The sequence below is a fragment of the Caulobacter sp. GW821-FHT10A06 genome, from assembly GCF_059415805.1.
Map to the genome: position 1 here is coordinate 109,684 of NZ_JBWKNY010000002.1, position 57,671 is coordinate 167,354.

General features: G+C 68.7%; 49 protein-coding genes (1 of these 49 running past the window's edge). 27 read left to right on the forward strand and 22 right to left on the reverse strand.

Annotation, left to right across the window (positions count from 1 at the left end):
• Positions 1-7 precede the first annotated feature (7 nt).
• The 4 genes from arsC to AC07NF_RS04545 are packed head-to-tail and all read right to left on the reverse strand — an operon-like array spanning position 8 to position 1,857.
• Positions 8-418 (reverse strand): arsenate reductase (glutaredoxin), encoded by a 411-nt coding sequence (gene arsC / locus AC07NF_RS04530; RefSeq protein WP_494628605.1) that lies wholly within the window; start codon positions 416-418, stop codon positions 8-10.
• Positions 415-1,080: an MIP/aquaporin family protein gene (locus AC07NF_RS04535; RefSeq protein ID WP_494628686.1), complete on the reverse strand. Its 666-nt coding sequence runs from the start codon at positions 1,078-1,080 to the stop codon at positions 415-417. The genes arsC and AC07NF_RS04535 overlap by 4 nt, the downstream gene beginning before the upstream one ends.
• Positions 1,077-1,391: an ArsR/SmtB family transcription factor gene (locus tag AC07NF_RS04540; RefSeq protein ID WP_494628604.1), complete on the reverse strand. Its 315-nt coding sequence runs from the start codon at positions 1,389-1,391 to the stop codon at positions 1,077-1,079. Before AC07NF_RS04540 ends, AC07NF_RS04535 begins: the two co-directional genes overlap by 4 nt.
• A 43-nt stretch (positions 1,392-1,434) precedes the next feature.
• Positions 1,435-1,857 (reverse strand): Rrf2 family transcriptional regulator, encoded by a 423-nt coding sequence (locus AC07NF_RS04545; RefSeq protein ID WP_494628603.1) that lies wholly within the window; start codon positions 1,855-1,857, stop codon positions 1,435-1,437.
• Between the two features lie 143 nt (positions 1,858-2,000).
• Between AC07NF_RS04545 and hmpA the strand changes: the two genes are divergently transcribed.
• From hmpA to treF, 6 genes are all read left to right on the forward strand, one after another.
• Positions 2,001-3,206, forward strand: coding sequence for an NO-inducible flavohemoprotein (gene hmpA / locus AC07NF_RS04550; RefSeq protein WP_494628602.1), 1,206 nt, complete (start codon positions 2,001-2,003; stop codon positions 3,204-3,206).
• Between the two features lie 30 nt (positions 3,207-3,236).
• Complete coding sequence (locus AC07NF_RS04555; RefSeq protein ID WP_494628601.1) at positions 3,237-3,668, forward strand: hypothetical protein; 432 nt, start codon at positions 3,237-3,239, stop codon at positions 3,666-3,668.
• 80 nt (positions 3,669-3,748) lie between these two features.
• A complete protein-coding gene (locus AC07NF_RS04560; protein ID WP_494628600.1) occupies positions 3,749-4,288 on the forward strand; it encodes an RNA polymerase sigma factor in 540 nt (179 codons plus the stop codon).
• Positions 4,285-5,373: a FecR family protein gene (locus AC07NF_RS04565; protein WP_494628599.1), complete on the forward strand. Its 1,089-nt coding sequence runs from the start codon at positions 4,285-4,287 to the stop codon at positions 5,371-5,373. The genes AC07NF_RS04560 and AC07NF_RS04565 overlap by 4 nt, the downstream gene beginning before the upstream one ends.
• A gap of 57 nt (positions 5,374-5,430) precedes the next feature.
• Positions 5,431-7,995: a TonB-dependent receptor gene (locus tag AC07NF_RS04570; RefSeq protein WP_494628598.1), complete on the forward strand. Its 2,565-nt coding sequence runs from the start codon at positions 5,431-5,433 to the stop codon at positions 7,993-7,995.
• A 141-nt stretch (positions 7,996-8,136) separates the two neighbouring features.
• Positions 8,137-9,705 (forward strand): alpha,alpha-trehalase TreF, encoded by a 1,569-nt coding sequence (gene treF, locus AC07NF_RS04575; protein WP_494628597.1) that lies wholly within the window; start codon positions 8,137-8,139, stop codon positions 9,703-9,705.
• A gap of 56 nt (positions 9,706-9,761) precedes the next feature.
• Here the strand turns inward: treF and AC07NF_RS04580 are convergent, their stop codons facing one another.
• On the reverse strand, positions 9,762-12,092 hold the full coding sequence (locus AC07NF_RS04580; protein ID WP_494628596.1) for a TonB-dependent receptor: 2,331 nt from the start codon (positions 12,090-12,092) through the stop codon (positions 9,762-9,764).
• 189 nt (positions 12,093-12,281) lie between these two features.
• On the opposite strand from AC07NF_RS04580, the gene AC07NF_RS04585 reads away from it, so the two are divergent.
• The 3 genes from AC07NF_RS04585 to AC07NF_RS04595 are packed head-to-tail and all read left to right on the forward strand — an operon-like array spanning position 12,282 to position 14,821.
• Positions 12,282-13,769, forward strand: a complete 1,488-nt coding sequence (locus AC07NF_RS04585) for an esterase-like activity of phytase family protein (protein ID WP_494628595.1) — start codon at positions 12,282-12,284, stop codon at positions 13,767-13,769.
• Between the two features lie 24 nt (positions 13,770-13,793).
• Complete coding sequence (gene cobO, locus AC07NF_RS04590; protein WP_494628594.1) at positions 13,794-14,408, forward strand: cob(I)yrinic acid a,c-diamide adenosyltransferase; 615 nt, start codon at positions 13,794-13,796, stop codon at positions 14,406-14,408.
• 32 nt (positions 14,409-14,440) lie between these two features.
• Positions 14,441-14,821, forward strand: coding sequence for a DUF1636 domain-containing protein (locus AC07NF_RS04595; protein WP_494628593.1), 381 nt, complete (start codon positions 14,441-14,443; stop codon positions 14,819-14,821).
• A gap of 112 nt (positions 14,822-14,933) precedes the next feature.
• Here AC07NF_RS04595 and AC07NF_RS04600 read toward each other — a convergent pair whose 3' ends face one another.
• Positions 14,934-15,398, reverse strand: a complete 465-nt coding sequence (locus AC07NF_RS04600; RefSeq protein ID WP_494628592.1) for a PaaI family thioesterase — start codon at positions 15,396-15,398, stop codon at positions 14,934-14,936.
• An 85-nt stretch (positions 15,399-15,483) separates the two neighbouring features.
• Between AC07NF_RS04600 and AC07NF_RS04605 the strand changes: the two genes are divergently transcribed.
• Positions 15,484-16,068 (forward strand): TetR/AcrR family transcriptional regulator, encoded by a 585-nt coding sequence (locus tag AC07NF_RS04605; RefSeq protein ID WP_494628591.1) that lies wholly within the window; start codon positions 15,484-15,486, stop codon positions 16,066-16,068.
• On the opposite strand, the gene AC07NF_RS04610 is transcribed toward AC07NF_RS04605, so the two are convergent.
• The 10 genes from AC07NF_RS04610 to AC07NF_RS04655 form a co-directional block, all read right to left on the reverse strand.
• On the reverse strand, positions 16,065-16,262 hold the full coding sequence (locus tag AC07NF_RS04610) for a hypothetical protein (RefSeq protein ID WP_494628590.1): 198 nt from the start codon (positions 16,260-16,262) through the stop codon (positions 16,065-16,067). The two genes, AC07NF_RS04605 and AC07NF_RS04610, sit on opposite strands and share 4 nt — an antisense overlap.
• A gap of 19 nt (positions 16,263-16,281) precedes the next feature.
• Entirely contained in the window at positions 16,282-18,510 is a 2,229-nt protein-coding gene (locus AC07NF_RS04615; protein ID WP_494628589.1) for a transglycosylase domain-containing protein, read from the reverse strand.
• 235 nt (positions 18,511-18,745) lie between these two features.
• Positions 18,746-19,156: a Ros/MucR family transcriptional regulator gene (locus AC07NF_RS04620; RefSeq protein ID WP_494628588.1), complete on the reverse strand. Its 411-nt coding sequence runs from the start codon at positions 19,154-19,156 to the stop codon at positions 18,746-18,748.
• A 60-nt stretch (positions 19,157-19,216) separates the two neighbouring features.
• Positions 19,217-20,764 (reverse strand): SulP family inorganic anion transporter, encoded by a 1,548-nt coding sequence (locus AC07NF_RS04625; protein ID WP_494628587.1) that lies wholly within the window; start codon positions 20,762-20,764, stop codon positions 19,217-19,219.
• Entirely contained in the window at positions 20,761-21,456 is a 696-nt protein-coding gene (locus AC07NF_RS04630; RefSeq protein WP_454715436.1) for a carbonic anhydrase, read from the reverse strand. The genes AC07NF_RS04625 and AC07NF_RS04630 overlap by 4 nt, the downstream gene beginning before the upstream one ends.
• 167 nt (positions 21,457-21,623) lie before the next feature.
• Positions 21,624-22,946 (reverse strand): ATP-binding protein, encoded by a 1,323-nt coding sequence (locus AC07NF_RS04635; protein ID WP_494628586.1) that lies wholly within the window; start codon positions 22,944-22,946, stop codon positions 21,624-21,626.
• Between the two features lie 27 nt (positions 22,947-22,973).
• Positions 22,974-23,675 carry a response regulator gene (locus AC07NF_RS04640; RefSeq protein WP_492809706.1) on the reverse strand — a complete coding sequence of 234 codons (702 nt, stop codon included), beginning with the start codon at positions 23,673-23,675 and terminating at the stop codon, positions 22,974-22,976.
• Positions 23,676-23,914: 239 nt separating this feature from the next.
• Positions 23,915-24,139 (reverse strand): hypothetical protein, encoded by a 225-nt coding sequence (locus AC07NF_RS04645; RefSeq protein WP_494628585.1) that lies wholly within the window; start codon positions 24,137-24,139, stop codon positions 23,915-23,917.
• A gap of 27 nt (positions 24,140-24,166) precedes the next feature.
• The gene (locus tag AC07NF_RS04650; RefSeq protein ID WP_494628584.1) at positions 24,167-24,814 is read right to left on the reverse strand and encodes a hypothetical protein; all 648 of its coding nucleotides are present in this window, start codon (positions 24,812-24,814) and stop codon (positions 24,167-24,169) included.
• A gap of 133 nt (positions 24,815-24,947) precedes the next feature.
• The gene (locus AC07NF_RS04655; RefSeq protein ID WP_494628583.1) at positions 24,948-26,942 is read right to left on the reverse strand and encodes a phytase; all 1,995 of its coding nucleotides are present in this window, start codon (positions 26,940-26,942) and stop codon (positions 24,948-24,950) included.
• A 219-nt stretch (positions 26,943-27,161) separates the two neighbouring features.
• Here AC07NF_RS04655 and AC07NF_RS04660 point away from each other — a divergent pair, with 219 nt between their 5' ends.
• From AC07NF_RS04660 to AC07NF_RS04675, 4 genes are read left to right on the forward strand one after another with little or no spacing between them, the layout of a single operon-like run.
• The gene (locus AC07NF_RS04660; RefSeq protein ID WP_494628582.1) at positions 27,162-28,010 is read left to right on the forward strand and encodes a MurR/RpiR family transcriptional regulator; all 849 of its coding nucleotides are present in this window, start codon (positions 27,162-27,164) and stop codon (positions 28,008-28,010) included.
• A gap of 53 nt (positions 28,011-28,063) precedes the next feature.
• On the forward strand, positions 28,064-28,399 hold the full coding sequence (locus AC07NF_RS04665) for a PepSY domain-containing protein (protein WP_494628581.1): 336 nt from the start codon (positions 28,064-28,066) through the stop codon (positions 28,397-28,399).
• Positions 28,400-29,065: a response regulator transcription factor gene (locus AC07NF_RS04670; RefSeq protein ID WP_494628580.1), complete on the forward strand. Its 666-nt coding sequence runs from the start codon at positions 28,400-28,402 to the stop codon at positions 29,063-29,065.
• Positions 29,062-30,393 carry a sensor histidine kinase gene (locus tag AC07NF_RS04675; RefSeq protein WP_494628579.1) on the forward strand — a complete coding sequence of 444 codons (1,332 nt, stop codon included), beginning with the start codon at positions 29,062-29,064 and terminating at the stop codon, positions 30,391-30,393. The genes AC07NF_RS04670 and AC07NF_RS04675 overlap by 4 nt, the downstream gene beginning before the upstream one ends.
• Here AC07NF_RS04675 and AC07NF_RS04680 read toward each other — a convergent pair.
• Positions 30,390-31,052 (reverse strand): O-methyltransferase, encoded by a 663-nt coding sequence (locus AC07NF_RS04680; RefSeq protein ID WP_494628578.1) that lies wholly within the window; start codon positions 31,050-31,052, stop codon positions 30,390-30,392. The two genes, AC07NF_RS04675 and AC07NF_RS04680, sit on opposite strands and share 4 nt — an antisense overlap.
• Positions 31,053-31,216: 164 nt before the next feature.
• Between AC07NF_RS04680 and AC07NF_RS04685 the strand changes: the two genes are divergently transcribed.
• Positions 31,217-31,816: a TetR/AcrR family transcriptional regulator gene (locus AC07NF_RS04685; RefSeq protein WP_494628577.1), complete on the forward strand. Its 600-nt coding sequence runs from the start codon at positions 31,217-31,219 to the stop codon at positions 31,814-31,816.
• A gap of 17 nt (positions 31,817-31,833) precedes the next feature.
• On the opposite strand, the gene AC07NF_RS04690 is transcribed toward AC07NF_RS04685, so the two are convergent.
• A complete protein-coding gene (locus tag AC07NF_RS04690; protein ID WP_494628576.1) occupies positions 31,834-32,730 on the reverse strand; it encodes a LysR family transcriptional regulator in 897 nt (298 codons plus the stop codon).
• Positions 32,731-32,827: 97 nt separating this feature from the next.
• On the opposite strand from AC07NF_RS04690, the gene ilvD reads away from it, so the two are divergent.
• Entirely contained in the window at positions 32,828-34,681 is a 1,854-nt protein-coding gene (ilvD, locus tag AC07NF_RS04695) for a dihydroxy-acid dehydratase (protein WP_494628575.1), read from the forward strand.
• Here the strand turns inward: ilvD and AC07NF_RS04700 are convergent.
• Both AC07NF_RS04700 and AC07NF_RS04705 read right to left on the reverse strand, forming a co-directional pair.
• The gene (locus tag AC07NF_RS04700; RefSeq protein ID WP_494628574.1) at positions 34,659-36,017 is read right to left on the reverse strand and encodes a sigma-54-dependent transcriptional regulator; all 1,359 of its coding nucleotides are present in this window, start codon (positions 36,015-36,017) and stop codon (positions 34,659-34,661) included. The genes ilvD and AC07NF_RS04700 overlap by 23 nt on opposite strands.
• On the reverse strand, positions 36,017-37,855 hold the full coding sequence (locus AC07NF_RS04705) for a sensor histidine kinase (protein WP_494628573.1): 1,839 nt from the start codon (positions 37,853-37,855) through the stop codon (positions 36,017-36,019). Before AC07NF_RS04705 ends, AC07NF_RS04700 begins: the two co-directional genes overlap by 1 nt.
• Positions 37,856-38,098: 243 nt before the next feature.
• Here AC07NF_RS04705 and AC07NF_RS04710 point away from each other — a divergent pair, with 243 nt between their 5' ends.
• The 4 genes from AC07NF_RS04710 (at position 38,099) to AC07NF_RS04725 (ending at position 45,451) form a co-directional block, all read left to right on the forward strand.
• Positions 38,099-39,433, forward strand: a complete 1,335-nt coding sequence (locus AC07NF_RS04710; protein WP_494628572.1) for a dicarboxylate/amino acid:cation symporter — start codon at positions 38,099-38,101, stop codon at positions 39,431-39,433.
• Positions 39,434-39,492: 59 nt separating this feature from the next.
• Positions 39,493-42,552 (forward strand): TonB-dependent receptor domain-containing protein, encoded by a 3,060-nt coding sequence (locus AC07NF_RS04715; RefSeq protein ID WP_494628571.1) that lies wholly within the window; start codon positions 39,493-39,495, stop codon positions 42,550-42,552.
• A gap of 74 nt (positions 42,553-42,626) precedes the next feature.
• The gene (locus AC07NF_RS04720) at positions 42,627-43,961 is read left to right on the forward strand and encodes a hypothetical protein (protein WP_494628570.1); all 1,335 of its coding nucleotides are present in this window, start codon (positions 42,627-42,629) and stop codon (positions 43,959-43,961) included.
• Positions 43,958-45,451: a carboxylesterase/lipase family protein gene (locus AC07NF_RS04725; RefSeq protein ID WP_494628569.1), complete on the forward strand. Its 1,494-nt coding sequence runs from the start codon at positions 43,958-43,960 to the stop codon at positions 45,449-45,451. Before AC07NF_RS04720 ends, AC07NF_RS04725 begins: the two co-directional genes overlap by 4 nt.
• Here AC07NF_RS04725 and AC07NF_RS04730 read toward each other — a convergent pair.
• Complete coding sequence (locus tag AC07NF_RS04730; RefSeq protein WP_494628568.1) at positions 45,448-46,095, reverse strand: LuxR C-terminal-related transcriptional regulator; 648 nt, start codon at positions 46,093-46,095, stop codon at positions 45,448-45,450. The genes AC07NF_RS04725 and AC07NF_RS04730 overlap by 4 nt on opposite strands.
• 400 nt (positions 46,096-46,495) lie before the next feature.
• Here AC07NF_RS04730 and AC07NF_RS04735 point away from each other — a divergent pair, with 400 nt between their 5' ends.
• From AC07NF_RS04735 to AC07NF_RS04755, 5 genes are all read left to right on the forward strand, one after another.
• Positions 46,496-47,557 carry a hypothetical protein gene (locus AC07NF_RS04735; RefSeq protein WP_494628567.1) on the forward strand — a complete coding sequence of 354 codons (1,062 nt, stop codon included), beginning with the start codon at positions 46,496-46,498 and terminating at the stop codon, positions 47,555-47,557.
• The gene (locus tag AC07NF_RS04740; protein WP_492809742.1) at positions 47,554-48,021 is read left to right on the forward strand and encodes a hypothetical protein; all 468 of its coding nucleotides are present in this window, start codon (positions 47,554-47,556) and stop codon (positions 48,019-48,021) included. The genes AC07NF_RS04735 and AC07NF_RS04740 overlap by 4 nt, the downstream gene beginning before the upstream one ends.
• Before the next feature lie 32 nt (positions 48,022-48,053).
• Positions 48,054-49,127, forward strand: a complete 1,074-nt coding sequence (locus AC07NF_RS04745) for a hypothetical protein (protein ID WP_492809744.1) — start codon at positions 48,054-48,056, stop codon at positions 49,125-49,127.
• Positions 49,128-49,196: 69 nt separating this feature from the next.
• Entirely contained in the window at positions 49,197-54,224 is a 5,028-nt protein-coding gene (locus AC07NF_RS04750; protein ID WP_494628566.1) for a hypothetical protein, read from the forward strand.
• Between the two features lie 26 nt (positions 54,225-54,250).
• Positions 54,251-54,736: a GAF domain-containing protein gene (locus AC07NF_RS04755; protein WP_494628565.1), complete on the forward strand. Its 486-nt coding sequence runs from the start codon at positions 54,251-54,253 to the stop codon at positions 54,734-54,736.
• Here the strand turns inward: AC07NF_RS04755 and AC07NF_RS04760 are convergent.
• Entirely contained in the window at positions 54,733-55,728 is a 996-nt protein-coding gene (locus AC07NF_RS04760) for a formylglycine-generating enzyme family protein (RefSeq protein ID WP_494628564.1), read from the reverse strand. The two genes, AC07NF_RS04755 and AC07NF_RS04760, sit on opposite strands and share 4 nt — an antisense overlap.
• 45 nt (positions 55,729-55,773) lie before the next feature.
• Between AC07NF_RS04760 and AC07NF_RS04765 the strand changes: the two genes are divergently transcribed.
• Both AC07NF_RS04765 and AC07NF_RS04770 read left to right on the forward strand, forming a co-directional pair.
• Positions 55,774-56,802, forward strand: a complete 1,029-nt coding sequence (locus AC07NF_RS04765; RefSeq protein WP_492809752.1) for a LacI family DNA-binding transcriptional regulator — start codon at positions 55,774-55,776, stop codon at positions 56,800-56,802.
• Between the two features lie 334 nt (positions 56,803-57,136).
• Positions 57,137-57,671, forward strand: the 5' portion of a protein-coding gene (locus tag AC07NF_RS04770; RefSeq protein ID WP_494628562.1) for a TonB-dependent receptor. The gene runs 2,141 nt beyond the window's last position; 535 of the gene's 2,676 nt are visible here — the first part of the coding sequence; it begins with the start codon at positions 57,137-57,139; its stop codon lies off the right edge, out of view.

Here is a 57,671-nt window from a genome sequence, read left to right on the forward strand (position 1 = left end):
GGACGAACTAGCCGCGCCGGACAACCTCGCCGTCTTCCTTGGTGAAGGAGTCCGGGGCGGTTTCCAGCAGATTGTAGACCTTCTCGGACGGGCGAGCTAACGCGACCCCCTTGGGAGTCTCGACGATCGGGCGGTTGACCAGGATCGGGTGTTCGATCATCGCCGCCAGGATCGTCTCGTCCGAGACGCCGTCGGCCAGCAGGCCCAGATCCTCGGCGGGCGTGCCTTTCTCGCGCATCAGTTCACGGACGGAGAGGCCCGACCGGGCCGACAGGTTCAGCAGCTGCTCGCGGGTCCAGCCGGCTTTCAGATATTCGACGACGGTCGGCGCATAACCGGCCGCCTCGACCATAGCCACGACGTTGCGCGAGGTGCCGCACTTGGGATTGTGGAAGATGGTGACGGGGAAGTCGGTCATGCGGCGGGTTCCTGCTTGAACATCCAGTCGAAGACGGCGAGCGCCAGGGCGGCGCCGACGACCTGTCCCAGGAGAAAGCTCGGGATCGAGGCGGGCGCTATGCCCGAGAAAGTGTCGGTCAGGCCGCGCGCCAGGGTCACCGCCGGATTCGCGAACGAGGTCGACGCGGTGAACCAGTAGGCGGCGGTGATGTAAAGCCCGACGCAGGTCGCCGTGGCCTCGGGCCGGAATCGTGACGCGCCCAGGATGGTCGCCATCAGGCCGAAGGTCGCGACGGCTTCCGACAGCACCTGGGGACCGCCGTCGCGGGCGTGGGTCGAGACCTGCACGATCGCCTGGCCGAACATGGCGTGGGCCAGGGCGACGCCGACCAGCGCGCCCACGACCTGGGCGGCGACATACAGGATGGCGGGGTTCGGCTCGATCTGGCGGCGCAATGCCATGACCGTCGTGACCACGGGGTTGAAGTGTGCGCCGCTGACCGGACCGAAGACGGTGATCAGCACGACCAGCGCCGCACCGGTCGCCAAGGTGTTGCCCAGCAGCGCCAGGGCGTCCTGGTCCGGCGCCAGGGTCTGACCCATGATCCCGGAGCCGACCACCACGGCCAGCAGAAGGGCCGTGCCCAGGGCCTCGGCGGCGAGGCGGCGGGCGAGGGTCATTGGCACTTGAAGCTCGGCAGGCAGGCCTCGGGCGCGCCGCCGCAGCAGTCCTCGGCCAGCCAGGTGATCAGCGCGCCCATCGCCGCGTACTCGGCTGCGTGCAGGATCGAACGACCATCGCGACGCGAGCGGGTCAGGCCGGCGCGCTCCAGGATGGCCAGCTGGCTGGAGAGGGTGCTGGCGGGGACCTCGGTCAGGCGGGCGATCTCGCCGGCGGGCAGGCCTTCGGGACCGGCCTGGACCAGCAGGCGGAAGGCGGCGAGGCGGGCTGGGTGGGCCAGGGCCGACAGCCGGTCGACCGCGAGATTCATTTCCATATTTCTCGAATAATGGAAATGATGGGATAGGGCAACCTCAGTCGGCCAGCGCCAGCAGTCGTCGCGCGCCGGTCTTGTCGGCCAGGATCTGTTCCAGGGTCTGGGCGTCCAGCACGGCCAGGAAGGCGGCGGTGGCCTGGTTCAGGGTGCGGGGTAGGCCGCAGACCGGGGCGACCTTGCAGCTGGCGCAGTCGACCAGCTGGAAGCCGTCCTCGGTCTGGCGCACCACGTCGCCGATGCGGATCTCCGAGGCCGGACGACCCAGCCGCAGGCCGCCGCCGCGTCCGCGCTGGGCGGCCACGAAGCCGGCCTTGGACAGTTGCTGCACCACCTTCATCAGGTGGTCCTTAGAGATGTCGTAGGCGCGCGCGATCTCCTGGATCGAGACCGTCTGGTCGTCGTGCGCGGCCAGGTGCATCAGCACGCGGATCGCATAGTCGGTGTAGCGGGTCAGGCGCATCGGTAGGGGTCGCTTATAGGTCCGTTCCGGCCGCGTCGAGCGGGTCGGCTAAAACAGGTACTTAAGGAGCATCTTTTCTTGTTCCAGCTCTGGCGTGGGTATAGATGCATTTTGTCTGCATATTATAACCGAGAGCAACCCCGATGACGACCCCGCTGAGCGGCAAGACGATCGCCCTGGTCAAGGCCACGGTTCCGGCCCTGACAGAGCATGGCGCGACGATCACCGCCGCCATGTACAAGCGCCTGTTCGAGACCGACCACATCCGGGCCCTGTTCAACCAGGCCAACCAGGAGTCGGGCGCGCAGGTGAAGGCGCTGGCCGGCGGCATCCTGGCCTATGCCCGCAACATCGATAACCTGGGCGTCCTGGGTCCGGTCGTGGAGCGCATGGCCCAGAAACACGTCGGCTATCACATCCTGCCCGAGCACTATCCGTACGTGGCCACCGCGCTGCTGGAAGCGATCAAGGAGGTCTTGGGCGACGTCGCCACCGACGAGATCCTGGAAGCCTGGGGCGAGGCCTACTGGTTCCTGGCCGCCATCCTGCAAGGCCGCGAGACCGACATCCGCCAGAGCGTCGAGGCCCAGGAGGGCGGCTGGAGCGGCTGGCGCGCCTTCGTGGTCGAAAGCAAGATCCGCGAGAGCGCGGTGATCACCTCGTTCGTGCTGCGCCCGCAGGACGGCGGCAAGGTCGTCGCCCACAAGCCTGGCCAATTCCTGACCTTCGCCTTCGACACGGCCACCCAGAAGGGCGTCAAGCGCAACTACTCGATCAGCCAGGCCGCCAACGGCGAAACCTATCGCATCTCGGTCAAGCGCGAGACGCACGGCGTGGCCTCGGGTCACCTGCATGACGCCATCCAGGTCGGCGACGTCCTGATGGCCACCCCGCCGGCCGGCGACTTCCATCTGAAGCCCGCCGAACGCCCGGTGGTGCTGCTGAGCGGCGGCGTGGGCATGACCCCGATGGTCGCCATGCTGGAGACCATCACCGCCGAGCATCCCGAGCTGGAGGCCCACTTCGTCCACGGCGCGCTGAACGGCGACGTCCACGCCATGGCCGGCCATGTGAAGGCGCTCGCGGCGGCCCATGGCGGCACGCGGGTCTCGACCTTCTACAGCGAGCCGGCGGCCGGCGACGTGCTGGGCGACAGCCATGACGTCGAGGGCTTCGTCTCGATCGCCTGGCTGCAAGCTCAGACGCCGTTCGACACGGCCGACTTCTACCTGTGCGGCCCCAAGCCCTTCCTGCGGATCCTGGTCAGCGGCCTGGCCGCCGCCGGGGTGCCCGCCGACCGCATCCACTACGAGTTCTTCGGCCCCGCCGACGAACTGCTGGCAGCCTAGAGCTCACGCGCAAAGAAAGGAGCGCAAGCCATGGAACACGCGCCGTATTCCGTCTTCGTCAACAATGTCGAGCCCTATGAAGGCCCGGCGCCGATCGCTGCCAAGATGGGGGAGGCGGCCGCGGCCGACCTGCCCAAGGCGGTGGGCTGGATGATCGTCGCTTCGTACGCCTCCATCCTGGTCGCGTTCGGCGCGGTGTTCCTGGGGCAGGGCGACGTCCTGTTCAACCTGGGGGTCTGCGCCGCGTACCTGGCCATGTACCTGGGCGTGCCGTGGGTGTTCCTGAAGGTCGAACCGAAGGGCGCAAAGCGCCCCGACCTCGCCGACTTCCTGGAGCGGGGCCTGTCCACCTGGACCGGTCACGTCACCGGTCGCGAGGCCCTGGCCCAGATCCTGACCATCCCCGTCGCCGTGGCCGTCGCGGCCTTGGGCATCGGCATCATCGTCCGACTGAGCGCCTGACGCTTCTCAAGATTGCAAATCGAGCCGGCCCCGCGAAAAATCTTCGCGGGGCCGGTGTGCGTGAGGGGGTGTTGTGCGTCATGACTGTCGAGAGCAGTCATGAGGGGAAAGCCGTGGGGCAGGCGACGCCACACGATCTTCGAGGGTTGGATCGGCGCTACAGGCCAGCGCTGATGGCCTTTTTCATGCGCCGCGCCGCGACCCACAGCGACGCCGAGGACATGACCCAGGAGCTGTTCGCCAAGCTGGCGCGGGCGGAAGACCCGGCCATGCAGAACCCCGATGCCTACGTCTTCCAGATGGCCGCCAACCTGCTGCGCGACCGTCATCGGCGCGAGCGGGTGCGGGCCGGCTATCGCGCCGCCATGGCCGGCGACCCCGTCGACCTGGAGCCGATCGATCCCGCCCGCATCCTGCAGGGCCGCGAGGACCTGGGCGAAGTCTCAAAGGTCCTGCGCGAGCTGCCCGAGCGGACGCGGGCCATCTTCCTGCTGTATCGTCTGGAAGGCATGAAGCAGGCTGAACTGGCCACCCTCTACGGCATGACCACCAGCGGCGTGCAGAAACACATCCTCAAGGCCATGGGCCATTTGACGCGACGCCTGAGGGCGAACCCATGAGCGAGGCGATGGACGACAAGCTGGACCTCGCCGCGGACGCCGCCGCCGAATGGTGCGTGCGCCTGTCGGAGGGCGACCTCTCGCCCGCCGAGCAGACGGCGCTGGACGCCTGGTTCGCCGCCGATCCGGTCCACCGCGAGCTGCTGGACGACGCCGTCGCCGCCTGGCGGGCGGTGGACGAGCAGGCCTCGCTGCCCGGCATGATCGCCCTGCGCGGCGAGGCCCTGAACGACCTACGCCGCGCCCAGCGCAAGCAGTGGAGCCGCAAACCCGGTCCGCGCGTGGCGATCTGGAGCGCCGCCGCCGCGGTGGTCGTCGCCGTCGCCCTGGGCGGGGTTCTGACCTGGCGGGCCAGTCTGCCGGACGTCTATCGCACCACCGAGGGCGAGCGGCGGATCGTCGAGCTGGCCGACGGCTCGCGCGCCTCGCTGGACGCCGACACCGTGCTGAAGGTCCGCTACGACGGCGATCGTCGCCGGCTGTGGCTGGAGCAGGGCCGCGCCAAGTTCGCGGTGGCCAAGGATCCGCTGCGGCCGTTCTCGGTCGCCGCCGGCGGCAAGCTGGTGGTCGCCACCGGCACCACCTTCAGCGTCGAGCGGGTCGCCGATCAGATGCGGGTCGTGCTCTACGAAGGCCACGTCGCCGTGCTGGACGGCGAGGGCGCCAAGGGCCGTCCGCCGCCGCTGCTGCGGGTCAACGGCGCGCCGACCGAGAAGTCGCTGACGCCCGACCACGAGCTGGTCGCCCAGGTCAATTCCGAGACCGCCTCGGTCATGCCTGCCGATCCCACGCGCGCCGGCGCCTGGGAAACCGGCCAACTAGTGTTCCAGGACGAGCCCATGTCGCTGGCCGTCGAGCGGGTGAACCGCTACGCCCGCGAGAAGCTGCGGATCGGCGACCCCGCCGTCGCGAACCTGCGGATCAGCGGCGTCTTCACCTCGGGCGACACCCGCGCCTTCATCGACGGCGTCACCGCCGTGCTGCCCGTCCGCGCGGTGAGCGGGCAGGGCGGCGAGACCGTGCTGCGCGCTTTCCAACGCCAGCCAAAAAACTTCACCGAAGGCGGTGAGTCCTCGGTGGAGTGAGGCGTCTCACTTACCGAAAGCGCCGATAGACAAAACAAGCGGCGCAGGGAGGGACGTATGAGCAAGTCTTTCGACCAACGCTGGCTGCTGGGCGCTTCGGCGGCGGTGTTGATGGCCCTGGCCGCGCCGGGCGCGGTCTCGGCGCAAGTCCGTGAACAGAGCTTTGACATACCGGCCCAGGACCTGGCCGGCGCCCTGCGCGCCTTCGGCCGGGCCTCGGGCAAGCAGCTGGCCTTCGACGAGAGCCTGACGCGCGGCAAGAAGGCCCCGAAGCTGAAGGGCGCCTATTCCGCCGATGAAGGCCTGTCGCGCCTGCTGGCCGGCTCGAACCTGGTGGTCCAGCCCACTGCCAGCGGCGTCTACGCCATCCGCGAGCGGCCGCTGCTGGTCAGCGCCAGCGCCGCCGGCCAGTCGGCCGCGCCCGCGACCGCCGTAGAACAAAGCCGCCCCGAAGAACCCGCCCAGGTCGAAGAGGTGATCGTCGTCGGCACGCCCGGCGGCGCCGGCATCGACAAGCTGTCGGCCAGTTTCGCGGTCACCACCGTCAACGCCCAGGATATCCTGAAGGCCTCGCCCAAGAGCAGCGCCGAGCTGCTGAGCCTGGTGCCCGGCGTCTGGGTCGAGACCTCGGGCGGCGTGGCCGGGGCAAACGTCTTCGTGCGCGGCTTTCCCGCCACCGGCGACGCCGAGTTCCTGACCATCCAGCTGCAGGGCTCGCCGATCTATCCGCCCTCGACCCTGTCGTTCCTGGAGAACTCGTCGATCTTCCGCGTCGACGAGACGATCTCGCGGATGGAAGCCCTGCGCGGCGGTCCCAACCCGATCTTCTCGAACGGCCAGCCGGGCCTGACCACCAACTTCATGCTCAAGGAAGGCGGCCCGGAGACTAAGGGTCTGATCAAGGCCACGACCTCCGATTACGGCCTGCGCCGCGTCGACGGGGTGATGAGCGGCAAGCTGGGCGACGACCTCTATTTCATGGCCGGCGGCTACGTGACCCGCTCGCCGGGCATCCGCGACACCCAGTTCGACAGCGAGAAGGGCCAGCAGTTCACGGTCAACCTGACCAAGCGGCTGGAGCGCGGGAAGGTGAACTTCTACGCCCGCTTCACCGACGACCACGGCGCCTGGTACTTGCCGTTCGCGGTCAATGTGCCCGGCATCGACAAGGGCGAGTACACCCAGCTGGGCGACTTCTCGCGCCAGCAGACCCTGCAGGTCCACGCCAACGGCCGCACCCGCGACTTCGACCTGGCCCACGGCCGGGGCTGGAAGGGCTATGTGGCCGGCGGCAGCTTCGAGCATGAGTTCGGCGACGGCTGGACCATCCGCGACCGCTTCAGCTTCACCAAGGGCGACGCCGACACCTACGGCCTGGTGCCCGACGGCGGGGCGGTGACGGCGGCCTCGGTGGCGTCCGTGATTGGCGGTCAGGTCCGTCTGCGCGGTGGCGCGACCCTGGGCGCGGGCGACTACGTCCAGAACTGGGGCGCGTGGATCGTCGAGAAGGACATCGAGGCCTTCGTCAACGACTTCAGCATAGCCAAGACCATCGGCGCCCACTCGGTGTCGGCCGGCTACTACGCGTCGAGCTTCTCGTCGGACGACTTCTGGACCATTGGCAACTTCAAGCCGATGCAGGTGAAGGCCAATGGCGACTATCTGGCCGCCAATGTCAGCTGCGCCAACCTGGCGACGGCGGGCAGCGGCTCGGGCTGCTGGGCGTACGGGCTGACCTCGAACGGCGACGGCAAGGTCAACGCCTTCTACCTGGCCGACAGCTGGAAGATCAGCGAGGCCCTGCGCTTGGACGTCGGCGTACGCCACGAGACCTTCGACACCGACTATGTGGTGGATGACGGCAATGGCTATCCGGACGGCCTGGCCATCCGCACCGTCGACTACAGCAAGAGCAAGCTGTCCTACACGGCGGGCCTGAACTTCGACCTGAACGAGACCTCGGGCGTCTTCGCCCGGTACTCCAAGGGCTACAAGTTCCCCAGCTTCGACAACTTCCGGGAAAACCTGAACGACATCCTCAGCGTCAAGCAGTACGAGCTGGGCTACAAGCTGCGCTCGGGGCCGTTCGAGCTGTACGCCACGGGCTTCGCCAACAGCTTCGACGGCGCCAAGTTCGCCGATGTCGGCGGCACGCTGGAGACCAACTCCAACAAGGCGCGTGGCATCGAGCTGGACGGCCGCTGGCGCTCGGACTTCGGCCTGTCGCTGGCGCTGAACGGCACCCTGCAGAAGACCGAGATCAAGAAATCCTCGATCGTGGCGAACAAGGGCAACAGCGCCCAGCGCCAGCCCAACTGGCAGATCCGCTTCACGCCCAGCTACGACGTGCGGCTGGGTGAGGTGGCCACGACCTTCTACGGCACGGTCAGCGCGGTGGACGACCGCTGGGGCGACAACGCCAACACCCAGAAGCTCAACGGCTACACCAAGGTCGACCTGGGCGCGATCTTCAACGTCGGCGATTTCAGCGTCCAGGTCGCCGCCGACAATCTGACCAACAGCCATGGCCTGACCGAGGGGGATCCGCGTTCCACCAGCGGCGCCAATGCTCGCCCGATCCTCGGTCGGTCGGTGCGGCTGTCGGTGGGGTATAACTTCTAGTCTTTGACCCAAACTCCGTTTCCCCGGCGAAGGCCGGGGCCCAGATCGTAGGGCTGTGCGTTTCGGATTATCGTCCAGCGCTCAGGCTGCATCTGGACCCCGGCTTTCGCCGGGGAGACGGTTGAAGGATAGATCGAATTGATGGTCCGCCTGATCGCCGCGTCGCTTGCCGCTCTCCTGCTGTCTTCGGCAACCCACGCCGAGGAAGCCGCGAAGATCCCAACGCCGGCGGACACCTATCAGGCGCTGTTCCACCAGGTTCAGACCCGGCGCCTCTTCCCGGACGGCAAGACCTTCGTCGACGCCACGCCCCGCCGCGCGCCGGCGAAGATCATGGCCGACTATCGCGCCCACGCCCGGTTCAGCGATGCGGAGCTGAAGCGCTTCGTGCGGACCAACTTCATCGTTCCCGAGGCGGGCGCGGCCCCCAAGCCCAGCGCCGAGCGGCCGCCGCTCAAGGCCCACATCGCCGCCCTGTGGCCGCACCTGACCAAGCCGCCCGTGAAGCCGGTAGCCGGCGGCTCGGCCCTGGCCATGGCCAAGCCGTTCGTCGTGCCGGGCGGGCGCTTCCGCGAGATCTACTATTGGGACAGCTACTTCACGATGCTGGGCCTGAAGGCCGACGGCCGTGACGACCTCGTGGACAACATGATCGACGACTTCGGCGGGCTGATCGACGCCTATGGCCACATCCCCAACGGCGCGCGCAGCTACTATCTGAGCCGCTCGCAGCCGCCGTTCTTCTACGCCATGGTCGGGCTGTCGCCGGCCCACCGCAACCCGGACGCCTACAAGGCGCGCGTCGCCCTGATGCGCCGCGAGCACGCCTTCTGGATGGAAGGCGAGAAGGACTTGAGGCCCGGCCAGGCCCATCGCCGCGTCGTCGCCCTGACCGACGGCACGATCCTGAACCGCTACTGGGACGACCGCGCGACCCCGCGCGACGAGTCCTACCGCGAGGACCTGGAGACGGCGCTGAAGAGCTCGCGCCCGGCCGCCGATGTGTTCCGCGACCTGCGGGCCGGGGCCGAGAGCGGCTGGGACTTCTCCTCGCGCTGGATGGCGGACGGCGCGAACCTGTCGACGATCCAGACGACCGCGATCGTGCCGGTGGACCTCAACAGCCTGATGTACGGCCTGGAGACGGCGATCCTGAAGGGCTGCATGATCCTGGCTGACTGGCCCTGCGTCGAGGACTTCGACAAACGCGCCAAGGCTCGCAAGGCCGCGATCGACACCTGGCTGTGGGCGCCGGAGAAGGGCGCGTATCTGGACTATCAATGGAAGGCCGGCCAGCGCCTGGATCACCTGAGCGCGGCGACCTTCTACCCGCTGTTCGTGGGCGCCGCCGACGAGCGTAAGGCCCACGTCGTGGCCCAGAAGGCCTGGGACGAGCTCTTGGCGCCCGGCGGCCTGCGCACCACCACCGTCCGCACCGGCCAGCAGTGGGACACGCCCAACGGCTGGGCGCCCTTGCAGTGGGTCGCTGTCTCGGGCCTGCGCCAATATGGCGAGGACGCCCTGGCCGCCGAGATCGCCAAGCGCTGGTTGGCGACGGTCGAGCGCGAGTACCAGGCCAGCGGCAAGATGCTGGAGAAGTACGATGTCGAGGAGGCCAAGGCCGGCGGGGGCGGGGAGTACCCCACCCAAGACGGCTTCGGCTGGACCAACGGCGTCACGCGCGCGCTGATGGACCCTGCCGCCAAGTAGAAAGGCTCCCCCCGTCGCCGGGGAGAGCCCTTCAAAACGCAGCGCTGTAGAGGCGCTTAGAACTCGAAGCCGATCGTGCCGAAGAACTGGCGCGGGGCCGACGAGTGGAACACCAGGATGCTGCCGGCGGCGTCATCCGGGGCGAACACGCTGCTGTCGAAGTTGGCCGCGTGGCGCTCGTTCGTCAGGTTGGAGACGTTCAGCGACGCCTTGGCGCCCTTCATGAAGCCGGTCGGCGCGAACTTGTAGCTGACGCCCAGGTCGAAGGTCGTGTAGCCGCCGAAGCCCTGGTCGTTGGTGTAGGTGTAGTAGCGGCGACCGGTGTACTTGCCCTGCAGCATGGCCGAGAAGCCGCCCTGCTTGAAGGTCAGCACGCTGGCCAGCATTTCCTTGGGCGTATCGACCTGCTGCTTGCCCTTGGTCTGCTTGATCACGCAGGTGGTGGTGCACCAGTTCAGGTCTTCGTCGTAGGTCGACTTGCTGTACGAGACCGAGTTGTACCAGTTCAGGAACGACGTGGCCTTCCACAGCACGCCCAGTTCGGCGCCCTTGCTGGTGACGCCGCCGGCGTTGTGGAAGGAGTTGCCGCAGCCGGGGTTCTGCTGCTGGTTGGTCGGGCAGGGGTTGTACTGCAGCAGGCGGTTCTGGAACTTCACGTCATAGGCCGCGACCGAGACCTGCAGGTTGTCGCCGACATAGCGGTAACCGGCGTCGAAGCTCTTGGAGGTTTCCGGCTCCAGATAACGGCCCTGGGCGTCCCAGACGGCCTGCGAGACCGACTGCGGGCCCAGCTTAAAGCCGCCCTGGAACATGGCCATGTTCTCGGCGTAGCTGGCGAAGATCTCGTGGCCCGGCGCGATGCGGTAGCGCGCGCCGATCTCGGGCAGGAAGTTGTCCGAGGCCTTCAGCGAGCCCGACGCGAACTGGGTCGCGGCGGCGGCCGGAGCCTTGGCGATGCCGGGCAGGGCCTTGGCGTTCGACTTGGCGACGGTGCTCTTGAAGCCGAATTCCACGCTCAGGGCGTCGTCCAGCAGGTTGATGGTGTCCTGGACATAGAACTGCTGGGTGTTCCAGTCGGTCTTCTGGACCCACTGGGCGGTGTTGGGCTGGCCGTCCAGGTACTGGGCCAGGCTGAACGGGCCGGTGACGTTGGTCCAGATGTAGCGGGCGGCGCTGCTGGTGTTCTGTTCCAGCCACAGGCCGGCCTGCAGGTGGTTGAAGCCGTAGGTCCAGGCCAGGCTGGCGACCACGCCGTCACGGTCGATGGTGTAGCGCGTGTCGCGGATCTGGACGGGCAGGTCGTCGCTGGTGTCGGTCGTGCCCTGGTTGGACAGGCCGGTGATGAAGTTGTTGCCCGCGCCCTTGTCGGTGTGGCGATAGACCTGCATGTGCGCCTTCAGCGTCGACGTCACGTCGTAGTCGCCGGCGATGTAGAACAGGTCGTCGTTGCGCAGGATCTGGCCGTTGGTGAAGGTGACGTCGGCCAGCTTCTCAGGGGCCTTCGAGGTCACGCACTTGGCGGCCAGCGAGGCCACCGAGCATGCCGCGCGGGCCACGTAGTCGTTCCAGTTCGGCGCATAGCCGCCCCAGTCCCAGCCCAGGCGCGTGACCATGTCCTTGGACAGATAGGCGTCATCGGCCTGGTTGGTGCGCGACAGGTCGACGAAGGCGGTCAGCGAGCCGCGCTCGCCCTGATAACGCAGCTTGCCGTTGAACTGCTTGCCGGTCGACTTGTTGTAGGCCGGCTGGTTCACGAACAGGTCCTGCTGGGCGTACTGGCCCGAGACATAGGCCGACCAGCCGTTGTGCTCGCCCGTGTCGAAGCGCACGAAGGTGCGGGCGCTGTCCTCGCTGCCGACGCCGGCGTTGAACGACAGGCCCATGGCCTTCTTCGGATCGCTGGAGGTGTAGATCAGCGCGCCGCCCAGGTTGCTGGTCGACGGGATCGACAGACCCGCGATGCCGGTCGCCAGGTCGGCGCGGCCCAGGTTTTCCGAGATCAGGGCGCGGCTGATGGTCAGGCCGTTGTAGTTGTTGTAGGCGCCGTCACCCAGCGGCATGCCGTCCAGGCTGTAGCCCAGGTGGGTGGTGTTGAAGCCGCGCACCTGCAGCGACAGCGACTGCTCGTTGACGCCCAGGGCGTCGATCGACTGGGCGTTCACGCCGGGCAGGAAGTTCAGCGCCTTCTGGACGCTGGTGCCGGGCGGCAGGACTTCCAGGCTCTGCGGCGTCAGGGTGTTGACCGAGCGGGTCTGGCCACTGCCGACGATGACGACGGCGTCCAGTTCGGTGTTGTCGGCGGCGGCGGCAGGCGCGTCGGCGGCCTGGGCGGCGGTCGTCATGAGGCAGGCGGCGATAGCCACCAGGCTGGCGGTTCTGAGCAGCATTCGGATATCCCCTGATATCGGTCGCCGCGCGGGATCCCCGTCTATGGCGCCGTTTTTGCGATGCGCCGCCTCTATTTCATGCGTTGATGACAGTTCTGCTGCGTCTAGATGACGGTCGTCGTCACAAAACCTACGCAGTCGCTGCCTAAGAGCGCCCCCAAGGTCTAGAAAGCACTTGAGGAGCTCACGATGTCGCGCCGCCGTCTCGCCGGAACCATTGTGGGTATCGCCGCCCTGGCCTTCGCGGTGGGCGCTTCGGCTCAGAGCGCGACCTACACGACCGCGCACTGGGACAAGACCCCGGGCGACGTGACCGTGCAGTTCGGCGGCAAGACCTATGTGAACCACGGCCTGGTCGCCGTCGGCTGGCTGCCGGCCGCCACCCGCGACTTCAACGGCGAGACGCTGGGTTCGTTCTCCAGCATGGCGCTGTCGAACTGGAAGAAGGCCGCCGACGGTTCGTACACCGGAACCCTGCGCACCCTGCCGGATCGCGGCCCCAACAATGTCGGGCCGTTCAAGAGCACGACCGACTACGCCAACCGCGTCCACGAGCACGCCATCAAGCTGGTCCCCGGCAAGGGCCTGACCATCACGCCGACCGGCGGCTTCCTGCTGAAGGACCAGCTGGGCCAGCCGTTCACCGGCATGGATCCGGGTTCGAACATCGTCGAGCGTGACGGCGTGCGTTACCCGTCGCCGGCCGCCGGCGGCGAGGGCGCGGGCAAGCTCAGCCTGGACAGCGAGGCGATCGCCTATCTGCCGGACGGGAGCTTCTACATCTCGGACGAATATGCGGCGGGCATCTATCTGTTCGACAAGACCGGCAAGCTGACGGGCGCCATCCAGACCGTGCCGGCGCTGCTGCCGATCAAGAAGGGCCAGCTGAACTTCGGGGCCGAGAAGGCGCCGGACCAGGGCCGCCGCAACAACCAGGGCCTGGAAGCCCTGACCGTCAGCCCCGACGGCACGCGCTTGATCGCGGTGCTGCAGAGCGCGGCCATGCAGGACCAGGCCGCCAACGCCGCCACCCGCAACAACACCCGCGTGCTGGTCTATGACATCAGCAAGACCAAGCTGCCCAAGTCCCCGATCGGCCACTATGCGCTGCAGCTGCCGACCGTGCGCGAAGCCGGCGACGGCCAGCCCGCCGACGTCACCGCCGCCCAGTCCGAGGCCGTGGCGCTCAGCAATGACCGCATCCTGCTCCTGGCCCGCGACGGCAATGGCCGCGGCAAGGGCACGCCGAACGCGCCGGTCTACAAGAGCATCCTGCTGGTCGACTTGGCGGGCGCCACGAACCTGGCCGGTTCGCCCTATGAGCTTGAGGCCAAGCCGATCGCTGCGGACGGCGTGCTGAACGCCGACATCAAGCCGGCCGCCCAGGCCGAGCTGGTCAACATCCTGAACCCTGTCCAGCTGGGCAAGTTCGGCGTGAACCTGTCGGTCAGCCCCTCGACCCCGACCAGCCTGCCCGAGAAGATCGAGGCCATGGCCATCGGTTCAGCCTTCGACAAGACCGGCGACGTCTTCCTGCTGGTCGGCTCGGACAACGACTTCGCCACCGCCAACGGCCACGTCAACGGCCAGGACTTCGACGCCTCGCTGCACGGCGACACCGGGACCGGCGACAACGACAACCTGGTGCTGGTCTATCGTCTGAGCTTGCCGAAATAGGCTTGGCGGCCTAGGCGAGGCGTCATGAGCGAAGAAGCCAGGAACGCGCGCCATAACGCCAAGATGAAGGTCATCCAGGCGGCGCGCGCCAAGATGATGGCCGAGCGCCAGGTCGAGAAGGGCCTGCTGATCGTCCACACCGGGGCGGGCAAAGGCAAGACGACGGCGGCGCTGGGCATGGCCTGTCGGATGATCGGCCACGGCCGTCGGGTCAGCATCATCCAGTTCATCAAGGGCGCGATGGAGACCGGCGAGAAGGTGGTGTTCGACGCCTTTCCCGACCAGGTCGAGTTCCGGCCGATGGGCGAGGGCTTCACCTGGGACACCCAGGACCGCGCCCGCGACATCGCCGTGGCCCGCGAGGCCTGGGAGGTGGTGAAGGCTCGCATCCTCGATCCCGACGACTGGGACATGGTCATCGCCGACGAGCTGAACATCATCCTGCGCTACGACTACCTGCCGCTGGCCGAGGTGCTGGAGGTCGTCGCCGCGCGGCCCGAGGGTAAGCATGTGGTGATCACCGGCCGCAACGCGCTGGATCCCCTGATCGAAGCCGCCGACCTGGTCACCGACATGACCCAGGTCAAGCACCCGTTCCGCACCCATGGCGTGAAGGCCCAGGCGGGGGTCGAGTTTTGACCCTGCTGCGGCAGGCCGACGACGGCCCGGCGGTGGTGGTCTGCAACACCTGCCGGCTCTCGGCCGAAGAACGCGAGACGCCCGACGGCGTGCGCGGCGGGGCGGTCCTGGCGGCGGCTTTGCGCGAGGCGGCTGCCAAAACTCCTGGCGGCACGGGCGTGGCGATCCAGGAGATGCCGTGCCTGTTCAACTGCACCCAGCACTGCTCGATCCACCTGCGGGCGCCGGGCAAGATCGGCTACGTGCTGGGGCGGTTCGAGCCGACCGCCGAGGCGGCGCAGGCGATCGTGGAGTACGCGGTGGCCTATGCGGCCAGCGAAGAGGGCGTGGTGCCGTATCGTCAGTGGCCGGAAGGCGTGAAGGGGCACTTCATCGTGCGGGTGCCGCCGGCGGGGAAGCTGGTGGGGGACTGAAATGCCCTGCGTGATCCTCGTCCTTCGACAGGCTCAGGATGAGGATCATGGTTAGGGCAGTTCACTAGAAACCTCATCCTGAGCTCGTCGAAGGACGAGGTTTCGGGCCCGCTTACGCCAACTCTTCCACCGCCGCCTGCTCGGCCGGCCAATGGTCGAAACTCATCACGATCTGCTGCGCCGTCGCATCCGCGATCAGCGCGCCGTCTTCCCGCCGAAACTCCGCCCGCGCCGTGATCAGCTGCCGTGTCCGCGCCACGACCTTCGCCTCGATCGCCAGCGGCTCCTCGCGAGCGACCTTCAGGAAGTTCACCTGCAGGTTCACGGTCCGGAATAGCCGGTCGCCTGGCACGACGGTCATCGCCGCGAAGGCCAGCACCTGATCGGCCAGGGCCGCCAGATAACCGCCAAATAGCGACCCGTCGGCCGTGGCCAGTTCCGGCGTCGGCGTCCAGGACTTGCGCACCCAGCCTTCGCCCCAGTCGTCGATCAGGCCGAGCTTCAGCGTCTGGACGATCGGCGGCGGGGTCGCCGCGCCGGCCTTCAGTGCGTCGAGGCGTTCAGTCGCCCAGGTCATGTTCGTCCCTCCGTGTGCTTCAACGGAAGGCTAGGGGAGACGCCCACGCTCTGTTACTCGACTTTCCAGGGGACGGAGAACCGCGATGAGCGCCGTTGAAAACATGCGGAAAATCCCGCGCCAGGGTCGGGCGCGCGTTTCGGTCGACGTCGTGCTGGAAGCGGCGGCTCAGGTTCTGGAGGCGTCCGGCCTGGCTGGCTTCAACACCAATGCGGTGGCCGAACGCGCGGGGGTGAGCATCGGCACGCTCTACCGCTACTTCCCCGACAAGCAGGCGATCCTGCTGGCCCTGGCCATGCGGGAGACGCAGGCGCATCGGCGGACCGTCGAGGCGGCGGCGCAGGGCGATACCGGAGGTCTCGCCCGTGACCGGGCGATGATCCGGTCGTTCGTCCAGGCCTTCGCGGGCCGCGCCAGGGCCCGAAAGATCGCGGCGTCGGCCTTGCTGGCGGAGGCTGACCCTGTCGACCTGGCGGAGGGTTTCGTGCCGGCGGAGGTGGGCCTCACCGACGCGCAGGGCCGTCCCCTGACCCGCATCCAGGCCTTCGTGCTGACGCGGGCGATCCACGGCGCCATGCGCGCGGCGGTGCTGGAGGGCGTCGACTTTCTTGAGAGTCGCGAGTTCGAGGACGAACTGGTGCGGCTGGGCCGCGCCTATCTGCGCTCCTAGCGCACCGGCCGCCGCACGGCCCACACCAGCAACGCCGCCGACAGCAGGACGCCGCTCATCGCCACGCCGAAGGTGATCAGGCCCTCACGCGTGGCGCGGGCCTCGGCGCGGGCGGTGAACGGGCCGGCCTTGGCCTCGGCGAGGGCCGACAGGTCTTCACGTACCAAGTCTACACGGGCCAGGTCGTCGGACATGTCGATCTCCTCGGTCAGGTTAGGGGCGCGGCTCCGGCGGCGGGGGCGCTTGCGGCACGCCGCTGTTGGGCGCGGGCGGTTGTGGATCGGCTGGCGGGGCGGCCGTCAGCGGGGCGATCGGCAGGCCGTCGGGACCGATCTCGCCTTCCAGCGACAGGCCCAGGTCCTCCAGCGGATCCTCCTCGACGGTCGGCGCGACCTGGCGACCCAGGGCGGCCAGCATGAAGGCCTTCCAGATCTTGGCGGGCTCGCCGCCGCCGACCACGCCGTTCATCGAGCTGTTGTCGTCATTGCCGACCCACACGCCTACGACCAGGTCGTCGACGTAACCGACGAACAGGGCGTCGTGATAGTCCTGGGTGGTGCCGGTCTTGCCGAAGGCGCCGGGGATGGCCGCTTCCAGGCCCGTGCCGCGATGGGTGGCCGAGCGCAGCAGGTCGCGCATGCCCAGCAGCACCTTGGGGTCGTAGGCGGTGGTCTTGGGCTTGGCGAAGGTGTCCAGACCGTGGGCCACGACCGGATACTCGCCGGCCGCGATCGAGGCATAGGCCGCCGTCAGGCGCGTCAGGCTCATCGAGCCGGTGCCCAGCGCCATGGTCAGGTCGTCGGGGATCTTCTCGGTGACGCCCAGCTGGCGGGCGACCTTGATCACCTTGGCCGGACCCAGGTCGTGGGCCAGGCGCACGGCGGCCACGTTCGACGAGGCGGCGAAGGCGGTGATCAGCGGCACCTCGCGGTCGCGATACTTGCCCTCGTGGTTCTTGGGCATGTAGCCGCTGACCTGCACGGGCGTGTCCAGGATCGGGCTGGTGGAGGTCATGCCCGACTGCAGGGCGGCCAGATAGACGAACAGCTTGAACGACGAGCCCGGCTGGCGCGCGCCGTCGGCGCGGTTGAACTGGCTGGCGCCGTAGTCGCGGCCGCCGACCATGGCGACGACGCGGCCGTCTTTGCGCATGGCCACCAGCGCGCCCTGGGTGATGTTCAGGACCTTGCCGTCGCGGGCGATGTAGTCGTTGAGGATCCGCTCGGCCTTCTCCTGCATCTCGGGATCCAGGGTGGTCTTCACGATGGTCTCGCCGTAGCGGGCGCCGATCGCGGCGCGGGCCTGGGGCAGGGCCCAGTCGGCGAAGTACGAGCCCGTCGGCAGCTTGTCCTCGATCTCGACCGGCGAGACGTCGCCCACTGCGTCGGCCTGGGCCTGGGTGATGGTCTTGGTCTCGACCATGGCGCCCAGCACCACGCGCATGCGCTCGCGGGCGCCTTCGATGTTGTTGGTCGGGGCCAGGCGCGAGGGGGCCTTGACCAGGCCGGCCAGCATGGCTGCTTCGCCGACCGACAGCTGTTCGGGCTGCTTGCCGAAATAGTGCCGGGCCGCCGCGCGCAGGCCAAAGGCGCCGTCGCCGAAATAGACCGACGACAGGTAGCGCGACAGGATCTCTTTCTTGGTCAGCCGGGCTTCCAGATAGACCGCGATCATCGCCTCTTGCGCCTTGCGACGCAGGTTGCGGTCACTGCTCAGGAAGGCGTTCTTGGCCAGCTGCTGGGTGATGGTCGAGCCGCCTTCCGAGACGCCGCCGGCCTGGGCGTTGCGGCCCAGGGCGCGGGCGATGGCTTTCGGATCCACGCCCATGTGGCTGTAGAAGCGGCGGTCCTCGATCGAGATGAAGGCGCCGGGCACGTAGTCCGGCAGCTTGGCCACATCGATCGGGGCTTCCTTGTACGACCCCCGGCGGGCGATCGGCGAGCCGTCTTCGGCCACCAGCACGATGGCGGAGTTGGTCAGCGGCTCCAGGGCGCGGCTCAGGGGCAGCGACCAAAACAATGAAGCGATCAGGACGACTGCCAGCACCACGGCGGCGGCCGCGCCGATCAACCAGGCGGGGCGCTTCCAGATCGGCGGCTTCTTGGGCGTGACCGGCTCGGCCGGGGAGAGGGCGGCTTCCGGGACGGCTTCGACGGCTTCCGGCAGCTCGGTCTGGGCGGGCTCGGGCGGCGCTTCTTCCGGGAGCGCCTCGGGTTCGGCGACCGGTTCTTCGACGGCTTCCGGCTCGGGCGCGACGTCCTCGACGACACGCGGCTTGCGCACGCGGCGGGGCTTGGGCGCTTCGGGGGTCTCAGGCAGGGCGGCCGCCTCGGTCATCACGGCCTTGGCGCGCGGTTTCCGAGGCTTCCTGGGTTTGGGCGACGACGTCTCGGGCTTGGGCGTCTCGGGTGCGGTGTCGTTCGGATCGTTGGGATCGGACATGAGACTCGGCGCTCGCTTCGGGCGCAGGCCCTCAACCGTGGTCGGGCTCAATACCACAGGGCCAGGACAAGCCAAGCGCGCTGAAAGGGAAGTTTTTGCGGCCGCCGCCCTTGAACCGGATTTGTCCGATCATAGATGGAAACCCGTGAGGCTGTTGGCCTCTGCCCTTCCTGGGGCGTTTCCTCCCTAACTCCTTCAGCCCGGACGGTTTTCGCCCGGGCTTTTCTTTTGCCTGCTATTCAGCCGCGACGGCGATGCCGCCGAAACGCTGGGCGCGGGCGGCGCTGGAGCGCAGGTCCGAGAAGCTCTGGGCGACCAGCGGATAGTCGGACGGCAGGCCCCACTTGGCGCGGTACTGGTCGTCGGTCAGGCCCAGCTGGTTCAGGTGCCGGCGCAGCGAGCGATAACGACGGCCATTCTCGAAGCTGACGATGGCGTCGGGCGTGACGCTGGCGGCGATCTCCTCGGCCGTCGGCGCGGACACCAGCAGGGGCGTGGCGGACGGACCGGCGAACACCGCCTCGAGGGCGGCGTAGGTGCGAGCCGTCAGGGCCGGCAGGTCGTCGGGCGAGACGGAGTTGTTGCTGAGATAAGCGCACAGAACCTGGGTGGCGATGTCAGCGGCGCGTTCCTGGGCTTTGTTCATCTTGTTGTTCTCACGAAGAAAACCCGGGAGCGCTGGGCGCTCCCGGGAAGGCGGGTGGGATTAGTGGGCGAGAGCCGCCCGCAGGCGGTCCCCGAAGGCGCAGGAGCTGGGGAGCTCGACGTTCACCCCGGCCCGGGCCTTGCCTTTCAGCCAGTCGCTGAGGGCCTCGGCGACGGTGTGGTCCAGGCTGGTCAGGCCGCGGGTGTTCAGGCGGACCCGGCCCTTGTTCGGGGCGCCGTCCAGGACCTTGGCGATCTTGGGCAGCTGGATGAACGTGGCCGCGCCCTCCAGTCGGATCTCGCTCTCGTCTTCGCTCAGGCGGTGCTGGGCGATGCTGAGGCGCATCTTCTTCAGGTTGGGGACCAGCTCGAGCAGGGTCAGGGCCATGCCGACCAGCACGCCGGTCAGGAGGTCCGTGGCCACGACCATGGCGAAGGTCGCCGCCCAGATCAGGGCCGGCAGTAGGCCGTAGCGCGCGAACAGGTGGCGCACGTGCTGCAGGCTGACCAGCTTCCAGCCCGTGACGACCAGCACGCCGGCGAGGGCGGCGCTGGGCACCATGCGCAGAAGCCAGGGCAGCAGGGCGACGAAGGCCAGGATCCAGACGCCGTGCAGGATGGCCGACATGCGGGTCATGGCGCCGGCCTGGACGTTGGCCGAGCTACGCACGATCACGCCGGTCATCGGCAGGGCGCCGACCAGGCCGCACAGCAGGTTGCCGATGCCTTGGGCGCCGAGCTCCTTGTTGTACTTCGTGCGCTCGCCGTCGTGCATGCGGTCGACGGCGGCGGCCGACAGCAGGGTCTCGGCCGAGGCGATGAAGGCCACCGCGATGGCGGTCACCAGCAGCATCGGATCGGCCATCTTGGCGAAGTCGGCCACGCCCGGGATGGCGATCGCCGCGGCGATCGATTCCGGCACGATGATCTTCTTCACATCCAGGGCGAAGACGGTCGCCAGCACCGTGCCGGCGACGACGCCCAGCAGGGCGCCGGGGACCAGCTTCAGGGCCTTGGGACGGAACTTCTCCCACAGCAGGATCGAGCCGATCGTCACCACGCCGACGGCCAGGGCGGCCTCGACCTGGGTCAGGGTCGCGAACTGCACGCCGGCCAGGGCGCCGGGGATGGCGGCCAGGTTTTGCAGGCCGTGGGCCTTGGGCGAGTCGCCGAACAGGACGTGGAACTGGCCCGCCACGATCAGCACGCCGATGCCCGCCAGCATGCCGTGCACGACGGCCGGCGAGATGGCGCGGAACCAGTTGCCGAGCTTGGCGGCGCCGGCGATCAGCTGGATGGCGCCGGCGACGACCAGGATCGGGCCCAGCATGGACAGGCCGTGCTTGGCGACGATCTCGAAGACGATGACGGCCAGGCCGGCGGCGGGGCCGCTGACCTGCAGGGGCGAGCCGGCCAGGGCGCCGACGACGATGCCGCCGATGATGCCGGTGACCAGGCCGCGTTCGGCCGGAACGCCGGAGGCGACGGCGATGCCCATACACAGAGGCATCGCCACCAGGAAGACGACGATCGAAGCAATGAAGTCACGCGACAGGATCGTACCGAAACCAGCCTTCGCGCCGGGGGAGGAGGCGGAAGCTTGGGTCATTCGGCGGCGATGCCCAGGTGGTCGGCGGCGACCATGCGCTTGGACGGGCGTTGGGCGACGGGCAGGGGCGAGCCTTCGTAGACTTGCTCGAACTGGCCGGTGTCGCCGTTATAGGCCTGGATCTGGCCGGTCTCGATCTCGAAGAACCAGCCGTGCAGGGTCAGCTTGCCCTGGGCGATGGCCGAGGCCACCGACGGGTGGGTGCGCAGGTGGTTCAGCTGGACGACGACGTTTTCCAGCGACAGGGCGCGGGTCGTGCCGTGCTCGTCCAGGCCGTGATAGGCGTTGCAGACGACGCTGTGGGCGGCGTGGGCGTGACGCAGCCAGGCAGCCACGTTCGGCATCTTTTCCAGGGCCGCCGGGTTCGAGAACGCCTTCATGGCGCCGCAGTCCGAGTGGCCGCAGACGACGATGTCGCGCACGCCCAGGGCCATGACGGCGTATTCCACGGCCGACGAGACGCCGCCGTTGGCTTGGCTGAATGGCGGGACGATGTTGCCGGCGTTACGGCAGACGAACAGGTCGCCGGGCGCGGCTTGGGTGATCAGCTCGGGCACGACGCGGCTGTCGGCGCACGAGATCATCAGGGCCGAGGGGCTCTGACCGTGGCTGGCCAGACGCTCGTAGAGCGCGCTCTGGGCGGGGAAAACCTGACCGCGAAACAGCGCGGCCCGTTCGAGAAACTGTTCCAAGGCAACCTCCGTACAAGTAGCCGCCACGACGCCCGGAAAAGGGGGGATGGGCGTCGCGGCGGGCGTCTAACGGGCAGAGCCCGACGCAGTACGAAGGTGGTTTCTGGGTTTTGCTGCGTTGCAGCGGCTTTGTGACAAAGGATGTCCGCAAAGCGCAGTTGGAGCCGCTAAAGAGCGGGCAGTCTCAGCTCGACTCTCAACCCGCCTTGCGGGCGGTTCTTCAGCACCAGGGCGCCGCCTTCGCGCTGGAGGATCTGCTGGACGATGGTCAGGCCTAGGCCCAGGCCCGCGGTGTTGCGGGCGCGGGCGCTGTCCAGGCGGTGGAAGGGCTGCAGCACCTCGGCTAGCTCGTTCTCCGGGATGCCGGGACCGTTGTCCTCGACCGCCAGCACCGCGGTGCGGCCCTCGCGGGTCAGGGTCACCATCGCGTCGCCGCCATAGTGCAGGGCGTTCTCGACAATGTTGCTGATCGCGCGCTTCAGCGACACGGGGCGCGCATGGACCGGCAGGTGGTCGAAGCCGGCATAGGTCGCCTGGCGTTCGGAGTCCGTGGCGTTGTCGACCAGGGTCATGGCGATGGCGGCCAGGTCGGTGCGACGCTGCGGTTCGGGATCCTCCTGGCCGCCCAGATAGGCCAGCAACGAGTCGAGCATGGCCGTCATCTCGTCGACATCGGCCTCCAGCGCCTCGCGGGCCTCGGCGTCCTTCACGAAGCCGGCCCGCAGGCGCAGGCGCGACAGGGGCGTGCGCAGGTCGTGGCCGACGGCGGCCAGGGCCTCGGTGCGGGTCGTCAACAGGCCGGCGATGCGGTCCTGCATGGCGTTGAAGGCCTCGGCGACCAGCTTCAGGTCGCGGGCCCCGCTTTCGGCGATGCGGACATGGGCGCCTTGCCCGACCTTGTCGGCGGCCTCGGCCAGGGCGCGCAAGGGACGGCTGAGGTTGTGCAGCACCAGGGCTGCGGCGGCGATGACACCCAGGCCCAGGATGAAGGCCGAGCCGACGCTGCTCAGCAGCACCGCCCAGGGCGCGGCGCGGATCTTGGTCTTCAAGGTCAGCCAGGAGCCGTCGCGCAGGCGCACCGACGCCTTCAGATAGGTGTCGCGCGGCAGGGCGTGGTCGGTGTCGGCGTTCAGGCGCAGGTCGCGGCCGCGCAAGGTGGGCTCGGCCTCGCGCAGGCGTTCCTTCAGCTGGTTTTCGGCCGGGCGGTTGCGGTCGACCAGGTGGGGCAGGGGCGACCAGGTCAGCTCGGTGGCGCGATTGGAGATCATCGCCGCCTCGGCCTCGCGCTCATTGGTCGGGCCGGTCTCCAGAATCGTTTCAGCCGCGACCAGCTGTTCGGCTGCGCGGCGGATCTGGTTGTCACGATTGGGGTAGAGCCGACTGTTCTCGAACAGGATCGAGCTGCCGACGAATTCCAGCGCCACGGCCAACATCAGCACCAGGGTGACCTGGCCGACCAGGCGCTGCGGCCACAGCCGCAGAAGCTTCATCGTCGCTCCCGATTCATCGCAGCCCGATTATCGACGCTCGACAGGGGCGGTGAAGATATAGCCGACGCCGCGCACGGTGCGAAGCAGGGCCTCGGCCTGACCGGTGACGGCCAGCTTGCGGCGCAGGCGGCTGACCAGCACGTCGATGCTGCGATCCGAGGCGTCCGAGAAGCGGGCGCGCGACATCTCCAGCAGGCGCTCGCGACCGATCACCCGCTGGGGCGAGCTGACGAAGGCCAGCAGCAGGTCGAACTCGGCGCCCGACAAATCAACGAAGGCGCCGTCCGGCGACAGCAGCTCGCGGCGGCCCGGATCCAGGCTCCAGCCGGCGAAGGTCATCTGCTGGTGGCCACGCGGCTGGCTGGACTGGGCCCCGGCCTGGGTGCGGCGCAGGATGGCGCGGATGCGGGCGATCAGCTCCTTCTTGCTGAAGGGCTTGCCGATATAGTCGTCGGCGCCCAGCTCCAGGCCGATCAGGCGGTCGGTCTCGTCGTCGCGGGCGCTGAGCATGACGATCGGCACGTCGCTCTCGCGACGGATGCTGCGGCACAGGTCGAAGCCGTTGCTGCCGGGCAGCATGACGTCCAGCAGGATCAGGTCGACCTTGTTGGTTTCCAGCACCCGCGCCATCTCGGCGCCGTGGCCGGCGCTCAGCGGCTGGAAGCCTTCCTCGCGCAGCAGTCGCATCAGCAGGGTGCGCAGCGCCGGATCGTCCTCGACGATCAGCACGGAAGGCGCGAGCGGCGCAGTCGCCATCTCACGCGGTAAAGCGATCGTTCCGTGACCTGAAGAATCCATACGCCTAGGCTACTTAAGCGCGGCTGGGCCGCGGACAAGGTCTTAGCACATGGCTTCGACCGGAAACGGTGACGAAAGGTCGCCCTCGCGTGCGGTTTGCAGGTTAGGGGTTGCACGCGAGGGCGGACCGCCGGGGGCTCAGATCCCCAGCGGCCGTTCGGAAGCCGGGCCTAGCTGGCGCGGCAAGCTTTGTCCTTGCTCTCGGTCTGGCCGGCCTTGGGGGCGCAGTCGGCCGAGGCTTGGGTGTTGGCGGCGGCGGCTTCGGCCTTCTTCTTTGCGGCCGCCTTCTTGGCGACCTCTTCGGTGAAGGTCAGGCCGGTGCCTTGCGGGCCAGCGAACGCCGGGGAGGCGACCACGCAGGCGGCCGCGAGGGCGAGGGATGCGAGAACTTTCATAGGGAAACTCCGTATGCGACAGGCGGCTTAGCTGCCCGAGGCGGTGTCGGCCGCCGCCTGGGTGGCGGGCAGGGCGCGGCGGTAGGTGTCGACGGCCTTCAGCAGGCCCTCGATCTCGGCGTGGGTGATGGCGGTGCGGTGCTCGTAGCCCTTGGGCGAGGTGAGCTTGTAGGCCCAGGCGCCCGGCTTGGCGGCGGCGCTGCGCAGCTCGGCCTCGGAGATGCCGAACGAGACTTCCTCGCGGCACACTTCCGGCGCTTCGAAGAAGAAGCAGTGGCTGGCGTTGTCGCGGATCTTGGTCAGCGGCGCTTCGACCGGCCATTGGCTGGTCTGGTACGACACCTGGCCGTAGTGGCGGATCGCGCCCGGGTACATCACGGTCTGGCGCACCTCGAAGCGGGTGGCGCCCGAGCGCTTGTCGACGAAGGCGCGCAGATGGTTGTCGCTGGCCGGCGACTTCAGAAGGCCCTGGCCGGCGCGGAAGCCTTGCTCCGAGCTGATCACGGTCTCGACGTCCAGCGGATCGTCGATGATCTGGGTCTTGGCGTGGAAGTGGGCTGCGGTGAGGGCGGTCTGCTTGGCGGACAGTTTGACCGGCTCGGCGCCGGCCGTCCCGGCGACGGCCACGCCGCCGGCCAGGGTCAAAGCCAACAAAATATTACGGGTCGTGATCATCCAATTTCTCCCGGCAGTGGCCGCCCTGGGGGACGAGCGGCCCTGCTACGGGTCTGAGATTGGCGACGCCGCCTTGCGGCTCTGCATCGCGTTCGTGACAAAGAGTGACAGGCTAAGCGTCCGCCGGATTCCCTTACAGTTTCAGCTTTTCCGCGATGGCCGACCACGGAACGAGCTTGAAGTTCTGGTGTTCGGGCGGGGAAATGTTGCGGCCGTCCTGGGCCACGAACGCTCCGCCTTCCAGGCCTGCGCCCAGGGAGGCGCTGGTCACGTCCAGGCCGTCGGTCTCGGAGATCCCGTCGATAGCCTTGCTGCCGTCGGCGGTGACCGCGAAGCTGCCGACATAGGCGTTGTCGCCCTCGCGGCGGAACACGGCGTAGGTGTTGTTGCCCTGGCTGGACAGCACCAGAAAGCCCTTGCCGCCGGCTTGGGCGTAGAGGCCGATGCCTTCCAGGTCGTCCTTCAGGGCGGGGTTGTCGGCGATGCGGGCGACAACCTTCTTGGCCGAGCCGGCCTTGGCGTCGGCGCCCAGTCGCCACAGGGCGACGTCTTCTTCGGCCACATACAAAGCGCCGGTCTCGTCGTCGGCGACGCAGCCTTCGGTCTGGGTGTCGAAGCGGATGTCACGGACGGCCTGCGCCTTGACCTTGCCGGCCGGGGTGGCGGTCAGCTTCCACTGGCGCACCAGGCCGTCGGGATCGCTGATGAACACGAAGGTCCCGCCCTTGCGGTCGCGGTACATACACAGGCCGTACGGATCCGAAAGGTTCGTGGGCTGAAGACCGTCGGCGACGTTGCTCAGTTGGCGGGTCTCGGGATCGATCGTGTAGAGCGCGATCGACTTGTGGGTGCGGTCGCTGGCGGCGATCAGCGTCACGGTCTTGCCGCCCAGCTTGAAGCCGCCGCGCAGGTCGACATTGTTCATCTTGCCGTCGGGCAGGAACTGCAGGCGCTGGCCCGACAGGTCATAGACGGCCAGGCCGCCCTTCTTGTCGGTGCCGATAATGGCGCTTTTGGCCGGATCGGTCGGGTGGACCCAGATGGCCGGATCGTCGGCGGCGTCGCCGTCATGGTCTACCGGAACGGTTTCCATCGTCGCGTGGACCAGGGCGACCTTGCTCTTCGGCGCGGGCGGCGCGTCGACGCCGGTCGACAGCTTCAGGGCGGCGGCGATGTCGGCCCAGGACAGGACCTGGCTGTGAGCGCCTTGCTTGCGATCGTCGGCGATCAGCAGAGCGCCGGCCGGCAGGCTGGCGCCGATGGGCGCGCGCAGGCCAAACAGCGCCGAAGGGTTCTGGATCGCGCCGGCCTTGAACCCGCCCAGGAACTTGTCGCCCGCGCTCCGGTCATAGACGTTGAAGTCGCCCGCGTCGGCGTTGGCCGCGACCAGGTAGTTGGCGCCCGCGCCGCCATCGATGACGGCCAGGCCCCCGACCTCACCTTTGATGTGGCCCAGGCGGTTGATGTCGACGATGGTCGGGACCGGCTCGGCCTCGGGATCGGCGTCGTAGCGCCACACGCCCACCGCGGCTTGCGCGACATAGAGGGCGCCGGTGGCGTCGTCGGCGACGCAGAACTTGGCCTCCGATGACAGGCGCAGGCGGCGGACCACGCGGCCGTCCATCTGGCCGCCTTCGGTCGGATACAGCAGCCATTGGTCCAACTGGCCGTCGCGGCCCATGGCGAAGGCATAGAGCGCGCCGTCGCGGGCGCTGCGGTGCAGGCACAGGCCTTCGCCGGAATAACCCAGCGCCAGCGGCTTGGCGTTCAAGGCCGTGACCTGACCGCTGGCGTAGTCGCGGGCGAACAGGCGCATGGCTCCGGCCTGGGTGTCCAGCACGGCCAGGATGGCGCGCTTCCCGTCGTCACGCGCGTCGACCGCCTTGACCTCGCCGCCAGGGACGGAGGCGATCCTCTGGCCATCCAGGCCGTAGAACTCCAGCCCCGCCAGCTTGGCGCTTGCGGCGATCACGCTTTTCTTCGGATCGCTGGGATCGCGCAGCAGCACCACGCCATTGGTCCCGCCCTGGGCGGTCGGAACGGTGGTCGCCACGGGCTGGACTTGGGCCAGGGCCGGCGCGGCGATGGTCAGGGCCAGCAGGCTGGCGGCGAGTTTCAGGCGGTTCATGTGGCGGCCCCTCCGGTCACGTTTGCGAGGCGGACCCCTAGACGGCGGCCCCTGACGCCTGGCTGACGAACCGCGTCATATGAACGGCGTCGGACACATGACGATGACAGCCAAGCTTCCTCGATACGGGGACGCGAAACGTTCAAGCGTGCTCGCCCGCGTTGTGCGCACGTAGGGAACCGCTAGTCTCAAATTGTGAGTGATCATCTCGGGGCGGACATGATCGAGGGGGCGCCGGCCACGGCGGAGGTGTTGAGGGCGGCGATCGTCGACCGCTACGACGCGCTGAGCGAGCGCCAGCGGCAGATCGCGCGCTACGTCCTGGACGAGCCCAACGCCTTCGCGCTGGAGACGGTGGCGGTGATCGCCGAGCGCTGCGGCGTCCAGCCCTCAGCTATCATCCGTTTCGCCAAGAGCTTCGGTTATCCTGGCGCCAGCCAGATGCAGCGGCTGTTCCGTGACAGCCTGTTGTCGGGCCAGGCTCCTGGGCTGGGCGAACGCGTACGCCATTTCGGGGAAGGCTCGGGCGCCGAGGTGCTGGAAGCCTTCGTCGAGGGCGATGTCCAGGCGCTGCGCAGCCTGCTCCAGACGGTGCGGGAAGCCGACCTGCGCGCCGCCGCCGAACTGATCGCCAAGGCCGAGATGGTCTATGTCGTGGGCTTTCGGCGCTCGTTCCCGGTGGCCTCGTACCTGGCCCACGCCCTGCAATATGCCGGCAAGCGGGCCTTCTTCGTCGACGGCATGGCGGGACGGGTCCGCCAGCAGGTGCAGTCCATCGGGCCCCGCGACCTGTTGATCGCCGTCAGCAGTCATCCTTATGCCGAGGAGACGATGCAGGCGGCCGCGGCGGCGGTGCAGCACGGCGCCCGGGTGCTGTCGATCAGCGACAGCGCCGCCAGCCCGATCGCCGCCTCGGCCCAACTGGTGCTGCCGGTGCGCGAGGCCGAGACGGGAGCCTTCCGTTCGGTGGCGGCCTCGATCTGCCTGGTCCAGGCGCTGGTGTTCGGCTTTCCCGCCGACAGCGCGGGCGATGATCGCCTGGGCGCCGAACCTGTCCGGCCGACCTGAAGCGTTGCGGCGCGTCAGGGGCGTGTCAGGATGGCTGTGGAATCGTCCCGCCCATGATCCTGTCCCGCACCCCCTTCGTCAGCCTGGTGGTCATCGCCGTGACCGCCTCGATCCTGGCCGCCACCAGCGTTGCCGCTTCCGACGACCACAAGAAGCAGAGCCACGAGGCCGCGCGACAGGCCTTGCTGCGCAAGGAAGTCCTGCCGCTGACCCGCATCCTGGCCATCGCCGCCCAGCGCGTACCCGGCGAGATCATCGAGGTCGAGCTGGAGCAGGGCGACCATGGCCGGCTGAAATACGACCTGAAGATCCTGGCCAAGTCCGGCCGCATCCGCGAACTGGAGCTCGACGCCAAGACCGGCGCGACCCTGAAGCTCGAGGACGACTGAGTGCGGGCGCTGGTCGTCGAGGATGATCCCGTCGTCGGTCCGGACCTGGCCAAGGCGCTGGCCGCCAGCGGCTTCGTCGTGGACCTGGCGCGCGACGGCGAGGACGCCTCGTTCAAGGGCGGGGTCGAGGACTACGCCGTCGTGATCCTGGACCTGGGGCTGCCGCGCCTGGATGGCCTGTCCGTGCTGCGTCGCTGGCGCAAGGACGGTCGAGCGTTTCCGGTGCTGATCCTGTCGGCGCGCGGCGACTGGACCGAGAAGGTCGAGGGCATCGAGGCCGGGGCCGACGATTATCTGGCCAAGCCGTTCGAGATGGGCGAGCTGTTGGCCCGCGCTCGCGGGCTGGTGCGCCGCGCCGCCGGCCGGGTCTCGCCGGTGATCGAGGCCGGGCGCCTGGCGCTGGACACCCGCCGCATGTCGGCCACCCTGGACGGCGCGCCGGTCAAGCTGTCGCCGCTGGAGTTCCGCTTGCTGGACTGCCTGGCGCACAATCCCGGCCGCGCGGTTTCGGCTGGCGAACTGGCCGAGCAGCTCTATGGCGTGGCCGAGACCGCCGACGCCAACGCCATCGAGGCCCTGGTCACCCGTCTGCGCCGCAAGGTGGGGAGCGATGTGATCGAGACCCGGCGGGGCTTTGGCTATCTGTTGAGCGGCGTGACCGCGTGAAGGGGCGCTCGCTACGAGGACGGCTGATCGCCGGGGGCATGCTGGCCATCCTGGTGGCCCTGGCCGTGTCGTGGCTGGCCATGACCTGGCTGTTCGAGCGCCACATCGAGCGGCGGGAGACGGCGGAGCTGGTCCGGACGGGCCAGATGCTGGCTGCTGCGGTGCGGCTGGAGCCGAACAGCGCGCCGGTGGTCGATGCGGTTCCGGCTGACCCACGCCTGCGCAAGGCTATGGGGGGGCTCTACTGGCAGGTCTCGACGCCGGCGGGGCTGAAAACCTCGACGTCACTCTGGGATCAGACGCTGACGGCGCCGCAGGGGGCGCCGACCGACGATTGGCGTCCTCGCATCGCCGCTGGTCCCTTCGGCGACCGCCTGCTGCTGGTCGAGCGTTCGGTGCGCCCCGACCGCAACGGCCCCGCCGTACTGATCCAGGTGGCCAGCGACGAAAACGGCCTGCGGGCGGCGCGCCAGGAGTTCGGCCGGGACCTCGCGCTGTTCCTGGCCGGCCTGTGGGTCGTGCTGTCGGCCGCCGCCGCCTTGCAGGTGACCTTGGGCCTGGCCCCGCTGGCTCGCGTGCGCGAGGACCTGGCCCGCCTGCGCAAGAGCCCCTCGGCCCGGATGTCCGACGAGCATCCGCAGGAGATCGCCCCGCTGGCCGAGGCGATCAACGCCCTGGCCGAGGCGCGGGAAGGGGACCTGGCCCGCGCCCGCCGCCGGGCCGGCGATCTGGCCCATAGCCTCAAGACCCCGCTGGCCGCTTTGTCAGCCCAGAGCCGCCGCGCCCGCGAGGCAGGGGCCGGCGAGGCCGCCGACGGCCTGGACGCCGCCATCGCCGCCGTCTCTTCCGCGCTGGAGGCCGAGCTGGCCCGCGCCCGCGCCGCCGCCGCGCGGGAGGCCGCCTTCGCCGCCGAGGCCGCGCCGCTGGTCATCGCCGAGCGCCTGGTTGCGGTGCTGGAACGCACGGCCGACGGCGAGCGGCTGATGTTCGACGTCGAGATCCCCGCCGAGCTGCGCGTGCCGGTCTCCGAGGACGCCGTGACCGAGATGCTGGGCGCTCTGATCGAGAACGCCGCCCGCTTCGCCCGCCGCCAGGTGCGGGTCTCGGGCGAGGCTGGCGTGCTCCGCGTCGAGGACGACGGCCCCGGCATGGACGAAGGACGCGCCGAGGCGGCCCTGGCCCGAGGCGCGCGGCTGGACGAGGCCGGCCCGGGTCACGGTCTGGGCCTGGCCATCGTCCGCGACCTGGCGGAGTCCTCCGGCGCGGCGTTGCGCATGGACCGCTCGGACCTGGGCGGGCTGCGCGTCACGATCGCCTGGACAGCCTAGAGCCGCATCGACAATTCGACATCCTCGGCGAACGGCACCGAGATGTAGCCGGCCATCGGCGAGCGCACGCGACCCAGATAGTCCGGCGCGTAGTCGGCATTGTCGGCGATGATCAGCGCGCCGGGCTTCAGGCGGCTTTCCAGCAGGGCCAGGATCTCGGGATAGAGAGCCTTGGCGCCGTCCAGCAAAACGAGGTCGATCTGGTCGGGCAGGTCGCGGGCCAAGGTTTGCAGCGCGTCGCCCTCGCGGATCTCGACCAGGTCGGCAACGCCGCCGGCGATCAGGTTCTGGCGGGCGCGGTCGGCCTTCGAGGGCTCGAACTCGGTGGTGATCAGCCGGCCGCCGCCATTGTCGCGCAGGGCTGCGGCCAGGTGCAGGGTCGAGAGGCCGAACGAGGTCCCGAACTCGATGATCGTGGTCGCGCGCACGCTGCGGGCCAGCATGTAGAGCAGGGCGCCCGTCTCGCGTGACACGGCCAGGGGATAGGCCTTGAGGCGGTCGTACAGCTCGCGGTACTCGGTCTTACTGCGCATCAGCCGGGAATGCTCGTCCTCGGTGATGTGGGCGAAGGCCGGATCGTTCATAGGCGAGGCTTCGTCGGCCTCGGTGAACAGGCGCTCCAGCAGGGGCGCGATGGGGGCGGTGGTGAGGGTCGTCATCGGGGTATCCGAAACTTCGAAAGACGCGGTCTTGCGTCGGCCTTGAAAATACGAATAATCCGTCGGGTTACGGTATTCGCGTTGCGAGGTTGCCGATGACTGATCGCCCAACACCCCGAATTTCCTCACGAAAGCTGCCCCAACAGGCGCGTTCGACCGAGTTGGTGTCGGCGATCCTGGAGGCCGCTGTTCAGGTTCTGGCCAAGGAAGGCGCCCATCGTTTCACGACGGCGCGGGTGGCTGAGAAGGCCGGCGTCAGCGTCGGCTCGATCTATCAGTACTTCCCCAACAAGGCCGCGATCCTGTTCCGCCTGCAGAGCGACGAGTGGCGCGAAACCACGGATCTCTTGAAGGAAATCCTCGGCGACGCCTCCAGCCCGCCGCTGGAACGCTTGAGGGCGCTGGTCATCGCCTTCATCCGCTCCGAATGCGAGGAGGCTGAGGTGCGGGGCGCCTTGGACGATGCAGCGCCGCTGTACCGCGACGCGCCCGAGGCCCAGGAAGCCCGCCTGTCAGGCACCCAGACCCTGCTGGACTTCATGATCGAGCTGATGCCCGACACCCCGGAAGCCGAGCGCGTCATGGTGGGCGATTTGATCTCCAACACCTTGAAACAGGTGGGGAAATCCTTCTCCGAGATGCCCCGCACGGGTGAGGAGATCGAGGCCTATGCCGGGGCCATGGCCGACATGTTCCAGGCCTATCTGGTGTGGATCGGCTGGAAGGCGCCCAAGGCCTCGGACCGTCGCAAGCCGATGATCTGACGCTTTCGTCGCGTTTTCTATGGCGTATCGAGCAATTTCAAGAAGTTAGCCAAGGTTGCTGAGACCTCGCCGCGCCGCCAGACGAGGCCGGTTTCCAGCTCCGGAACCGCGCCGGCCAGCGGAATGTAGCTGACCCCGGTGCGGGCCATGTTCCGCAGCGAGGCCGGGACCAGGGCGATGCCCAGACCGCTGGAGACCAGGCTGATGATGGTCTGCATCTGGATGGCTTCCTGGACGATTCTGGGCGCGCCGCCCAGAGCCGCGTAGTAGCCGGTGACCAGATCGTGGAAGGCCGGGGTCACCTGCTTGGGGAACAGGATCAGCGGCGAGGCCAGCACCTCGTCGGTCGACAGTCGCGTGTCGCTGGCGATGCGGCCCTGATCGATCCACGCCGTCGGGACCGCCGCGATCAGCGGCTCGCGCAGCAGCCGGCGATAGTCCAGCGGCGGCGGCAGGGCCTGGTCGGCGGGCGGGATGATGATGCCGGCATGCCGCTCGCCGGCCACCAGGGCCGGGATCTGCACGTCGCTGGTGGCCTCGAACAGGCGGATCTCGACGTCCGGAAAGGCCTGGGAATAGCGCCGCACCAAGGCTGGCAGGACGCTGTAATCGGCGGTGCTGACGAAGGACAGGGTCAAGAGGCCCGTCTGGCCGTCGCGGATGCGGCGGGCCGTGGTCGGCAGCTCGTCCAGGCTGTCCAACGTCGCCAGCACGTGCGGCAGCCACTGCTCGCCAAAGGCGCTGAGCCGCACGCTGCGCTTGGAGCGCACGAACAGCGCCGCGCCCAGGGTCTTTTCCAGCGCCATGATCGACTGGCTGAGCGGCGGCTGGGTCATGCCGAGGCGCTCGGCGGCCCGGCCGAAATGCAGGGTGTCTGCGACAGCGGCGAAATGGCGAAGCGGGCGGACGTCCATTTGATATGCTCAGCGACCTAATGGTGCTGAACTAATATATTTTGTCCGCCGGAGGAACGGCCGTAGAAAGTCCCTACAGCCGACATTGAGATTTCCCATGCCTCCCTATCGCTCTCGCACCTCGACCCACGGCCGCAACATGGCCGGCGCCCGCGGCCTGTGGCGCGCCACAGGCATGAAGGACGAGGATTTCGGCAAGCCGATCATCGCGGTGGCCAACAGCTTCACCCAGTTCGTCCCGGGCCACGTGCACCTGAAGGACCTGGGCCAGCTGGTCGCCCGCGAGATCGAGGCGGCCGGGGGCGTGGCCAAGGAATTCAACACCATCGCCGTCGACGACGGCATCGCCATGGGCCACGGCGGCATGCTGTATTCGCTACCCAGCCGCGAGCTGATCGCCGACGCGGTCGAGTACATGGTCAACGCCCACTGCGCCGACGCCATCGTCTGCATCTCCAACTGCGACAAGATCACGCCCGGCATGCTGATGGCCGCAATGCGGCTGAACATCCCGGTGGTCTTCGTCTCGGGCGGTCCGATGGAGGCCGGCAAGGTGACGATCAAGGGCGAGATCCGCGCCCTGGACCTGGTCGACGCCATGGTCGTGGCCGCCGACGACAAGTACACGGACGAGGAAGTCACCGCGATCGAGAAGGCCGCGTGCCCGACCTGCGGCTCGTGCTCGGGCATGTTCACCGCCAACTCGATGAACTGCCTGACCGAGGCGCTCGGCCTGTCGTTGCCCGGCAACGGCTCGGTCCTGGCCACCCACGCCGACCGCGAGGCGCTGTTCCTCGAGGCCGGCCGCGTGATCGTCGACCTGTGCCAACGCTGGTACGAGCAGGACGACGCCACCGCCTTGCCACGCAACATCGCCACCCGGGCCGCGTTCGAGAACGCCATGAGTCTGGACATCGCCATGGGCGGCTCGACCAATACCGTGCTGCACCTGCTGGCCGCCGCCAGCGAGGGCGAGGTCGAGTTCGGCATGGCCGATATCGACCGTCTTTCCCGCAAGGTGCCGTGCTTGTCCAAGGTCGCGCCCGCCAAGGCCGACGTGCACATGGAGGACGTCCACCGCGCCGGTGGCGTCATGGCCATCCTGGGCGAGCTGGAGCGCGGCGGCCTGATCGACACCAGCCAGCCGACGGTTCACGCCACCACGATGGCCGAGGCCCTGGCCCGTTGGGACATCGGCCGCACCAACAGCGCCACGGCCCACGAGTTCTTCCGCGCCGCGCCGGGCGGCAAGCCGACCCAGATCGCCTTCAGCCAGGCCGCTCGCTGGGAGAACCTGGACCTGGACCGCGAGAAGGGCGTCATCCGCTCGGTCGAGCACCCGTTCTCGAAGGACGGCGGCCTGGCCGTGCTGTTCGGCAACCTGGCCCCCGAGGGCTGCATCGTGAAGACGGCCGGGGTCGATGACTCCATCCTGACCTTCAAGGGCACGGCCCGCGTCTATGAGAGCCAGGAAGCGGCGGTCAGCGGCATCCTGGGCGGCCAGGTCAAGGCCGGCGAGGTCGTGGTGATCCGCTACGAAGGCCCCAAGGGCGGTCCGGGCATGCAGGAGATGCTGTACCCGACCACCTATCTGAAATCGAAGGGCCTGGGCGCGGCCTGCGCCCTGATCACCGACGGTCGTTTCTCGGGCGGCACCTCGGGCCTGTCGATCGGCCACGTCTCGCCGGAAGCCGGCGAGGGTGGCCTGATCGCCCTGGTCGAGACGGGCGACAGCATCCTGATCGACATCCCCAACCGGGGCATCACCCTGGAAGTGTCGGACGCGGTGCTGGCCGAGCGTCGCGCCGCTCAGCTGGCCCGTGGCAAGGACGCCTGGAAGCCCAAGGATCGCCAGCGCGTGATTTCACCCGCCCTGCGCGCGTACGCCGCCATGACCACCAACGCCGCCAAAGGCGCGGTCCGCGACGTCAGCCAGGTCGAGCGCGGCTAGAAGGCCTATAGGCCGCCACATCGATGTCGTGGCGGTCCAGCTTGTCGTAGAAGGTCTTGCGCGGAATGCGCAGGACCTCCAGCGCCTTGCGCACGTCGCCGTCGCAGCCGGCCAGGGCCTCGCGGATCACGTGGGCCTCATAGGTCGCCACGCGCTCGGGCAGGGGCGGCAGCTCTTCCGGCGCGCCGGTCGAGGTCTGGTCGGCCAGGCCCAGCGCCACGCGCTGGGCGTAGTGGCCGAGCTCCCGGACATTGCCTGGCCAGTCGTGATTGTGCAGCCGCCAGCGCACCTGGTCGTCGACGACCGGAGGGGGGCCGTCCAGCCGCTCGCAGGCCCGCGCCAGGAAGTGGGCGAACAGCAGCGGCACGTCCTCGCGACGCTCGCGCAGCGGCGGGATGCGGATGCGCACCACGTCCAGGCGGTGGAACAGGTCCTGGCGGAAGGTCCCGGCCGCCACGGCGTCGGCCAGATTGCCCTTGGCGGCGGCCACGACCCGCAGGTCCAGGGTCTGGGCGCGGTTGGAGCCCAGGGGCGTCACCTCGCGCTCTTCCAGCACCCGCAGGAACTTGCCCTGAGCTTCCGGGGCCAAGGTCTCGATTTCATCCAGGAAAAGCGTGCCGCGATCGGCCTGCTGGATGCGGCCCATGCGCTGGCGCACCGCGCCGCTGAAGGCGCCCAGCTCGTGGCCGAACAGTTCGCTGTCCAAAGCGCCAGCAGGCAGGGCGGCGCAGTCGACGGCGACGAACTCGCGATCCCGGCGGCGGCCCCAGGCGTGCAGGGCGCGGGCGGCCAGCTCCTTGCCGACTCCGGTCTCGCCCTCCAGCAGCACGTCGACATCGGCGCTGGCGAGCTGGCGCAGGGTGGCGCGCAGGCGCTCCATCACCGGGGTTTGGCCGATCAGCGGCCAATCGCCTTGAGCCTGGGCGGCCAGGCTGCGCAGCTCGCGGTTCTCCAGCACCAGCCGGCGCTTCTCGATGGCGCGGCGCACGCTGCTGACCAGGCGCTCGGGGGCGTAGGGCTTGGCCACGAAGTCGTAGACGCCGTCGTGCAGGGCCTCGACGGCCTCGGTGACATCGGCGTGGCCGGTGATCAGGATCACGGGCAGGTCGGGATCCTGCTCCTTGAGGCGACGGAACAGCTGGCGGCCGTCCATGCGCGGCATGCGGATGTCGCTGATCACCACGCCCGGAAAGTCGGCCGGCACGGCCGCGACGGCGGTCTCGGCGGAGTCGAAGGCCAGCACCTCGAACCCCGCCAGCTGCAGGGTCTGGACGTTGGCGTCGCGCAGGACGTCGTCGTCGTCGATGAAGGCGACCTGGTTCACGGAAACGGGCATTACGAACGCGCCTTGGGCAGGGACATGAGGAAGCGGGCGCCGCCGGGGCCGGCCTCCAGGGAAAGCTCGCCGCCGAACTCGGCGACGATGTCGCGGCTGATCACCAGACCGAGACCGAGGCCTCGGGGCTTGGTGGTCGCGAACGGGGTGAACAGGGTCTTGGCCGCTTCGGGCGCGACCCCTGGGCCGTTGTCGGCGACCAGGATCCGCACCTGCGAGCGCTTGACGGAAACCTGGACGCGGATCTCCGGATCGGTCGCGCCTTCCAGCGCCTCCAGGGCGTTCTGCAGCAGGTTGACCAGCACTTGCTCCAGGCGGAAGCGCTCGGCCATCACGCGGGCGGCCTCGTCGGCTTCGTCGCGGATCACGCGCACGCCCTGCTGGCGCAGGCGCGGGCCGACCAGCAGCAGGGCGCCGTCGACGGCCTCGCGCACGGCCACCGGCGCGGCCGGGGCGCTGGACTTGCGGGCGAAGGCGCGCAGCTCGTCGGTGATCAGGCCGATGCGTTCGGTCAGGCCCGAGATCAAACCGAGATTGGCCTTGGCGGTCTTGTCGTCGGACCGGTCCAGGAACGCGGCGGCGTTGTCGGCATAGGCGCGGATGGCCGCCACCGGCTGGTTGATCTCGTGCGCCACGCCGGCGGCGATCTGGCCCAGGGTGGCCAGCTTGTTGGACTGCACCAGCTCGTCCTGCATGACGTGGACGTGGGCCTCGACGCGGCGACGTTCCTCGATCTCGACGGTCAGGCGTTGGTTGGTCTCGCGCAGCTCGGCGGTGCGCTCCTGGACGCGGGCTTCCAGCTCCAGACGCGCGGCCTCCTGGCGGGCGGCGCGGACGGTGGCCTGGCCGCGCCAGCGCAGCAGGGCGGCGGCGATGGCGCAGGCCACCAGGCCCGCCAAGAGGGCGATGGCGCGGGCGCCGCTGATCGCCGTGCGCAGGGCCGCACCGACGGGCGTCAGGGTGTAGACCGTCCAGCCCACGGCCCCCAGGTCGGCGCTGGCGGCCATGTAGCGGCTCTCGCCCTGGTCGGGCGGCGAGAGGCTGGTCAGGGTCGGGGCGCGGCCGGCGACGGGCAGCGGCGTGGCCTTCAGCACGCTGAACGGCGCATCGCCGAAGCGGTGCTCGGCGCGCAGCCGCTGCTGCTCGGCCGGGGGCAGGGGGCTGAGCGTCGAGAACCGCCAGGTCGGGACCGAGGTCACCAGGATCACGCCGTGCGGATCGGCGGCGAAGGCCGGCTCGGCGGCGGACCATTCGGCTTCCAGCGCCTCGAACTCGACCTTCACGACCACCACGCCCAGCAGGCCGTGAGGGCCTTCGACGCGGCGCGACATGAACAGGCCCGGGCGGCGGCTGACCGTGCCCAGGGCGAAGAGTTCGGCGGTCCCGTCGGCCTTGGCCTCCTTGAAATAGGGTCGGAAGCTGTAGTCCGAGCCCACGAAACTGGTCGGTTCGCGCCAGTTGCTGGCGGCGATGGTCATGCCCTTGGCGTTCAGGACGTAGATCACCGCCGCGCGGGTGCCGCCGCTCAGCGTCTCCAGCTTGCGGTTCATGGCGGCCAGGCCCTGAGGGTCTTCCGAGCGCAGCACCTCGGCCACGTCGGGGTCCTGGGCCAGGACAAAGGGCAGTGAGCGGTGCTTGGCCAGCTCGCTGCGCAGGACGGCCGCGTGCAGGGTTGCGGAGGCCTGGGCCTGACGAGCGAGGTCGGTGGTGGCGCGCCGCTCGGCCACCGCGCCCGCGAAGCCGACGACGGCCGCCAGCAGGATGGCGCTGACCACGACGAAGGCCAGCCAGCGGCGGGCGATCGGGTCGGCCAGATTCGGCAGGGGCGGGCTCTTCACGGAAGCGTTTCCAAGGTTTGTGCGGATTTTCGCACAAAATGCGCGCCGGGCGTGGGGTTTTTCGCCGACCCGGTAGCGGTCCCTAAATGACCGTGAGGAAAAAACTCGAAATAAATCAACGGTCAGGCGCTTTTCTTGAGGCCGCTTGCGTGGGGTCCTAAGGCCTAGGATCGTCTATCCAAGCGTCCCGGCAAAGGGGCGCGGGGTGGAAACGAGGCCTTCGGGCCAGGCCAAGAGGCGACAGTGCAGACGATCCAACCGGCCGCCCCTGAGCGCCCTAAGCCGTTCTATCGTCACCTGTACTTCCAGGTGCTGCTGGCCATCGCCCTGGGCGGCGCCATCGGGCACTACTATCCCGAGATCGGCCAATCGCTGAAGCCGCTGGGCGACGCCTTCATCAAGCTGGTGAAGATGGTCATCGCTCCCGTGATCTTCCTAACCGTGGTCACCGGCATCGCCGGCATGCGCGACCTAGAGAAGGTCGGCCGCGTGGCCATCAAGGCGCTGCTCTATTTCCTCGTCTTCTCGACCCTGGCCCTGATTGTCGGCCTGATCGTCGCCAATGTCGTCCAGCCGGGCGCGGGCATGAACATCGACCCCGCCACCTTGAAGGCCGGCAAGGTCGCCGAATACGCCGCCAAGGCCCACGATCAGAGCATCGTCGGCTTCCTGATGAACGTCATTCCCAACACCGTGGTCGGGGCCTTCGCCGAGGGCGAGATCCTGCAGGTGCTGCTGATCTCGATCCTGTTTGGCCTGTCGCTGACCCTGGTCGGCGCGCCGGCCAAGCCGGTGGTCGACTTCCTGGAAGTCGTGGCCCAGGCCTTCTTCAAGTTCGTGCACATCGTGATGAAGGCCGCCCCGATCGGCGCCTTCGGGGCCTTCGCCTTCACGATCGGCAAGTACGGCATCCACTCCGTCGCCAACCTGGCCCTGCTGGTCGGCACCTTCTACCTGACCTCGGCGCTGTTCGTGGTCGTGGTGTTGGGCGCGGTCGGTCTGTTCAACGGTTTCTCGATCTTCAGCTTGATCCGTTACCTGAAGGCCGAACTGCTGCTGGTGCTGGGCACCAGCTCGTCGGAAGCCGCGCTGCCCAGCCTGATCGAAAAGCTGGAAAAGGCCGGTTGCCCGAAGTCGGTCGTCGGCCTGGTGGTCCCGCTGGGCTACTCGTTCAACCTCGACGGCACTAACATCTACATGACCCTGGCGGCGCTGTTCATCGCCCAGGCCACCGGCGTGCACCTCTCGTGGGAAGAACAGGCCCTGCTGCTGGGCGTGGCCATGCTGAGCTCCAAGGGCGCGGCTGGCGTGACCGGCGCGGGCTTCATCACCCTGGCTGCGACCCTGTCGGTCGTGCCCTCGGTCCCGGTGGCCGGCATGGCCCTGATCCTGGGCGTCGACCGCTTCATGTCCGAGTGCCGGGCCCTGACCAACTTCACCGGCAACGCGGTGGCGGCGATCGTCGTCTCGCGCTGGGAGAAGGGCCTGGATGTCCGGGCCTTCAAGTCGGCCCTCAACCCGAAGAAACACCCGCCGGCGGCCCCCGGCGGTCCCGTCCCGGAGGCCGCGCGTCCTTAAGCGGCGCGCCGATCCGACCCACCGAACTGACAACAAAAGAAAACACTGGGGAGCTAAACGTGACTTACCAGACCTACCGCCGCCATCTCGTCCGGGGCGCGGCCTTGGCCGTCCTGCTGACCGCCACCGGCGCCATGGCTCAAGAAGCTGCCGACGCCAACACCAAGGTTGAAGAAATCGTCGTCGTCGGCAGCCAGATCAAGGGCGCCAAGACCACGGCCGCCTTGCCGGTCACGGTGATGGGCGAGAGCCAGATCGCCGCCACCGGCGCGGTCTCGGGCGATGACCTGTTCCGCTCGATCCCGCAGATGGGCGACGTGTTCATCAACCCGACCAATGCGGCCCAGACCAGCAACTCCACGCGTGGCGACGTCAACTCGATCAACCTGCGCAGCCTGGGCGTCGGCAACACCCTGGTGCTGCTGAACGGCCGCCGCCTGGTCTCGCACCCGACCAGCCAGTCGTCGGGCACCGTGCCGCTGCTGGGCTTCAACGCCAACGCCATCCCGACCTCGAACCTGGACCGCCTGGAAGTGCTGCGCGACGGCGCCGCCGCCATCTACGGCTCGGACGCGGTGGCCGGCGTCGTCAACACCGTGCTCAAGACCGACTTCGACGGCCTGACCGTCGACGCCCAGTACGGCTGGGCCGAAGGCACGCACCGCAAGGAATACTCGAGCAACATCTTCGCCGGCCGCAACTTCGCGGAAGGGCGGGGCAACATCTCGCTGAACGGCAACTTCACCTGGCGCACGGCCCAGCGTCCCAGCGACCGGCCCTATACCGCGACCCAGGACCTGCGTTCGCTGTTTGCCGGCTATCCGGACTACGCCGCCAGCGCCGCCCCGGATAACCGCGGCAACCAGAACTCGTTCGCCAACTTCACGGTGTTCGGCGGCCCCGGCACGATCCGCCAGGGCACGACGGCCCTGACCACGGCGGCCGGCGCGACCCACGTGCAGCCCAACACCATCGCCGGCTGCGCTGCCCAGATCGGCAACGGCCTGTGCCTGGGCACCGGCAACCTGGCCACCGGCAGCACCGCCAACGCCTATCGCTACAACGCCCCGCAGAACGACGCGACGACCGTCGCGCCGGAGATCGAGCGCCAGAACCTGTTCCTGAACGGCCATTACGACATCAGTGACAATTTGACGGCCTATGGCGAAGTCGGCTTCTACCACGCCACGTCGGAAGGCCTGACGACCCAGGGCACCAGCCTGGTGGCCATCGGCGTGCCGGCCAGCAACTACTGGAACCCCTTCGGTCCGGTGACCTTCGCCAACGGCCAGGCCAACCCGAACCGCCTGCCGGGCCTGACCAACGTGCCGGTCGCCGGTCTGCCCGTGACCTTCACCAACTACCGCTTCAACGACCTGGGCCCGAGCAAGGTCGAGGTCGAGAACTATCAGACCCGCTTCCTGGGCGGTCTGAAGGGCGAGAAGTGGGGCTGGAACTTCGACACGGCGGTCCTCTATTCGAAGGCCGACGCCAAGGACGAAAGCGACGGTATCGACAGCAAGAAGCTGGCCGCCTCGCTGGCCCTGTCGACTCCCGACGCCTACAACCCGTTCAACGGCGGCTGCCTGGACGGCATGGGCGGTCGTGACTGCACGCCCAGCTCCAAGGCCGCGCTGGACGCCATCCGCTTCCGCCTGAAGCGCCACTCGACCACCACCCTGACCATGGCCGACTTCAAGGTTTCGAAGCCCGACCTGATCAACATCTGGAGCGGCTCGGTCGGCGTCGCCGCCGGCGTCGAGTTCCGTCACGAAACCCAGCAGGACCGCCGCGATCCGCAGCTGGACGGCCGCACGCCGTTCACCGATCCGGTCACCGGCCTGACCAGCAACAGCAACGTCACGGGCGTCAACGACACGCCCAGCACCAAGGGCTCGCGCGACGTCGGTTCGGCCTTCCTCGAATTCGCCGTGCCGCTGGTTTCGCCGGATATGAACATCCCGCTGGTCCGCCGCATCGACCTGCAGCTGGCCGGTCGCTACGAGAACTACAGCGACTTCGGCTCGGTCGCGAAACCCAAGATCGCGTTTGCCTGGGACGTGATCGACGGCGTTCGCTTCCGCGGCTCGTGGCAGCAGGGCTTCCGCGCCCCGAACCTGGAAACCACCAACCCGTTTGCCTATTCGCGGACCAACACCGTCACCGACTACTACCGCTGTGAGGCCGACCTGCGCGCCGGCCGCATCTCGACCTTCACCGCCTGTACGCGTGGCGTCGGCATCCGCTTCACCACGGCGGGCAACCCGAACCTGAAGGCCGAGACGAGCGAGAACTACTCGGTGGGCGTCGTGCTGCAGCCGACCTTCATCCCCGAACAGTTCGGCCGCTTCACGGTCACGGTCGACCGTTGGCAGATCAAGCAGGAAGGCATCGTCGGCACGCTGGGCTCGGCCAACATCGCCATCCAGGACTACCTGTCCCGTGTCACCGGTTCGAGCAACGCGAACGTCATCCGCGCCGCGCCGACCGTCGACGACATCGCCTTCTTCCAGGGCACGGGCCTGGCCCCGGTCGGCCAGATCCTGGAGATCCGCGACCAGTTCAAGAACCTGCAGCCCCAGACCGTCAGCGGCATCGACTTCGGTCTGAACTGGAGCCTGCGCACCGAAAACGCCGGCCGGTTCAGCGTCGATATCGACGGCACCTTCATGGACAAGTTCTCGCAGGAACTGGCTCCGCCGGTCGCCGAGCTGTTCGCCGCCCGCGCCGCCGGCACGATCAACCGCGCCACGCCGCTGACCGACGTTGGCGACCTGCTGAAGAAGAACGGCAAGCCCAAGTGGAAGTGGACGGGCACCGGCACCTGGCGCGGTGGTCCGGTCCAGATCGGCGCCTCGGTGGTCTATACCGGCTCGGTCCTGGACATGGACTTCGTCTCGACCGCGGGTGAGCCCTGGGCCGTCAAGCCGCTGACCACGGTCAACCTGTATGCCCAATACCGCTTCGAGCAGAAGGGGTGGGCCAACGACACCCGCATCCGGGTGGGCGCGCGCAACATCTTCGACAAGGATCCGCCGCTGTCGTCGGGCGGCTTCATCGGCTCGCTCTACAACCCCTATGCCCGTTACTGGTACATGAGCGTCAGCAAGTCGTTCTGACGTTCATTCCGGCCGGCCGCTCCATCCTCCCCGGAGTGGCCGGCCCTTCCTTGCTTCGCGTGATGAGGTCTCTGGTGAAGAAGCTTTCCTCCGCCATCCTGGGTCTAGGCCTGGCCCTGGCCGCGTCCGTCGCCCATGCGGAAGCGCCCAAGGAGAAGACCTGTCCGGAGGGGCTGCCCGCCGAGACCAAGTGCCTGGCCGGCCAGGACCAGAACGGCGCCTACTACTGGATCGCCATTCCCAAGGCCTGGAACGGCACGCTGGTGCTGCACACCCACGGCGGCCCGCGCCTGAAGACGCCCAAGCCCGACGATGCCATCGAAGACCTGCAACGCTTCGCCGTCACCGTGGCCGAGGGTTATGCCTGGGCCGGCTCGAACTATCGTCGCGAAGGCTATGGCGTCCGCTCGGCCGCCGAGGACAGCGACAACCTGCGCAAGCTCTTCTGGGCGACCTACGGGCGGCCCAAGCGCACGATCCTGCACGGTCAGTCGTGGGGCGGCAATGTCGCGGCCAAGACCGCCGAGCTGTACGGCAAGGACGCCGACGGCAAGCTGATCTATGACGGCGTCATCCTGACCAGCGGCGTCGTCTCGGGCGGCACGCGGGCCTACGACTTCCGCGCCGACCTGCGAGCGGTCTACCAGTTCTATTGCGGCAACCACCCGGCCAAGGACGAGGTCCAGTACCCGCTGGGGCAGGGCCAGCCGGTCGGCTCCAAGCTGACCAACAAGCAGCTGGACGAGCGCCTGGACGCCTGCACGGGCGTCAACCGCCCCGCCGGCGAGCGCACCGCTCAGCAGCAGCGCAATCTGAAGAACATCCTGGCGGTGACCCGCATCCCCGAGCGCACCCTGGACAGCCACCTGTCCTGGTCGACCTTCACCTTCGCCGACATGGTCAACAAGCGCCTGGGCGGCAAGAACCCCTTCACGAACGTCGGCGTGGTCTACAATGGCTCTGACGATGACAAGGCGCTGAACAAGGGCGTGCCACGCTTCAAGGCCGATCCCGAGGGCGTGCGCGGCTTGGCCGACGACAGCGACCTGACCGGCAAGCTCTTGGTCCCGACCCTGACCATGCACGCCATCGACGACCCGACCGCCTTCGTCGAGTTGGAGCAGGTGTTCCACGACACCGTCGCCAAGGCCGGCAAGAGCGATCTGCTGGTCCAGTCATTCACCGACGAGCACGAGCACTCCAAGCTGGCCACGCCGGAATACGCCGCCCTGCTGCGGGCCATGGACGCCTGGATCGGGCAGGGGACCAAGCCCAGCCCCGCGACCCTGGCCGCCGGCTGCGCCGAGGCGGTGAAGACCTATGGCGAGGCCTGCCACTTCCAGGTCGACTACAAGGTTCCGGCGCTGTCGACCCGCAGCTATCCGCGCAAGAAGCCCGGCCTGAAATGATCGCCCGCCTCGTCGCGGTTCTGGCGCTGCTGGCCGGCCCCGCGCTGGCCCAGCCGACCGCGACAATCGAGACCGGCGCCTTGCGGGGCATGGTCCGCGAAGGCGTCGAGCAGTTCCTGAACGTGCCCTATGCCGCGCCGCCGGTCGGGGCTCTGCGTTGGGCCGCGCCACAGCCTGCGAAGGCCTGGAAAGGAGAACGCGACGAAAACGTCGCATACGTGCGCTGCCCCCAAACGGCGACCGCCGACACCCCGCGATCCGAGGTCGAGGACTGCCTGGTCCTGAATATCTACCGCCCCGTGACGCCGGCCAAGCGGCCGCGCGCGGTGTTCCTGTACGTCCACGGCGGCGGAGCGACGAACGGGGCGGGGATCGACCATGACGGCGCGGCCCTGGCTGGGCGCGGTGACATCGTGGTGGTGACGATCAACTACCGTCTCGGCGCGCTGGGCTTCCTCAACCATCCGAGCTTTGGGCAGGGGAACTACGCCCTCCAGGATGTCGAGGCCGCTCTGCGCTGGACGGCGCGGAACATCGGCGCGTTCGGCGGTGATCCGGCCAAGGTCACCATCGGCGGCGAGTCCGCCGGCGGCACGGTGCTGTGCCCGTTGCTGACCTCAGCCAGCGCCAAGGGTCTGTTCCGCGCCGCGATCATCTCCAGCGACGACTGTCTGCACGATGTCGACCTGCCGGCCGCCAGCCTGGCGCGCGGGGAGGGCGTCATGGTTCGCGCCGGCTGCGTGGACGCTGTCTGCCTTCGCGCCGTGCCGGCCGGGCGGATCGTCGATATCGGCGGCTTCTCGGCCCCAGTGGTCGAGGTCACGGCCTTCGACCGGATCGCGCGCGGCGACTGGAACCCCGTGCCGGTGCTGATCGGCGCCAATCGCGAGGAGGGGCGTATCGCCGGCCCGGCCTATCTGGGCTTCGACAAGGCCGCCTATGGCGCCTGGCTGCGCAAGCTGGTCCCGGAGGCCTTCGCCCGTCGGATCGAACAGGCCTATCCGGTGGATAAGCCCGGTCTGGAAGCAGCCTACGCCGTCAGCGCGGTGATGACCGACAGCGGCATGCGCGGCTTTGGCGGCTGCACCAGCCTGGCCGTCGCCGAGGCGATGTCGAAGGCCACGGCCGTCTACTACTACCAGTTCGAGGATCCAGACCCGCCGTTCGACATCCGCGCCGACGGCTACCGCTTCGGAGCCGCCCACAGCGCCGAACTGACCTATCTCTGGCCCGGCGGTGTCTTCGCGGGTCGCGCGGCGCGGCTGACACCGGAACAGCGCCAGCTGTCGGACCGCATGATCGCCTACTGGAGCGCCTTCGTGCGCGACGGCGCCCCCGGCGGTGGCTGGCCTCGGATGCAGCCGAAGGGCGGCCGACTGCTGGCCCTGAGGCCCGGCGCCAAGGACGCGGCGATGACCAGCCAGGCCTTCGCCCGTCAGCACCGTTGCGCGCTGTGGTCGGAGCAGCCCTGGATCATGTCCCGCGGCTAGGCGGCCGCGTTGAGACCGGCGGCCAGCAACGGCTGCAAGGCCAGCATGGCCTGGGTGCGGTTATGGACGCCCAGCTTGCGGAAGATGGCCGTCAGGTGGGCCTTGATCGCCGCCTCGGTGACGTGAAGTTCGGCGGCGACCTGCTTGTTCAGGCGGCCGTCGGCGATGTTCAGCAGCACCTTCAGCTGGGTCGAGGTCAGGCCCTCCAACCGCTTGCGCATGGCCGCCAGGTCGTGGTGGGCCAGGTTTGAGCCGTTCAGCCTGGGGAAGATACGCGCGCCAGCCGCGACTTTCGTCAAGCAGTCGGCCAGCTCGGCCATGCCGGCGGACTTGTGCAGGTAGGCGGCCGCGCCGAGGGCGTTGCTGTGGCTGACGATCTGGTCGTCGTCGCGCGAGGCGAACACGATGATCGGGGCGTGGGACAGGCGCTGCTGGACGCTGACCAAGGCCGACAGGCCGTGGGTCTCGGCCAGGCACGGATCCATGATCACCAGGTCGATGGTCGCGCCAAAACGGCAGGCGCCGTCGAGGGCGGAAATGTCGCCAACCTCGATGGTGTGGACCTTGGGCCAGACCGTCAGGGCGACCCTTCGAAGGGCCTCCAGCATCAGCGGATGGCTGTCTATCAGTAGGACCCGCTTCACGCGTGGCTCCTGAATCGTATCAAGTGATACGAGCATGCAGACGCAACGCATCCGTGTCCTCGCGCCAAGTGTCGCATCCGCGCGACGGCGTTCGATGATCCAAGCTCTGCAACAAGCTCGCAAACCCGCGCTCGATAAGGGATTGCGCGATTTTTCAAGATCTTGAGCGTGACTGTTCGCACGGAAGGTCTTTTGACAAACGATTGCGGCAGGACGTCGCAGGGTTGTGGCGGAGTCCAAGATCAAAGAAAGCGATACGCATTTTGGGGCGAGTGAAAAGCATCGGCTCGCACTAGACGATAGTCTAAGGGTTGGCCGTTTGTTCCCGATTGGTAAGGTCTGATTAGCCGTCTGAGCGCGGTGTGGGGGTCTGCTTTTCATCCCACGGCCCCACGACCACATGTTCCGCCTTCACCGCCTTTTCGCCAGCCGACGCACCGCCTTGAGCGGCGCGGTCGCGTGCGCGCTGGTGTCGGCCGGTCTGGCGGCGATCCCGACCCTGACCCACGCGCAGACGATGACGCCGTCGGGCACGATGATCGACAACGTCGCGGCGCTGGGCTTCACCGACACGGCCGGCCCCGTCACCCTGTCTTCGAACAAGGTCTCCTTACAGGTGCAGGAGATCATCGACGTCTCGATCGAGGTCCTGACGCCCGAGGTCGAGGTCGAGGCTGACTCCCAAAACCAGCGCCTGGCGTTCCGGATCCGCAACCTGGGCAACGGCCATCAGGCCTTCGACCTGTCGCTGGCGGTGATGGACGGCGACTTCGACCCGCAAAGCTGCAGCATCTGGGTGGACTGGGACGGCGACGGTCATCTCGACGTGACCCGCGACAAGATGTCGAACGTCACCCCGGTGCTGGCCCCGGGCCAGGCCGTGGTGGCTTGGGTGTCGTGCAGCATTCCGAATGCGCTCAATGGCGCCTGGGCGCGCGTGATGCTGCGCGCGTGGCCCTCTGTGCTGCGCAACGGCGCGACCGCTACGGTCATGGCCACGGCCGGCAACGGCGGCGTCTATGTCGTGATGGGGCCGGGCCTGCGCGGCAATCCGGGCGGCAACGGCGGTACGGGCGGCGGCGCGGGCGATGGTCCCACCACCTTCGCCACCTACCGGGTCGGCCAGGTCAACGCCCAGCTGATCAAGACCCAGTCGGTCGTCGACGCCGCCGGCGGGTCGCGCGCCGCGCCGGGCTCGATCGTCACCTACAGCCTGGAAGCCCGCTTCGGCGTCGGCGCCAACGCCCGCCAGGTGAAGATCTCCGACGCCATTCCGGCCGGCTCGACCTACGTGCCCGGCAGCCTGACCGTCGATGGCGCGGCCCTGACCGACGCCGAGGACGGCGACGCGGGCCGCTTCGCCGCCGGCGGCGTCGAGGTCGCCCTGGGCGATGTCGAGGCCAAGACCAGCCGCACCGTCACTTTCAAAGTTCGTATCGACCCCCTCGGGAGCTCTCAATGACCAAGACCCTTTTGCTGGCCCTGGCGGCCGCGGGCCTGCTGGCCCACGCCCCCGCGCGGGCCGCCGAGGCCACCCTGACCTCGGCCGTGTTCAAGGAAGTCGAGACCCGTGGTCCCGACGGCCGCGCGACCATGGCCCTGAAGCCCGCCGCGCGCGTCACGCCGGGCGAGCAGGTCGTCTACGTCCTGACCTATCACAACGGCGGCGACAAGCCGGCCGAGGGCGTGGTCGTGACCAATCCGCTGGCCCAGAACCTGGTCTATGCCGGTCCGGCGGACACGCAGCCGCCGCTGGTTTCCATCGACGGCCAGACCTTCGGCCCTCTGGCTTCGCTGACCAAGACCACCGCCGGCGTCGCGGCCAAGGCCGTCGCCGCTGACGTCACCACCCTTCGCTGGACCCTCGCTCAACCCGTCCCGGCGGGCGGCGAGGTCCGCCTGTCGTTCCGCGCGCGCCTGAAGTGACGCGCCAGCCCCGTTTGAAAAGGAAAACCCTCGTGAAGAACTCATGCCGTAAATTCTGGCTGGCAGGCGCGTCCGCGATCGCGGCTGGCCTGTGGAGCCAGGCCGCCCTGGCGGCGACCGGCACCCAGGCCGGCGTCAGCATCAACAACACCGCCTCGGTCTCGTACTCGGTGAACGGCGTCAGCCAGACGCCGGTGTCGTCGAACAACTCGACCTTCGTGGTCGACCGGAAGGCCAATGTGATGGTCGCCGAGGTCGGCGGTACGGCGACCTCCGTCGCGTTCGGCCAGACCAACCAGGTCACCACCTTCACCGTGACCAACACGACCAACGCGACCCAGGACTTCCGCCTGTTCGCCACGAACATCGGCCTGGGCGGCACCACCCAGCTGGGTCACACCGACAACTTCGGCGTCACCAACATCCGGGTCTTCGTCGACGTGAACGGCAACGGCACATACGAAGCCGGCACTGACACGGCGACCTATATCGACGAACTGGCGCCGGACCAGACCAAGACCGTCTTCGTTGTCGCCGACATCCCGGCCTCGGGTCCGGCCAGCGGCATTTCCGGCGTCCAGCTGACCGCCGTGGTCGCCACGGGCGGGACCGCCACGTCGTTGGGCGCGGACCTGGTCCAGACCATTCTGGGCGATGACCCGAACCAGGTCGACACCGTCTTCGCCGACGGCGTCGGTTATGCCGACCTCCTGCGCGACGGTCGTTTCAGCGCCGGCGACGAATACGCCATCGCCGCCGCGACGGCCGAGGTGACCAAGTACGCTACGCTGATCAGCGACCCGATGAACGGCAACCTGCTGCCCAAGGCCATCCCGGGCGCGGTCGTCGAGTACTGCATCGCGGTCAAGAACATCGGCGCCAACGCGCTGACCAGCGTCGGCGTCACCGACAACATCCCGGCCAACACGACCTACGTCGCCAGCAGCACCTATGTCGGCGGCAGTTTCGCCCTCGGCGTCTGCGTCGCGGACGGGGCCCAAGCCACGGACGGCAACGTGTTCAACGGCACGCGCATCGCCACCTCGATCGCCAGCATCTCGGTCGGCGCGATCGTGACGACGCGCTTCCGCGTCACGCTGAACTAGCGCTCGCCAAGAAAGAGACGGTTCGACCGGGCGGCCTTCGCGCCGCCCGGAACGGCCCCTCACGCTCGCATGAAGCTTTTCGCCCGCATCAAACTCGCGCTGACAGGTCTGGCGATCGCCGCCGGGCTCTGCGCGCCGGCGCATGCGCGGCAGACGACCGTCATCTCCAACACCGCGCGACTGAGCTACGCCAGCGGGACGGCGACGACGGGCGTCAATTCCAACACCACCACCCTGACCGTCACGGCCAGCAAGGCGCCGGCGATCAAGCTGCTGCGCATGGCCGTCGGGGCCGAGGGCACGCCACGCGACGTCAGCACCACCCAATGCCTGATCGAGGGCAGGGGTTACGTCTCCCCCGACACCTCGAGCGGCGCAGGCTTCGACCCCACGGCGGTCAAGCTGCGCACGGCGACCTCGTTCCACGCCGGCGAGCCGGTCTTCATCTTCATCTCCGCGCCCGACGCCAACCGCGATGCGGCGACGCGCGACCAGATGGCGATCACCATCAAGACCTCGCTGGGCGACAAGGAGACGATCAAGGTCTGGGAGACAGGTCCCGACACCGGCCGGTTCCTGGGCTACATCCCCGTCACCGACAGCACGCCGACCAGCTTCGACTGCCAGATCTCGGCCCCACGCGGCAACGCGCTCGACGTCACCGTGGCCGACTTCTACGACGGCACGTCGGCGACCGCCTCGGCGCTGATCGACCCCTACGGCTACGTCTTCGACTCCCGCACCGGCAAGGCGATCGACGGCGCCCGCGTGACCCTGGTCGACCAGACGACCGGCGCGCCCGCCAAGGTGTTCGGCGACGACGGCGTCAGCGTCTATCCCTCCACCGTGATCAGCGGCCGCGACGTCGTCGACAGCGGCGGGGCGGTCTATCAGTTCGCGCCAGGCGAATACCGTTTCCCACTGACGGCCTCGGGGCGGTACGCGCTGTTCGTCGAGCCGCCCGACGGCTATTCCGCCCCATCCTCGGCCACCGAGAAGGCCTTGGCCAAATTGACGGCCCCGGACGGGGACGCGTTCAAGATCTCGCCGGCCTCATGGGGCGCGGCGTTCGACCTCGTTCAGGTGGACCCCCTGCAGGTCGACATCCCCCTGGACAGCGGCAAGCTGCCCGTCGTCGCGCGCCGTTTCGTCCAGGGCCTGTCGCTGGAGAAGTCCGCCTCGATCCAGAAGGGCACGTTCGGCGACCTGGTTGGCTACAGCCTGTCGATCCGCAACCTGGGCTCGGCGCGAACGATCAATATGGTCGAGGCCAAGGACAGTCTGCCGCGTGGATTCCGATATGTGACGAATTCGTCGCATCGTGATGGCGCGCCCATTCCAGACCCTGTGATCAGTCCGGACGGGCGGACTCTGACCTATGGCCTGGGCACGATGGGCCCGGCGGAGGCGACCAGGATCACCTATGTCGTCGCCATCGGCCCGGACGCCCCCGTCGGGGTCGCGGTCAATCGCGCCATCGCCACCGGAGCGCTGGGCGCCAACAGCGGCGAGGCCGAGGCCAGGGTGCGCGTGGCGCCGCCGATGATGGCCGACGCCGGTACGATCGTGGGTCGCGTCACCGAGGGCGCCTGCGCCAAGCGACGCGAGGACGGCCGTATCGGCGTGCCGGGCGTGCGCCTGGTGATGGAGGACGGGACCTACGTCGTCTCGGACCGCGACGGCCTATTTCACTTCGAGGGCGTCAAGCCGGGCGTGCACGTCGTGCAGCTGGACGCCGGCGCCCTGCCGGCAGGCCTGGAGGCCGTCGCCTGCGGCCGCGACACCCGCATCGCCGGGCGGGCCTTCTCGCAGTTCGTGGAGATCCGCGAAGGCGCGCTGCAACGCCTCGAATTTCGCCTGCGCCGCGTGGCTGGGGCCCAATCGGCGCCGGCCGCCGTTGAGCCGCCGCCCGAGGACGCCGCGCCGGGCACGATCGACTGGTTCGCCGGCCAGGAGCTGGGGGAAGGCTTCGTGTTCCCGACCGAAGGCCACAATCCCGTCGCGCCGGCCATCCGCGTGGTGGTCAAGCACGGGCCGGGCGCGCGTGTCGCCCTGACCATCAACGGCGCGCCGGTCGACCCGCTGGCGCGCGATGGCGTCGAGACCAGCGCCGATGGCTCCATGGCCGTCTCGATGTGGCGCGGCGTGCCGCTGGTCGAGGGCTCCAACCTGCTGGTCGCGACCATCACCAACGGCCGTGGCGACGTGATCGCCGAGGTCAAGCGCGAGGTCGCCTACGCCAACACGCCGGCCAAGGCGGCCCTGGTCGCGGAAGCCTCGCGCCTGACCGCCGACGGCCTGGACGGTCCGGTCGTGGCCGTGCGTTTCACCGACCGCTTCGGCCACCCGGTGCGCCCCGGCACGATGGGGACCGTCGAAGTCGCCGAGCCCTATGCGATCGCGCCCGATCCCCAGTCGGATCAACGTCTTGCGGGCGAAACCGGACGGAACTCGACTTGGCGGGTCACCGGTCAGGACGGAGTCGCCCTGATCGCCCTGGCCCCGACCACCAAGGCCGGTTCGGCCGTGCTGCGCTTCAAGCTGCCGGGCCTGGACCAGGCCGCGCCGAGCGAAGTCCGCGCCTGGCTCAGCGCCGCCCGTCAGGACTGGATCGTCGTCGGCTTCGCGGCCGGCACGGCGGGCTACAACACCCTGTCGCGCCACGCCGCACCTCTGGCCCGCAAGGACCGCGACAGCACCATGGTCGACGGCCAGCTGGCCTTCTACGCCAAGGGCCGCGTGAAGGGGTCGTGGCTGCTGACCATGGCCTATGACAGCAAGAGTTCGCCCGATCCCGAGCGCGGCCTGACCTATGGCATCGACCCGGACCGATACTACACCGTCTATGGCGACGGCTCGGGCCAGGCCTATGACGCCGCCAGCCAGCGCAAGCTGTATGTCCGCCTGGAGCGCAAGGCGTTCTACGCCCTGTTCGGCGACTTCCAGACGGGCTTCGACGCCACGCGCCTGGGCCGCTCGGACCGCACGCTGAACGGCCTGAAGTTCGAGCGCCAGGGCAAGGTGGTCAGCGTCTCGGGCTTCGTGGCCGACACCGAGCAGGACCACGTGCGCGACGAACTACCGGGCTCGGGCCTGGCCAGCCTGTACCAGCTGTCGCGCCGGGACATCGTGCCCAACACCGAGACCGTGACGATCGAGACCCGCGACCGCCTGCGGGCCGAGCGTGTGCTGAGCGCCCGCGCCATGACGCGCTATGTCGACTACGACATCGACTACACGACCGGCGCGCTGACCTTCCGCGATCCGATCGCCAGCCGCGACGCCGACCTGAACCCGAACGTCATCGTCGCCAACTACGAGATCCTGGGCAGCGGCGAGAAGAACACCGAGATCGGCGCGCGCGTCGCGGCCGACCTCCTGAAGGGCAAGGCCCGCGCCGGCGTCACCTACCTGCACGGCCGTCCCGGCGCGGCGCAGAGCGACACCGATCTGGTCGCCGCCGACCTGACCCTGCGTCCCCGCGCCGACACCGAGGTGCGCCTGGAAGCCGCCACCAGCCAGTCGGTGCAGACCGGCCGCCAGGAGGCCTGGATCGCCGAGGTCGAGCATCACTCGGCCCGCTTCGACGTGCTGGGTTATGCCCGCCAGGCCGACAAGGCCTTTGGCCTGGGCCAGCAGAACCTGGCCGAGCTGGGCGCGCGCAAGGTCGGCGTCGACGGCAAGGCGCGCCTGACCCAGCGCCTGTCGCTGAACGTCTCGGCCTATCACGAGACCTATCTGGACAGCGGCGACGTCCGTGAGGTGGTCGACGCCCGCCTGGACTATCAGTTGAACGCCCTGCGCATCGGCGCGGGCGTGAAGTCGGCGCACGACACCCCTGAGAAGGGCGAGGCGGTTCGTTCGGACCTGCTGACCCTGACCGCCGGCCGCGAATTCCTGAACCGCCGCCTGCAGCTGACGGCGTCGTCGGACTTCGCCCTGGGCGACGCCGAGAGCCTGGACTTCCCGGTCCGTCGCCGGCTGGGCGCGACCTATGTGGTCAGCGAGCGCATCCGCATCCTGGCCAGCCGCGAGATCATCAAGGGCACGGACTACAAGGCGGCCGTGACCGGCGGTGGCGTCGAGGTCTCGCCGTGGAAGGGCGCGCGTCTGACCAGCGCCCTGAACCGCCAGGATCTGTCGGCCTTCGGTCCGCGCACCTTCGCCCAGTTGGGCCTGGCCCAGAGCGTCCAGCTGAAGGGCGGCTGGACCCTGGACGCCTCGATCGACTCCGCCAGCACCCTGGCGGGCAAGGCGCCGGATCCGAACACCGTCGCCACGAAAGCGACCGGCGCCGCCCTGGCGACCGAGGACTACACCGCCGTCAGCCTGGGCGCGGCCTATCGCGCCGACGGCTGGAGCTGGAACGGCCGCGTCGAGGCGCGGCGCGGCGACAAGACCGACAGCTGGGCCGTGCGCGGCGCCTATCTGCGCCAGCTGCGTGAAGGCGTCACCGCCGCCGTGACTGTCCGCGCCGACGAGACCAAGGCCGCGGACGGCGCCATTTCGCGCGGGGCCGAGGTCGCCGGCTCATTGGCTTGGCGTCCGCTGGACAGCCGCTGGTCGGTGCTGGACAAGCTGGAGGTCCGCCGAGAGGAGGCCCAGGGCATCGTCCAGGGGCAGGGGACCGCCGGCTACGGCGCCACCGCCCGCGGCGCCGGCGTCACCGGCAAGCTGATCAACAACCTGGCGGTCAATTTCGACAGCGATCGCGGCGACCACACGCCGGGCGCGGTGCAGGCCAGCCTCTATCACGGCGCCAAGCTGGTGCGCAGCCGCTTCGAGGGCGAGGCGCGGACGAACGTCGTGCAGGTGATCGGCGCCGAAGCGCGCTTCGACCTGACCCGCAAGATCGACCTGGGCGTGAACCTGTCGCTGCGCCACGCCGGCAAGAACGGCGGCACGGCCTACGCCATCGGCCCGTCGGTCGGGATCTCGCCCGCCGAGAACACCTGGATGAGCATCGGCTGGAACGCCGTCGGCTACCACGATCCGGACTTCGCCTCGGCCGGCTACAGCCGCCAGGGCTTCTACGTCACGGCGCGGGTGAAGTTCGACCAGAACACCTTCGGCGACCTGCTGAGGGCGCGCCGGTGAGCCAACAACAACAAGAGGAAACGCCCATGAAAATGCTGACCCAGACCGACCATGAGGAACTGCTGCGGCTGGCGGCCCTGGTCCGCAGCTCGGTGCTTGATACCGCGCGTGATCCCGAGTTCGACCGCATCGCCGAAGCGGCCAAGACCCTGTTCGGGGCCACGGCCGGCATGGTCACCTTCGTCGGGCAGGATCGCCAGTTCTACAAAGGACGGGCAGGCGTCGATATCGCCGAGACGCCGCGCGCGGTCTCGTTCTGCAGCCACTGCCTGGAGTACCGCAGCCTGCTGTGGATCGAGGACACGCGTGACGATCCGCGGGTGTTCGACAACCCGTTCGTGACCGGCGCGCCGCATGTCCGCTTCTACGCCGGCGCGCCCGTTCGCGACGCCGACGGATGGCTGCTAGGCACGGTCTGTGTCGTCGATCTGCAGCCCCGGCCGTTCGACCAGATCCTGTCGGCGACGCTGTCGTCCTTGGCCGACGCGGTCTCGGCGCGTCTCTCGAGCTAGAGCCGGACCACGCAGCGAAAGCCCAGGTGTGAGGTCGTGGTGTCGATCGGCTGGGCGAAGCGCGCGGCCGGGCGGTAGCGTTGGCAATAGCTGGGCGCGCACAGGTGCGAGCCGCCCTTGATCACCCGGCGCGGCGTCCAGGGCGTGGGGGAGGCGGCGTCTAGGCTGTCTTCCGGCGAGACCTTGGGCGGCGTTCCGCAACAGCCGGCGGCTGGCGGGGTGGCGGCGTACCAGTCGGCCGTCCACTCCCAGACATTGCCGATCATGTCGAACAGGCCGTGGCCGTTGGCGGGGTAGGACCCCACCGGCGCGGTGCGCTCCAGGCCGTGCGGGGCCAGGTTTCGGTGTGGGAAGTCGCCGGCCCAGATCTTGGCCATCTGCTGGCCGCCGGGCTCCAGGTCTTCGCCCCAGGCATAGGTCGCGCCGTCCAGGCCGCCGCGCGCGGCGTATTCCCACTCGGCCTCGGTCGGCAGGGCCTTGCCGGCCCAGGCGGCGTAGGCCTGGGCGTCCTCGATGCCGACATGGACGACGGGGTGATCCTCCAGGCCGGTCAGGTCGCTGCCCGGACCGAGCGGGCGACACCAGTCGGCGCCGTGGACGAACTGCCACCAGACCGGCGGGCCAGGAACCTCGACCGGAGCAGGTGGTGGCACGAAGACGATCGAGCCGGCGACGGCGTCGTCCGGATGCATTCCGGGATAGTCGCGCGGGTCCGGCGCGATCTCGGCTTGGGTGACATGGCCGGTGGCGGCGACGAAGGCGGCGAATTGGGCGTTGGTGACCGGCGTCGCGTCCATCAGGACATCGCCGACGGTCACGCGCCGCACGGGTTTCTCGTCCGCATAGAAGTCGTCCGAGCCCATCGCGAAGGCGCGGCCACGCAGCAGCCGCATTCCGGGATGATCGTCGTTGTGCGGGGCGGCTTGCATGGCGCGGATATTCAGGTCACTGACATCGATGTCAATAATGCCCTCGATGTCGTCTCGTGACATTGCAGGCGCGGGGGCCTTCGGGCCAAAGGGTTTGAGAGCAGGCGTGTGACGGAACGGACCAAAGGGGCCAGCATCAAGGACGTGGCGGAGTATGCCGGCGTCTCGCCCAAGACGGTGTCCCGCGTCCACAATGGCGAACGCTGGGTGCGCGAGGAGGTCCGCGAGAAGGTCCTGGCCGCGATCAAGGCCCTGAACTATCGCCCCAACGCCGCCGCCCGCAGCCTGTCGGGCTCGCGCTCGTATCTGCTGGGCCTCGTCCTCGATAACCCCAGCTCGCACTATGCCGGCGACGTCCAACTGGGGGCCTTGAAGCGCGCGCGGCTGCGCGGCTGCCACCTGGTGGTCGAGCCGGTCGACATCAAGGCGGCCAGCTGGACGACCGAGCTGACCGCCAGCATCACCGCCCTGCGCCTGGACGGCGTGCTGCTGACCCCGCCGCTGTGCGACAACGCCGAGGTTCTCAAGGTCCTGGACGACCTGGACATTCCCTATGTGCGGATCTCGCCGGACCGCGATCCGGACCGCTCGCCCTACGTCCATATCGACGAGCGTGCGGCGGCCCATGAGATGACGACCTATCTGCTGGACCGGGGCCACACCGACATCGGCTTCATCCGGGGCCAGGCGACGCACAGCTCGGCGCGGCTGCGTTTCGAGGGCTTCCGCGACGCCCTGGCTGAGCGGGGTCTTGAGCCGCGCGAGGCCTGGATTGTCGACGGCAACTTCCAGTTCCCCTCGGGCCAGGACGCCGCCCGGACCTTGCTGAGCGGGGAGGGGCGGCCGACCGCCATCTTCGCCGCCAATGACGCCATGGCCTTCGGCGCCATCGTGGCGGCCTCGAAGCAGGGCTTGAGCGTGCCCGGCGACCTGTCGGTGGTGGGTTTCGATGACGCCCCGGCGGCCCAGATCTACTCGCCGGGCCTGACCACGATTCGACAGCCGGTCATCGAGATGGGGGCCATGGCGGTCGACCTGCTGCTGTCCCCACCCGGCGACGAAGCCGCCAGCGGCGGTCATTGCCTGGCCCACGGTCTGGTCGAACGCGACAGCGTCGCGGCGCTGGCAAACCCTTAAGCGATAAGCCTTTTTGGCTCGTACGGGCGGACACGGCCCACGCGACTGTCCGGTAACCTGACAACGATGTCAGTGTTTTCGATTGACCTGACATCGATGTCATGTTTTCTCGTCCGCAACAGACGAACGAGGTGCAGGGAGAAGACGTGGTGAAGGCAGCCGCCGCATAGGCGTCGAGACGGGCCGTCGGTCCGCGCTCACCCTCAATCCCATTCCTGAAACAGACCGCTCAGGCGATCGCCAATAGGCGAGCTCGTCGCGCGAAGACCTGTGTCCAAGCGTAAGGCCGCCAACTCAAGGCGATGGCCGCAATAACAAGATCGGGGAGAACTAGATGACGACTCAGAACATCCGCAAACTGCTGCTCGGCTCGGCCGCCGTCCTGCTGACCGCCGGCCCGGCCCTGGCCCAGGAGGCCGCGCCGCCAGCCGCCGCCCAGAACACCTCGGTCGAAGAGATCGTGGTACGCGGCATCCGCAAGTCGCTGGCCAACGCCGTGGCCGTCAAGCGCGACGCCGCCCAGATCGTCGACGCCATCTCGGCCGAGGACATCGGCAAGCTGCCCGACCAGAACATCGCCGAGTCCCTGCAGCGCATCACCGGGGTGCAGATCAGCCGCTCGAACGGCGAAGGCTCTGGCGTCGCCATTCGCGGCCTGACCCAGATCCGCTTCGAGATCGACGGCTCGACCCTGACTGGCAACGGCACCGGCCGCGCCGTGTCGTTCGAAAGCATCCCGTCGGAACTGTTCGGCCAGCTGCAGGTCTTCAAGTCGCCCAGCGCCGAGATGATCGAAGGCGGCCTGGGCGGCACGATCAACCTGGTCACCCGCAAGCCGCTGGATCTGGACGGCCTGACCATCACCGGCA

Coding starts and splice junctions, on each gene's coding strand:
- AC07NF_RS04650 (WP_494628584.1), bottom strand. CDS start 24,814: ATGATCACGACCCGTAATATTTTGTTGGCTTTGACCCTGGCCGGCGGC.
- AC07NF_RS04760 (WP_494628564.1), bottom strand. CDS start 55,728: ATGTCACGAGACGACATCGAGGGCATTATTGACATCGATGTCAGTGAC.
- AC07NF_RS04740 (WP_492809742.1), top strand. CDS start 47,554: ATGACCAAGACCCTTTTGCTGGCCCTGGCGGCCGCGGGCCTGCTGGCC.
- AC07NF_RS04560 (WP_494628600.1), top strand. CDS start 3,749: ATGACTGTCGAGAGCAGTCATGAGGGGAAAGCCGTGGGGCAGGCGACG.
- AC07NF_RS04565 (WP_494628599.1), top strand. CDS start 4,285: ATGAGCGAGGCGATGGACGACAAGCTGGACCTCGCCGCGGACGCCGCC.
- AC07NF_RS04755 (WP_494628565.1), top strand. CDS start 54,251: ATGAAAATGCTGACCCAGACCGACCATGAGGAACTGCTGCGGCTGGCG.
- AC07NF_RS04585 (WP_494628595.1), top strand. CDS start 12,282: ATGTCGCGCCGCCGTCTCGCCGGAACCATTGTGGGTATCGCCGCCCTG.
- AC07NF_RS04610 (WP_494628590.1), bottom strand. CDS start 16,262: ATGTCCGACGACCTGGCCCGTGTAGACTTGGTACGTGAAGACCTGTCG.
- AC07NF_RS04680 (WP_494628578.1), bottom strand. CDS start 31,052: ATGACGACCCTCACCACCGCCCCCATCGCGCCCCTGCTGGAGCGCCTG.
- AC07NF_RS04660 (WP_494628582.1), top strand. CDS start 27,162: ATGATCGAGGGGGCGCCGGCCACGGCGGAGGTGTTGAGGGCGGCGATC.
- AC07NF_RS04555 (WP_494628601.1), top strand. CDS start 3,237: ATGGAACACGCGCCGTATTCCGTCTTCGTCAACAATGTCGAGCCCTAT.
- AC07NF_RS04570 (WP_494628598.1), top strand. CDS start 5,431: ATGAGCAAGTCTTTCGACCAACGCTGGCTGCTGGGCGCTTCGGCGGCG.
- ilvD (WP_494628575.1), top strand. CDS start 32,828: ATGCCTCCCTATCGCTCTCGCACCTCGACCCACGGCCGCAACATGGCC.
- AC07NF_RS04665 (WP_494628581.1), top strand. CDS start 28,064: ATGATCCTGTCCCGCACCCCCTTCGTCAGCCTGGTGGTCATCGCCGTG.
- AC07NF_RS04600 (WP_494628592.1), bottom strand. CDS start 15,398: ATGACCTGGGCGACTGAACGCCTCGACGCACTGAAGGCCGGCGCGGCG.
- AC07NF_RS04655 (WP_494628583.1), bottom strand. CDS start 26,942: ATGAACCGCCTGAAACTCGCCGCCAGCCTGCTGGCCCTGACCATCGCC.
- hmpA (WP_494628602.1), top strand. CDS start 2,001: ATGACGACCCCGCTGAGCGGCAAGACGATCGCCCTGGTCAAGGCCACG.
- AC07NF_RS04625 (WP_494628587.1), bottom strand. CDS start 20,764: ATGACCCAAGCTTCCGCCTCCTCCCCCGGCGCGAAGGCTGGTTTCGGT.
- treF (WP_494628597.1), top strand. CDS start 8,137: ATGGTCCGCCTGATCGCCGCGTCGCTTGCCGCTCTCCTGCTGTCTTCG.
- AC07NF_RS04725 (WP_494628569.1), top strand. CDS start 43,958: ATGATCGCCCGCCTCGTCGCGGTTCTGGCGCTGCTGGCCGGCCCCGCG.
- AC07NF_RS04735 (WP_494628567.1), top strand. CDS start 46,496: ATGTTCCGCCTTCACCGCCTTTTCGCCAGCCGACGCACCGCCTTGAGC.
- AC07NF_RS04620 (WP_494628588.1), bottom strand. CDS start 19,156: ATGAACAAAGCCCAGGAACGCGCCGCTGACATCGCCACCCAGGTTCTG.
- AC07NF_RS04750 (WP_494628566.1), top strand. CDS start 49,197: ATGAAGCTTTTCGCCCGCATCAAACTCGCGCTGACAGGTCTGGCGATC.
- AC07NF_RS04635 (WP_494628586.1), bottom strand. CDS start 22,946: ATGAAGCTTCTGCGGCTGTGGCCGCAGCGCCTGGTCGGCCAGGTCACC.
- AC07NF_RS04540 (WP_494628604.1), bottom strand. CDS start 1,391: ATGAATCTCGCGGTCGACCGGCTGTCGGCCCTGGCCCACCCAGCCCGC.
- AC07NF_RS04580 (WP_494628596.1), bottom strand. CDS start 12,092: ATGCTGCTCAGAACCGCCAGCCTGGTGGCTATCGCCGCCTGCCTCATG.
- arsC (WP_494628605.1), bottom strand. CDS start 418: ATGACCGACTTCCCCGTCACCATCTTCCACAATCCCAAGTGCGGCACC.
- AC07NF_RS04545 (WP_494628603.1), bottom strand. CDS start 1,857: ATGCGCCTGACCCGCTACACCGACTATGCGATCCGCGTGCTGATGCAC.
- AC07NF_RS04690 (WP_494628576.1), bottom strand. CDS start 32,730: ATGGACGTCCGCCCGCTTCGCCATTTCGCCGCTGTCGCAGACACCCTG.
- AC07NF_RS04645 (WP_494628585.1), bottom strand. CDS start 24,139: ATGAAAGTTCTCGCATCCCTCGCCCTCGCGGCCGCCTGCGTGGTCGCC.
- AC07NF_RS04535 (WP_494628686.1), bottom strand. CDS start 1,080: ATGACCCTCGCCCGCCGCCTCGCCGCCGAGGCCCTGGGCACGGCCCTT.
- AC07NF_RS04615 (WP_494628589.1), bottom strand. CDS start 18,510: ATGTCCGATCCCAACGATCCGAACGACACCGCACCCGAGACGCCCAAG.
- cobO (WP_494628594.1), top strand. CDS start 13,794: ATGAGCGAAGAAGCCAGGAACGCGCGCCATAACGCCAAGATGAAGGTC.
- AC07NF_RS04700 (WP_494628574.1), bottom strand. CDS start 36,017: ATGCCCGTTTCCGTGAACCAGGTCGCCTTCATCGACGACGACGACGTC.
- AC07NF_RS04605 (WP_494628591.1), top strand. CDS start 15,484: ATGAGCGCCGTTGAAAACATGCGGAAAATCCCGCGCCAGGGTCGGGCG.